The 57671-nt window shown below is 49.9% G+C and carries 47 protein-coding genes and 2 pseudogenes; 24 read left to right on the top strand and 25 right to left on the bottom strand.

What is annotated here, in order from left to right; translation table 11 throughout:
* Nucleotides 1-212, bottom strand: a 212-nt coding sequence (locus IQ256_RS06250) for a hypothetical protein (RefSeq protein ID WP_228024624.1), incomplete at its 3' end; no start/stop codon positions are given.
* 371 nt (nucleotides 213-583) lie between these two features.
* Here IQ256_RS06250 and IQ256_RS06255 point away from each other — a divergent pair.
* The gene (locus tag IQ256_RS06255; protein WP_193854689.1) at nucleotides 584-1519 is read left to right on the top strand and encodes a sulfotransferase; all 936 of its coding nucleotides are present in this window, start codon (nucleotides 584-586) and stop codon (nucleotides 1517-1519) included.
* 67 nt (nucleotides 1520-1586) lie between these two features.
* On the opposite strand, the gene IQ256_RS06260 is transcribed toward IQ256_RS06255, so the two are convergent.
* Both IQ256_RS06260 and IQ256_RS06265 read right to left on the bottom strand, forming a co-directional pair.
* Nucleotides 1587-4880, bottom strand: coding sequence for an efflux RND transporter permease subunit (locus tag IQ256_RS06260; protein WP_193854690.1), 3294 nt, complete (start codon nucleotides 4878-4880; stop codon nucleotides 1587-1589).
* Complete coding sequence (locus IQ256_RS06265) at nucleotides 4877-6331, bottom strand: efflux RND transporter periplasmic adaptor subunit (protein WP_228024625.1); 1455 nt, start codon at nucleotides 6329-6331, stop codon at nucleotides 4877-4879. Before IQ256_RS06265 ends, IQ256_RS06260 begins: the two co-directional genes overlap by 4 nt.
* A 202-nt stretch (nucleotides 6332-6533) precedes the next feature.
* Here IQ256_RS06265 and IQ256_RS06270 point away from each other — a divergent pair, with 202 nt between their 5' ends.
* From IQ256_RS06270 to IQ256_RS30300, 4 genes and pseudogenes are all read left to right on the top strand, one after another.
* Complete coding sequence (locus tag IQ256_RS06270) at nucleotides 6534-6713, top strand: hypothetical protein (protein ID WP_193854691.1); 180 nt, start codon at nucleotides 6534-6536, stop codon at nucleotides 6711-6713.
* 24 nt (nucleotides 6714-6737) lie between these two features.
* The gene (locus IQ256_RS06275) at nucleotides 6738-6998 is read left to right on the top strand and encodes a type II toxin-antitoxin system HicA family toxin (protein ID WP_193854692.1); all 261 of its coding nucleotides are present in this window, start codon (nucleotides 6738-6740) and stop codon (nucleotides 6996-6998) included.
* The gene (locus IQ256_RS06280; RefSeq protein ID WP_193854693.1) at nucleotides 6988-7200 is read left to right on the top strand and encodes a type II toxin-antitoxin system HicB family antitoxin; all 213 of its coding nucleotides are present in this window, start codon (nucleotides 6988-6990) and stop codon (nucleotides 7198-7200) included. The genes IQ256_RS06275 and IQ256_RS06280 overlap by 11 nt, the downstream gene beginning before the upstream one ends.
* 87 nt (nucleotides 7201-7287) lie before the next feature.
* Nucleotides 7288-7583: pseudogene (locus IQ256_RS30300) on the top strand (XisI protein).
* Between the two features lie 40 nt (nucleotides 7584-7623).
* On the opposite strand, the gene IQ256_RS06290 reads toward IQ256_RS30300, so the two are convergent.
* Together IQ256_RS06290 and IQ256_RS06295 are read right to left on the bottom strand one after the other, a co-directional pair.
* On the bottom strand, nucleotides 7624-7830 hold the full coding sequence (locus tag IQ256_RS06290) for a DUF5615 family PIN-like protein (protein ID WP_193854694.1): 207 nt from the start codon (nucleotides 7828-7830) through the stop codon (nucleotides 7624-7626).
* Nucleotides 7827-8051: a DUF433 domain-containing protein gene (locus tag IQ256_RS06295; protein ID WP_193854695.1), complete on the bottom strand. Its 225-nt coding sequence runs from the start codon at nucleotides 8049-8051 to the stop codon at nucleotides 7827-7829. The genes IQ256_RS06290 and IQ256_RS06295 overlap by 4 nt, the downstream gene beginning before the upstream one ends.
* A gap of 51 nt (nucleotides 8052-8102) precedes the next feature.
* Between IQ256_RS06295 and IQ256_RS06300 the strand changes: the two genes are divergently transcribed.
* Nucleotides 8103-8270 carry an element excision factor XisI family protein gene (locus tag IQ256_RS06300; protein WP_370623357.1) on the top strand — a complete coding sequence of 56 codons (168 nt, stop codon included), beginning with the start codon at nucleotides 8103-8105 and terminating at the stop codon, nucleotides 8268-8270.
* Nucleotides 8271-8293: 23 nt separating this feature from the next.
* Here IQ256_RS06300 and IQ256_RS06305 read toward each other — a convergent pair whose 3' ends face one another.
* From IQ256_RS06305 to IQ256_RS06315, 3 genes are all read right to left on the bottom strand, one after another.
* The gene (locus IQ256_RS06305; protein ID WP_193854696.1) at nucleotides 8294-10597 is read right to left on the bottom strand and encodes a S8 family serine peptidase; all 2304 of its coding nucleotides are present in this window, start codon (nucleotides 10595-10597) and stop codon (nucleotides 8294-8296) included.
* 660 nt (nucleotides 10598-11257) lie between these two features.
* On the bottom strand, nucleotides 11258-13270 hold the full coding sequence (locus tag IQ256_RS06310) for an FG-GAP repeat protein (protein ID WP_193854697.1): 2013 nt from the start codon (nucleotides 13268-13270) through the stop codon (nucleotides 11258-11260).
* A 161-nt stretch (nucleotides 13271-13431) separates the two neighbouring features.
* On the bottom strand, nucleotides 13432-17163 hold the full coding sequence (locus tag IQ256_RS06315) for an endonuclease/exonuclease/phosphatase family protein (RefSeq protein ID WP_193854698.1): 3732 nt from the start codon (nucleotides 17161-17163) through the stop codon (nucleotides 13432-13434).
* A 271-nt stretch (nucleotides 17164-17434) separates the two neighbouring features.
* On the opposite strand from IQ256_RS06315, the gene IQ256_RS06320 reads away from it, so the two are divergent.
* Complete coding sequence (locus IQ256_RS06320) at nucleotides 17435-17989, top strand: hypothetical protein (RefSeq protein WP_193854699.1); 555 nt, start codon at nucleotides 17435-17437, stop codon at nucleotides 17987-17989.
* 1206 nt (nucleotides 17990-19195) lie between these two features.
* On the opposite strand, the gene IQ256_RS06325 is transcribed toward IQ256_RS06320, so the two are convergent.
* A complete protein-coding gene (locus IQ256_RS06325; protein ID WP_193854700.1) occupies nucleotides 19196-19684 on the bottom strand; it encodes a nucleoside deaminase in 489 nt (162 codons plus the stop codon).
* A gap of 196 nt (nucleotides 19685-19880) precedes the next feature.
* Between IQ256_RS06325 and IQ256_RS06330 the strand changes: the two genes are divergently transcribed.
* From IQ256_RS06330 to IQ256_RS06345, 4 genes are read left to right on the top strand one after another with little or no spacing between them, the layout of a single operon-like run.
* A complete protein-coding gene (locus tag IQ256_RS06330; RefSeq protein ID WP_193854701.1) occupies nucleotides 19881-20948 on the top strand; it encodes a BMP family protein in 1068 nt (355 codons plus the stop codon).
* Between the two features lie 46 nt (nucleotides 20949-20994).
* Nucleotides 20995-22584, top strand: a complete 1590-nt coding sequence (locus IQ256_RS06335; protein ID WP_193854702.1) for an ABC transporter ATP-binding protein — start codon at nucleotides 20995-20997, stop codon at nucleotides 22582-22584.
* A complete protein-coding gene (locus IQ256_RS06340; protein ID WP_228024626.1) occupies nucleotides 22559-23698 on the top strand; it encodes an ABC transporter permease in 1140 nt (379 codons plus the stop codon). Before IQ256_RS06335 ends, IQ256_RS06340 begins: the two co-directional genes overlap by 26 nt.
* 48 nt (nucleotides 23699-23746) lie before the next feature.
* The gene (locus tag IQ256_RS06345; RefSeq protein WP_193854703.1) at nucleotides 23747-24670 is read left to right on the top strand and encodes an ABC transporter permease; all 924 of its coding nucleotides are present in this window, start codon (nucleotides 23747-23749) and stop codon (nucleotides 24668-24670) included.
* 305 nt (nucleotides 24671-24975) lie between these two features.
* On the opposite strand, the gene IQ256_RS06350 is transcribed toward IQ256_RS06345, so the two are convergent.
* On the bottom strand, nucleotides 24976-25278 hold the full coding sequence (locus IQ256_RS06350; protein ID WP_370623358.1) for a hypothetical protein: 303 nt from the start codon (nucleotides 25276-25278) through the stop codon (nucleotides 24976-24978).
* A 696-nt stretch (nucleotides 25279-25974) separates the two neighbouring features.
* Here IQ256_RS06350 and IQ256_RS06355 point away from each other — a divergent pair.
* The 5 genes from IQ256_RS06355 to IQ256_RS06375 all read left to right on the top strand — a co-directional run bounded on the left by IQ256_RS06355 (nucleotide 25975) and on the right by IQ256_RS06375 (nucleotide 36883).
* On the top strand, nucleotides 25975-26625 hold the full coding sequence (locus tag IQ256_RS06355) for a hypothetical protein (protein WP_193854704.1): 651 nt from the start codon (nucleotides 25975-25977) through the stop codon (nucleotides 26623-26625).
* Between the two features lie 365 nt (nucleotides 26626-26990).
* Nucleotides 26991-28652 carry an iron uptake porin gene (locus IQ256_RS06360; protein ID WP_193854705.1) on the top strand — a complete coding sequence of 554 codons (1662 nt, stop codon included), beginning with the start codon at nucleotides 26991-26993 and terminating at the stop codon, nucleotides 28650-28652.
* A 776-nt stretch (nucleotides 28653-29428) separates the two neighbouring features.
* Nucleotides 29429-32437, top strand: a complete 3009-nt coding sequence (locus IQ256_RS06365; protein ID WP_193854706.1) for an amino acid adenylation domain-containing protein — start codon at nucleotides 29429-29431, stop codon at nucleotides 32435-32437.
* 59 nt (nucleotides 32438-32496) lie between these two features.
* Nucleotides 32497-35358, top strand: a complete 2862-nt coding sequence (locus IQ256_RS06370; RefSeq protein ID WP_193854707.1) for a hybrid sensor histidine kinase/response regulator — start codon at nucleotides 32497-32499, stop codon at nucleotides 35356-35358.
* A 97-nt stretch (nucleotides 35359-35455) separates the two neighbouring features.
* A complete protein-coding gene (locus tag IQ256_RS06375; protein ID WP_193854708.1) occupies nucleotides 35456-36883 on the top strand; it encodes a response regulator in 1428 nt (475 codons plus the stop codon).
* A gap of 76 nt (nucleotides 36884-36959) precedes the next feature.
* On the opposite strand, the gene IQ256_RS06380 is transcribed toward IQ256_RS06375, so the two are convergent.
* Nucleotides 36960-37523, bottom strand: a complete 564-nt coding sequence (locus tag IQ256_RS06380) for a sugar O-acetyltransferase (RefSeq protein ID WP_193854709.1) — start codon at nucleotides 37521-37523, stop codon at nucleotides 36960-36962.
* A 173-nt stretch (nucleotides 37524-37696) separates the two neighbouring features.
* Between IQ256_RS06380 and IQ256_RS06385 the strand changes: the two genes are divergently transcribed.
* The 4 genes and pseudogenes from IQ256_RS06385 to IQ256_RS30305 all read left to right on the top strand — a co-directional run bounded on the left by IQ256_RS06385 (nucleotide 37697) and on the right by IQ256_RS30305 (nucleotide 40913).
* Nucleotides 37697-38728 carry a formamidase gene (locus IQ256_RS06385; RefSeq protein ID WP_193854710.1) on the top strand — a complete coding sequence of 344 codons (1032 nt, stop codon included), beginning with the start codon at nucleotides 37697-37699 and terminating at the stop codon, nucleotides 38726-38728.
* 60 nt (nucleotides 38729-38788) lie between these two features.
* Nucleotides 38789-40117: a cytochrome P450 gene (locus IQ256_RS06390; protein ID WP_193854711.1), complete on the top strand. Its 1329-nt coding sequence runs from the start codon at nucleotides 38789-38791 to the stop codon at nucleotides 40115-40117.
* Nucleotides 40118-40245: 128 nt separating this feature from the next.
* The gene (locus IQ256_RS06395; RefSeq protein WP_193854712.1) at nucleotides 40246-40572 is read left to right on the top strand and encodes a DUF433 domain-containing protein; all 327 of its coding nucleotides are present in this window, start codon (nucleotides 40246-40248) and stop codon (nucleotides 40570-40572) included.
* Nucleotides 40573-40575: 3 nt separating this feature from the next.
* A pseudogene (locus tag IQ256_RS30305) lies at nucleotides 40576-40913 on the top strand (DUF5615 family PIN-like protein).
* Here the strand turns inward: IQ256_RS30305 and IQ256_RS06405 are convergent.
* The 5 genes from IQ256_RS06405 to radC form a co-directional block, all read right to left on the bottom strand.
* Nucleotides 40897-41613: a dienelactone hydrolase family protein gene (locus IQ256_RS06405; RefSeq protein ID WP_193854713.1), complete on the bottom strand. Its 717-nt coding sequence runs from the start codon at nucleotides 41611-41613 to the stop codon at nucleotides 40897-40899. The pseudogene IQ256_RS30305 and the gene IQ256_RS06405 sit on opposite strands and share 17 nt — an antisense overlap.
* Nucleotides 41614-41727: 114 nt before the next feature.
* Entirely contained in the window at nucleotides 41728-42609 is an 882-nt protein-coding gene (locus IQ256_RS06410) for an alpha/beta fold hydrolase (RefSeq protein ID WP_193854714.1), read from the bottom strand.
* Entirely contained in the window at nucleotides 42610-44067 is a 1458-nt protein-coding gene (locus IQ256_RS06415) for an IctB family putative bicarbonate transporter (protein WP_193854715.1), read from the bottom strand. It lies immediately after the preceding gene.
* A gap of 56 nt (nucleotides 44068-44123) precedes the next feature.
* Nucleotides 44124-44468, bottom strand: a complete 345-nt coding sequence (locus IQ256_RS06420) for a hypothetical protein (protein ID WP_193854716.1) — start codon at nucleotides 44466-44468, stop codon at nucleotides 44124-44126.
* A gap of 151 nt (nucleotides 44469-44619) precedes the next feature.
* A complete protein-coding gene (gene radC / locus IQ256_RS06425) occupies nucleotides 44620-45351 on the bottom strand; it encodes a DNA repair protein RadC (RefSeq protein WP_193854717.1) in 732 nt (243 codons plus the stop codon).
* A 169-nt stretch (nucleotides 45352-45520) separates the two neighbouring features.
* Here radC and IQ256_RS06430 point away from each other — a divergent pair, with 169 nt between their 5' ends.
* Nucleotides 45521-45961, top strand: coding sequence for a DUF1824 family protein (locus IQ256_RS06430; RefSeq protein ID WP_193854718.1), 441 nt, complete (start codon nucleotides 45521-45523; stop codon nucleotides 45959-45961).
* Nucleotides 45962-46013: 52 nt separating this feature from the next.
* Here IQ256_RS06430 and IQ256_RS29485 read toward each other — a convergent pair whose 3' ends face one another.
* Complete coding sequence (locus tag IQ256_RS29485; RefSeq protein ID WP_228024628.1) at nucleotides 46014-46214, bottom strand: hypothetical protein; 201 nt, start codon at nucleotides 46212-46214, stop codon at nucleotides 46014-46016.
* Nucleotides 46215-46492: 278 nt separating this feature from the next.
* The gene (locus tag IQ256_RS06440; RefSeq protein WP_228024629.1) at nucleotides 46493-46726 is read right to left on the bottom strand and encodes a hypothetical protein; all 234 of its coding nucleotides are present in this window, start codon (nucleotides 46724-46726) and stop codon (nucleotides 46493-46495) included.
* Nucleotides 46727-47100: 374 nt separating this feature from the next.
* On the opposite strand from IQ256_RS06440, the gene IQ256_RS06445 reads away from it, so the two are divergent.
* Complete coding sequence (locus tag IQ256_RS06445; RefSeq protein WP_193854719.1) at nucleotides 47101-47928, top strand: SDR family oxidoreductase; 828 nt, start codon at nucleotides 47101-47103, stop codon at nucleotides 47926-47928.
* Between the two features lie 262 nt (nucleotides 47929-48190).
* On the opposite strand, the gene IQ256_RS06450 is transcribed toward IQ256_RS06445, so the two are convergent.
* Together IQ256_RS06450 and IQ256_RS06455 are read right to left on the bottom strand one after the other, a co-directional pair.
* A complete protein-coding gene (locus IQ256_RS06450) occupies nucleotides 48191-48892 on the bottom strand; it encodes a response regulator transcription factor (protein WP_193854720.1) in 702 nt (233 codons plus the stop codon).
* Nucleotides 48893-49041: 149 nt separating this feature from the next.
* Nucleotides 49042-50610: an ATP-binding protein gene (locus IQ256_RS06455; RefSeq protein ID WP_193854721.1), complete on the bottom strand. Its 1569-nt coding sequence runs from the start codon at nucleotides 50608-50610 to the stop codon at nucleotides 49042-49044.
* Nucleotides 50611-50963: 353 nt separating this feature from the next.
* On the opposite strand from IQ256_RS06455, the gene IQ256_RS06460 reads away from it, so the two are divergent.
* Nucleotides 50964-51605, top strand: coding sequence for a peroxiredoxin (locus IQ256_RS06460; protein WP_193854722.1), 642 nt, complete (start codon nucleotides 50964-50966; stop codon nucleotides 51603-51605).
* A gap of 136 nt (nucleotides 51606-51741) precedes the next feature.
* Entirely contained in the window at nucleotides 51742-52041 is a 300-nt protein-coding gene (locus IQ256_RS06465) for a hypothetical protein (protein ID WP_193854723.1), read from the top strand.
* Nucleotides 52042-52113: 72 nt separating this feature from the next.
* Here the strand turns inward: IQ256_RS06465 and IQ256_RS06470 are convergent, their stop codons facing one another.
* The 5 genes from IQ256_RS06470 to IQ256_RS06490 form a co-directional block, all read right to left on the bottom strand.
* Nucleotides 52114-52854: an ATP-binding cassette domain-containing protein gene (locus tag IQ256_RS06470; RefSeq protein ID WP_193854724.1), complete on the bottom strand. Its 741-nt coding sequence runs from the start codon at nucleotides 52852-52854 to the stop codon at nucleotides 52114-52116.
* Nucleotides 52855-52931: 77 nt separating this feature from the next.
* Nucleotides 52932-54098 (bottom strand): ABC transporter permease DevC, encoded by a 1167-nt coding sequence (gene devC, locus IQ256_RS06475; protein ID WP_193854725.1) that lies wholly within the window; start codon nucleotides 54096-54098, stop codon nucleotides 52932-52934.
* 19 nt (nucleotides 54099-54117) lie between these two features.
* The gene (locus tag IQ256_RS06480; RefSeq protein ID WP_193854726.1) at nucleotides 54118-55329 is read right to left on the bottom strand and encodes an HlyD family efflux transporter periplasmic adaptor subunit; all 1212 of its coding nucleotides are present in this window, start codon (nucleotides 55327-55329) and stop codon (nucleotides 54118-54120) included.
* A gap of 95 nt (nucleotides 55330-55424) precedes the next feature.
* Nucleotides 55425-56474 carry an aromatic ring-hydroxylating dioxygenase subunit alpha gene (locus IQ256_RS06485; protein WP_193854727.1) on the bottom strand — a complete coding sequence of 350 codons (1050 nt, stop codon included), beginning with the start codon at nucleotides 56472-56474 and terminating at the stop codon, nucleotides 55425-55427.
* 61 nt (nucleotides 56475-56535) lie between these two features.
* Nucleotides 56536-57645: an aromatic ring-hydroxylating dioxygenase subunit alpha gene (locus tag IQ256_RS06490; protein WP_193854728.1), complete on the bottom strand. Its 1110-nt coding sequence runs from the start codon at nucleotides 57643-57645 to the stop codon at nucleotides 56536-56538.
* Between the last annotated feature and the right edge of the window lie 26 nt (nucleotides 57646-57671).

A 57671-nucleotide genomic window follows, 5' to 3' on the forward strand; every position in this document is an offset into this window, starting at 1 on the left:
GATTGGGGAACATCTTTGTACCAAGCCGCTTCTCTTCCGCGCCTGAGCAGAGTACTGCCGTGACGAGCCATGAAATTCGGATAGTCCTCGATACGAATGATTTTTATATCGAAGGCGTCTAAATTTTTTGAGAATAAGAGATGAGAAAAGTGGGCCACCTTTGCGGCAAGGATTTCATGGCTACTTGTGTGGATAAAAACAGCTGGCTTCATAGTCTTAGAATCCGTAAGGGCTCTCGTCGCGACAATCTTCGGATATATTCCACTCTATAGACTGATAGTTGCAAAAGTGACGAATTGCTCTGCAACTATCAACGGAAACCGTAAATTTTTCAACGTAATCTAGCGTAGATAGCAAAGACTCTTTGATGATGACTTTCATGAAATATGTCCTCGCTCGCAAACCTAAAGGATTAGCTCGACCGCAAAGTTAAAGAACATGTGCCCTATACTAGCAAGAATAAGGGATTCACGAGGGAAGTTAATCTTGGCTATGAGCAGTTTAGATTGTTCCATCTTTTGCATCGGTAGCGTGACTGACATTGCGAGCTTATTTTCTGAACTGATTATCTAAATAACTGAGTATGACTTGTCCTACTTTTATCTGTATTGGCGCTATCAAGAGCGGCACAACCTGGCTGCACTATAATCTTCAGCAGCATCCTGGTGTTTGGCTACCACCGGTCAAAGAATTACGCTATTTCAACGAACCCGAATACAACCTGACAGGGCGACTGTTTGGCAAAGACAAAAAACGCTACGAATACTGGCGAATACAGGTTAGAAATTTTCTGCATCATAAAAGAGCCTGGCTACGTCCTGGCTATTTCAGATGGCATCTAAATTATTTTCTGCGCCCTCGTAGTGCCCAGTGGTACGAGTCTCTATTCGCGTTAGGTAAAGACCGGGTTACAGGAGATGTCACCCCTCTGTACGCGCCTATAGATGAGGGTCAGATTGCGGCTATCCAAAGAGATTTTCCAGATCTTAAAATCATCTATATTCTGCGTAATCCAATTGATCGCACCTGGTCGCACATTCTGCTCAGGTGCATTAGCCTAGTGGACTGGCAACCCGAAAACCTAACTGAGGAGCTGGTTCGTAAGACCGTGTTCGATCGCGATTTAAATGACCAGTGGCTATTTTCCAACGGGTACTATACTAAAACTCTGAACCGATGGGAAAAGTACTTTCCACCTGAGCAGATGTTTGTCGGCTTTTACGATGACCTTAAACAGAATCCTCAACAGTTTCTAGAAGCAATTTGTGAATTCTTGCAGGTGAAAGGGTCTTTGGACAAACAGATCAACCTGGAGACTCGATATAATCAAAAACCAATTCAGCTAGCAATTCCCCCCGATATCGAAGCCATATTCTCCGATATCTATCTAGAAGAGCTTCAGCTTTTAGCTGAACGCTTTGGTGGCGTAACCTCGGATTGGTTAGATCGAGCCCAGCTTGTGCTCGAAAACGCATCCCCAGAAATAGCAATAAGAGATGACACCAGATCGGCATCATAGATGTGCTTTCTAGCGCGATCGCTAACCCAAGACTTGGCTCAAGACCGATTTCACACATTCAACAAGCTTACTTCGCAGCTCTCCACTGCCCATGAAACAACGTGTAAAAGCAAGGAATGATGAACAGCGTCAGCAGCGTGGCTAGAGAGAGTCCTGAGAAGACAACAACGCCTAGCGGCTGCAAGAATTCTGAACCTTGACCGATGCCAAGCGCTAGCGGAAACATACCCAGTACGGTGGTAATCGTCGTCATCAGGATTGGTCGCAGCCGCTGAGGGGCCGCTTTGCAGATGGCGCTCAAGCGGTTTTCTGCCGGAGAGGCTTCGCTAACACCTTTCTCTTCGGCGTAGATTTGATTGGCTAGCTCTACCAAGATAATGGCGTTGTTTACCACAATGCCAACTAATAGCACCGCGCCGACAACAACCGTTGCGCCGATTGCCGTCTGTGTAATGAACAGACCAAAGATGCCGCCTGCTAAGGCCAGTGGCACAGTCAGCATAATGATTAGCGGATCGACCAGCGAGTTGTACTGTACGGCCATCACGGTGAATACTAAAAAGGCTGCGAGACCGCCCAGAATGCCCAGCCCGTCTTGGATATCAGCGTTGCTTTGAGCGCTGAAACTAGGTAGGCGGGTAACGCCATCTGGCAGGCTCACGGTTGCCATAATCTGATCGAGTTCTGCTAGCGCCTCCCCTAAACTGATATCTTCGGCAAGATCGCCTTCGATGATGAAGACCTGACGCTGGCCGATCCGCTGAATTTCTCCGGGAGCTTGACCTGCTTCAATGCGGGCAATGTCGCCGAGCCTGACTGCCTGAGCGTCACCGTTAAGCAGCGGCAGCTGGGCTAGTTCGCCTAGATTACGAACTAGCTTGTCGGGCGTCTGTACGCGCACATCGACTAGGCGATCGCCTCGCTGGATCTGAGTAGGAACCGAGCCAGAAAGCACTGTCTGTACGGTGCGGCCAATCGCTTCAGCAGAAAGGTCTAGGTCGGCAGCTCGCTCCCAGTCCGGGCGAATTTGAACTTCTGGCTGAGGCGGATCGGCATCAGGAGAGTAGCTAGCGAGAGTTGCTTGAGCGTCCAAAGCTTCTAAGACCTGCTGTCCGGCTGTTTCTAGGTCGCTGGCGCTGCTGCCCTGAAGGATAACGTCCACATCACTGCGGACAGGAGAGTTGCCTAAGATCAGGCCGCGTACTCTACCAGGAAAAAGCCGCAGTCGGGTGTTGACGAGGTTGAACTGCTGAAATTCTTGGTTTAGGCGATCGCAAAAAGCCTGTACATTAGTGCCGGGTACGAGGGTGAGTTTACTTGTACCCCGCAGGGCATTCTCACTGCTGCTGTTGCCAAATAGAAAGCCACCCGCCGTACTAAAAACATACTCGGCCTCTGGCTGAGCTAGTAGCAGTTCGTCAATGGCGTTCATTACCTGACGGTTCTCTTCTAGCGTAGTGCCGGGTGGGAACTGCGCCCATAGGTCGGCCTGGCCCGTGGCGATACTCGGCAAGATTTCTTGAGGAATTTGCTGCACTGCTAGCAGACTGCCACCACCGAGCAGGGAAAAGGCGATCGCAATCGTCAAAATCCGCCGCTGTAGCACCCAACCTAGCCACTGAGCATAGCGCTGAGTCGCTGACTGCAGGTGCCGATCAAACTGACGAATCAGCCAAAATCTATTAATGCCGCTCGACTGAGGGACGGCGAGCAGCCTAGCGGTCAAAGCGGGCACGACCGTCAGCGCCACCACTAGAGAAGCCGCGACCGCAAAGCTGACTGTTAGCACCAGTTCATTGAACAACAAAGAGATAAAGCCGCCAATCAGCAGAAAAGGCAGGACCGCGACTAGATTTGTCGTGGTCGAGGCGAATAGCGCTGACTCTAGCTCGCGGCTGCTGACTTCTGCCTGGCGAATCACCGCTCTGTTGTTTTTGCGGCCAGCACCTTTTCTGTTGTTCTTTCTATCATTAGCTTCGTGTCTAGCCTCAACGCCCTTAGTAATGTTCTCTAACATCACGATCGCGTTGTCGACAACAATGCCAACGCCCAGCGCTAGGCCGCCCAAGCTGAACACGTTTAGAGAAAGGCCAAATATTCCCATCGTTAAAATCGCCACCAGCGTCGCTAGCGGAATGGCGATCACAATGATGAAGGTCTGCCGCAGCGATCCAAGAAAAAGGAGCACTGCGATCGCAGCTAGCCCTGCCCCAGTGAGCCCAGAGATAGCCACATTGCGAACCGCGTTTTGAACAAAGACCGACTCGTCTAGCGTGGCGTTGATCACCAGATCGGCTGGCACCAGCCCTGACGCCTCTAGCTCCATTAGCTTCTGCTTGATGCCCTCTACGACCGTGATGGTGTTGGCTGTAGGCTGCTTTTGAACGCTCACTTTGACCGCAGGCTGACCGTTGAGGTTCACAAAAATGCGCTGCTCTTCGGTGCCGTCAATCACCTCAGCAAAGTCTCGTAAATAGACCTGCTGTGGCGCAGCCTCATCGCCTACTTCAAAAATTAGATTGCGAATCTCATCTGCGTTTTCAAACCGTCCGGCCACACGGGTCAGCGGCTCATCATTGGGGCCTTCTATCCGCCCGCCGGAGGTGTCTTGATTGCGTTCTGATAGCGCGTCTAATACTTCATTGATACCCAGCCCTAGCGACTGCAATCTGGCCGGGTCAAGATTGATCCGAATCTCTTCGCTCACACCACCAGAGACATCGGCGCTGGCCACACCGGGCACAGTGTTAAGCTCACGCGAAAGCTCTTGTTCGGCAAAGACTCTAAGATCAACCCGTCGAAGTGAGTCTGAGGTTAGCGCAATTTCATAGACAGGTAGCTGCGAGGGATCGAATTTAAACAGTCGCGGCTGGCCGATGGTTTCAGGTAGGCTACTGCGAGCTCGGTTGAGCGTGGCGGTCGCATCATTGAGCGCCTGGTCAATATTGCCACCCGGCTGGAAGTATAGATCCAAGCTGATTCTACCTTCTCTAGTTTGAGAAACGACTTGGACAACGCCTTCGGTCGCAGCGAGGGCCTGTTCTAATGGACGAGTGACTTCGTCGACGGCAACTTCGGGAGAAACGCCGGGTGCGTCGGCTCTCACCCCAATCCGGGGATAGGTGATAGAAGGTAATAGATCGACCGGCAGCGATCGCACAAAGAACAATCCTAGGACGATCACCGCAACAGTGAGCATCAGCGTAGCGATATGTCGTCGAATCGCGAGTCTACTGAGGCTAAATCCGCCAGCAGATTCTGTTGCCGCCCCCGATCTGTTCAATCTTGTGGTTGGATCAGGTATTGAGTTTGGCGACGAGTTTGGCGATGGAGCGTTTGGGGGAAAAGAGGGCTGGGTCATGAGCGGCCTTCTCCTTTGGCGGGTTCGACCATCGGCTCATCAGTGCTAGATTCGTTAGATTCGGATAGGATGCTGAGTCTGACGGCTTGACCGGAAGTGAGCGGGCGATCGCTCTGGGTAATAAAAGCTTCTCTAGGATCTAGACCCGAGATAATTTCTACCCGATCTTGATCGCGATTACCTATTTTGACTAGGCGAGCGATCGCCACTGTCTGTTCATCTTGTTCTTCACCTTGTTTCTCAATGACAAAGAGCGTGGCATCTTCACTGACTTCGCCCACTGCGCCCGAGTCACTGGGGGCTTCACTAGCTCGCTCAAGCGTCAAAGCACTGGCAGGCACCACCACCAGATTCTGTTGCGCTGACGTAAACTGCACCCGCGCCAGTAGACCGCTCCCTATTTTAGAGGAATTAGAACTACCGGAATTAGGAATGGTGACCTGCACAGGCACTAGCCGCGAAACCTGATCTGCTAGCGGTGCAATTTGCGTGATTTGGCCCAAGATCGAACCTTCGCCTGGAAAGGCGTCTAGCGTCACCCTAGCTGACTGGCCGAGGCTTAACTGGCTGATGTCTAGCTCTGACACTTGAACAGTAACTTCTAGGCTGCTGATATCTCCTAGTTCTAGTAAGGTTGCCCCTGATTCAACAAAGCTGCCAATATCGACTTGCTTGGAAAGGACGACGCCAGTTAGAGGCGATCGCAAATCAGCATAAGAAAGCTGCTTTTGGGTCTGGGTAACGATCGCCTGCTGCGCGTCAATTCGATCGGCGGCTGAGGCAGCGGCTTGCGACTGGGCGGCTACCCTGGCTTGGGCTGAGCGTAGGGTTTGCCGCGCGTTGGTGACGGCAAGTTCGGCGGCCTCGGCTGACTGGAGTGCGATCGCCCCTTGATTAGCGAGCTGTCGTAGTCGTTCGGCATCAATCTGGGCCTGTGCCAGCGTCGCTTCCGCCTGAACTACAGCCGCTCGCGCCTCGCTGATCGACACTGCCGCCTGAGCCGTCTCCGCCCGCCTAGCAGAAAGTTCGGCCTGGGCCTGATTCACCGTTGTAGTTTGCAGATCGCCATCGAGCTGCGCGAGCAGCATCCCTTGCGCGATCGCATCGCCTACATCGACCAGCAAGCTAGTGACTTCGCCATCGACCTGAGCCCGCAGCGCCACTTGCTGAACCGGACGGGTAGTCCCCGTGTAAGTCAGCAGGCCAGCAACCGATCCGGTTTCTGCCAGCATCGTCTTGACTACTACTGGCCCCTCCTCTCGGGCCGATTGGCCGCGTCCGCCGCCGGGCTGAGCCTCGCTAGCTGGGAGCAAGCTACACCCAGCGGTGGCCAGCAGGGGAATCAACAGCCCGAGCTGAATTGCACTTGTTTTGAAAGGCCGCTTAGTCGATTGCTGTTTGGGCGATCGCTTTTCGGTAGATTGTGTTCTGGTATGGATAGTATCTGTCAACGAACCGGCACCCGCGTGTTGTAAGCTGTCTGGCTTTAGTTCTTAGGGAAACGCAAGGTAGGGACATCATGCTACGTCTCTACCTCTGTATATTTATCTACAGTCATCCAGGGAATATCTTGTGATCGCTGTACGGTAGTAAGCAGGCGTTAATGCCGCTTGATATAAACGTAATTTCTATTGTTACAAATCGCCAGGAAATATGACAGCTCGAGAGATTGTAGAGGAAAAGATTATTTTAATTTTGACGGCGAATCCTTCGGATACTGCTCAGATGCGTTTAGGTAACAAGGCTATTGCGAGCATGCGGACTATGCGGTGGGAATACCGCACCACCGACCAAATCACCAACCTCCCCCTCACTGACATATGCCTAGAATAAACGCCGTTATACTATCAATAGGCAATGAGTGAACAAGATAAACTACTAGTCAAAATTCTATCAGGTACTTCCGATGAAAACATTTCTTTCGCCGCACTCTGTCTGCTGCTAGAAAACCTAGGCTTTGAAGAACGCATCAGAGGAAGCCATCATATCTTTTCAAAGCAGGGCATCGAAGAAATTCTCAATCTTCAGCCAAAGAAAGGCAAGGCGAAAGCGTACCAGGTCAAACAGGTTAGAACAGTTATCTTAAAGTACAAAATGGGAAACCAAAATGAAAATTAAGTATGAGCTAATTATCTTCTGGAGCGATACCGATCAGTCCTTCATCGTTGAAGTTCCTGAGCTACCTGGCTGTATGGCCGATGGAGAAACTTATCAAGAAGCCGTTCAAAATGTAGAAATTATCATTCAAGAGTGGATCGAAACAGCACAAGCGCTAGGCCGAACAGTACCGGAGCCTAAGGGTAGATTGCTGTTTGCATGAGAAAATTCTACGCGGCATTCTGGGGAAAGCCTGTTAGGAGATTATGAATTGGAAAAACTAAAGTGCTATCAGGCAACGATTCAAAGCTTGCTAAGAGACTATGCCAAATCCAAACCCGCCAACGGCGCAATAGATGTCGAAGTCAGCTTCGATACCGAACGCCATCACTATCTGATCTGGCACACTGGCTGGCTAAACAAACGATGGATACATCAGTCGCCGATTCACTTGCCATCAGAGAAGGAAAAGTCTGGCTGCTAGCCAACTCTACAGAGCATGACGTAGCCGTAGACATGGTAGAAGCAGGCATCCCCAAAGAAGATATCGTACTGGGCTCTCACCCCCGCTACATGCGAGAGTATTCAGACTATGCAGTTGGCTAACGCTTCATCAGTTGGCTAGCGCTTTATCGAAGTGCGATCGCTATAGCAAAGTCAGCACGCCGCTATCTGAACTCTTTTCAAAATCTTCAATAGCCTCTCTAGCAGACCTTATTGATCCCTCAATTTCTGCTGTCGAACAATCCGCTTCGCCCATACCCAGCAAAAAAACATGCTGTGAGCCTGGATAGCGATCCGCTAAATGCATCACCAACCGTGGCGAGAGATTGTGGTCGAATAGCAGCTTCATGCCGCAACTGTCAGAATTTTCTGCTCGCGGTCAGCAGCATAGCTGAGACAGGCGAGGATATCTTCCTGGGTAAGATAAGGAAAGTCAGCTAGTACCTCTTCATGCGTCATTCCCGCAGCAAGGTAAGAAAGCACATCGTAGACAGTGATACGCATCCCTCTGATACAAGCCTTACCGCTGCGCTTACCTGGTTTGATAGTGATGATGTTTTGATAGTTCACAAAGCTCACCGATAGGAGTAGTGATCCTATTGTCAGGCAAATGAACCCAACGTGCGAGCAAGAATTTCAAACGGCAAAATTTGGATTCAGCACGATGGCACCGAAATCGGCATCGCCAACCAGCTCGTAGCCCTAGGCGTTCCCAAAGATGACATCGTGCTGGCCTTCCATGAGCCAGAAATTAGAGAATTCACTGACTTTGGTACAGGGCTAGCTTAATCAACACCAACCTTCGCACACCTTTATCGGATAGCGTTTCTCACACCGTCGACGGCCACTTCAGCATTCACTAGCCCCCGACCAAAGAAATACTCTTGGGCCGAAATAGTGCTGCCAGTTTGTTCTTGAAACTGCCGATATTCTGCCATTTCGTCAGCGCCGATCTGTAGCTCGTTGTAGTCTGCAGAGCGGATCAACAGCTCGGTAATTTGGTCACGGGTAAGGACATCGTTATCATCCGCGTCCTTCATCAGCGCAACGATACCAGAAACAGCAGGCGCAGAAAAAGAAGTCCCCTGGACGCCGACGTATTTGCCTCTATCGTCTATAGCCGAATAGCTAGCTTCTAGATTGCCGCCGCTCAGCCCTTCCCAAAAGCCAGACACCCAGGCTCCCCCGGTGGTCAATATCCCTTCCACCAAAGAGTTACTGACATCTCCGCCGGGTGCTACCACATCCAAACCCCGACCATAGCTGCTGTAATAGGAGCGACCACCGTAGATATTAGTAGATCCCACCGCAATCACATCCGGGCCACCTGCTGGGAACGAAGCCTGGTTAACATTGAGATTGCCCGCAGAAGCAACAATCACCAGATTGGGATCGGCTCGCATGATGTCGTTGAGCATGGTTTCAACTTCTTCAACTGGCGCAGCGCTGCTCAGGCTAAAGTTGATCACATCGACTCCTCTAGCCGCCGCATAGCCAGAGGCTTCAATCAGAGAGGTCGGCGTGATCTTACCATTTAGGCCAAAAACCCTGACCGGCAAAAACTGAGCATTGGGCGCTACGCCAACTAGGCCGATGTTGGTCTGGGGGCGAGCGGTAATGACGCCTGCAGACCAGGTCCCATGAAACTCACCAGACGGTGTGCTTTGGAACACAAACCGCATGTGGTCAGCTCTTTGAGTAGGGGTAGATTCAGGAGCCTGATACTGGAGGTATTCGTCGAATTCAACATAGGTTGCTAGCAGCTCTTCGTCTGAAAGTGCAACAGAATTTTGGAATTCTTGCTTGTAGACGGCGACTTCCTCATTGCTAATGCGAGTGTCCGGGTCGCCGTACGCGCAGTTGTTGTCGTTAGCAACCTCGCAGGTAACCACATCGCTAGAGAAATCCCAGCCACTGACTTCTCTGGGTAAAGGATTAGAAACCGTCGATGGCAGCCTATAGACGCTGTTAACTAGATCGGGGTGATCCCACTGCAGCAAGCTATCGACCACAGCAACGGTAACGCCCTCACCGCTATCACTTTTGAGCCAGGCTTCTAACGCATAGATATCTGTTCTATCTGCATTAGGCCGCATTGGAAAACTGTTGAGTAGCCACTGCCAAGGCAGCAAGGAGTTCGGAAAGGCAAAGGCTCTAGTCGATGAGTCATCGGCGTCTGCTGCGTCAGAAACTCGCTCAGGTGTCTCCGCCGCTTCGTCTGTTACCCCATCAGAAGTCTCCTCTAGCCCCTCGTTCAGTGTCTCTTCAAGCTTCTCCTCTGAAAGCTGTTCATCTAGGTCACTGTCTGAGCGATCTTCTGGAGTGTTCTCTTCACCTGTCTCAGGCGCACCGAAGTCCATCTCGCCAAAGTCTACATCTCTTTGATAGGCAACTGATTGAACAAAGTTGGGGGTAGCGGACTGAACACCTGGTACGCTATCTAGCTGGTTGGCAGTTTCTAGAACGGCGGTGCCAGTTGCATCGGTGGCTCTCATGAGGAACCGGCCGGGGCTAAACTGTAGCGGACGAACCATTTCCATGCCGTATTCGCTGACCATTGCCTCGGCCTCGGCTTGAGTCGTTTCGGGGGCGAAACTGACAACAACTTCAGGGGTGATCACAATGGACTCATTGCTGCCTTGGCGAGTGACCACAGGTAGGGTCGCTGCTACGTAGGGCTGATCTAGCTGTCGCGTAATATTGTTTGTCAGGCTGCGAGTGCCGCCTTCTGGCAAAGTGATTAGCGCATAGCTATTACCCAGCGGGCTAATGTCTATGTCTACGGCTGGCTGTGAGATATCTCTAGTATCGGCTAGAGCGGCCTCAACGTCTTGACGCAGCTGCAAGTAGGCAGGCCTAAGGCCATCAATGCCGCCTCTGGTGGCTGATTCTTCGGTGAACTGGACAGCAATTTGATCGGTGCGCTCGTCTAGCAAGATACGTTCGTCAAAGAAGGTGTAGTAGAGTCCTTCTGGTTGATCGCTTTCGGCTGTCATCTCTTGCACGTTAGATTGAGCATTGGCAGCTAGATTTATTTTTAGCGCCGCCGATAGGTTAGTCGCTCCCCAAAAGCCGCCGGTCATAAACAAGACAAAGGGTAATAGTCGCTTTAGCATTGAGCAAAGGTTCCTCACGTGTTCATATCTACAGCATTCACCACTTTGCTTTATGTATTTTCCAGAGGTAAACCCCTTGTGGTCAAAGGCAAAGTGGCCAACTAACGCCGGTAGCATCCTTGAATATGCATCCGCCCGCTAGTTATACCTTTTTCTATGTAGCCCACCCTATTCAGGCAATCGGATTAAAACGTAGCATAAAAAAAGCCCAAGACTTGTCAACCGCCACGGTCTAAGTCTTGGGCCAAAGAAACTCGTTGTTCAATCTCTTTATGATCAGAGCCTACGATCTTCTAATGCATCAGGTAGCGATAACGGCTAACTTGGTTGGAGATGAACAGTGGTTAGCTGTAGAAGTACACTGATGTGTCGAATATCAGTATCCAAACTGACATAATGTTTCTGGTTGAAGGTTAAGAGATTAGTAAGGTGTCATTAAAATGCGTGTGATCTCTTTAGAATCAATGATATTGGCTGAAATAATAGAGAAGTTGTGAGAATGTTCTAAAACTTTCTGAAGCTGTCTAAAGCTATAGAGAAAAGCTATAGAGAAGCGTTTTTTGCTCGCGTGTGTAAATAATTCAACTCCCGATTGCTGACCTGCTGAATCCTCGAAGGGCGTAGCAATGCTAGCGCCCCTAAGAATTGTTTGTTTTTCAATTAGACCAGCACAAATTGACTGCTGTTCAAGCTAGCTGTGTCTACATCAGTCAGGGTAGCTAGTACCTCATTTGTATCGGTGAAGATGATGTCGTTACCGACAAAGGAAAGCTCTCCGATACCCAGTCCACTCGCCAGGCCAATCAAGTCTTGGTTACTGAAGTCGGTGATGGTGTCGCTGCCGGTGCCGACCGCCAAGACAAAGGTATCTTTGCCGGTATCACCTGTCAGGATGTCATTGCCATTCCCGCCGATTAGCGTATCTTTGCCAATCCCACCATTGAGACTGTCATTGCCATTCCCGCCGAAGAGCGTGTCTTTGCCGTTGTCGCCGTAAAGCTTATCATCACCATTACCGCCATAGAGCGTATCAAAGCCCTGCTCACCGAAGAGAGAATCGTTGTCATCGCCGCCGATGAGGATGTCTCGATCGTCTCCGCCGAAGAGAAAGTCGTTGCCCGCATCTCCATCGAGGAAGTCGTTGCTGTCTCTGCCATAGAGGAAATCATTTCCCTCGCCGCCGATGAGCGTGTCTTTACCCTTGGTACCGATAAAAGTTTCACCCATAGCAACGCCAAATATCACGTAGCTCTCGCCCGAACGTTCACCGATAGGTGCGGCATCGGGTGCGCCGATAATTAGATCATCGACCCCATCGCCGTTAACATCACCCGCCCCGCTCACCGAACGCCCAAACCCATCATCGACACCAATGCCATTGATGACGAAGCCGTTGTCGCCATCTAGGCTAGAAAGATCGAGCGCAGCCCCAAAGCCTGCATCGCTGCCAAATAGCACGTAGCTCTGGCCTGAAGATTGGTTTCTAGGACGGTTGTAATATGCGCCAATGATCAAATCATCAAATCCATCGTCGTTGACATCGCCCGCACTGCTCACCGAACGACCAAACCCATCATCGACACCAATGCCATTGATGACGAAGCCGTTACTGCCATCTAGGCTAGAAAGATCGAGCGTGGCCCCAAAGCCTGCATCACTGCCAAATACTACATAGCTCTGACCTGAATTTTCACCATTCGGATCGGCAGCAGGCGCGCCGATAATCAGATCGTCGAAGCCGTCGCCGTTGATATCACCCGCATCACTTACTGAATAACCAGAAAGGTCATGCTCGTCAGCGCCAGTGATAGCGAAGCCATTACTGCCATCTAAGCTAGAAAGCTCCACCGCAGCCTCAAAATCCACATCGCTGCCAAACACCACATAGCTCTGACCTGAATTTTCACCATTCGGATCAACAGCAGGCGCACCAATAATCAGGTCATCGAAGCCATCGTTATTGATATCCCCCGCACCGCTGACTGCATAGCCGGATTCGTCATAGGCATTAATGCCTTTAAGCACAAAGCCGTTACTGCCATCTAGGATAGAAAGCTCGACCGCAGCCTCAAAGCCTGCATCGCTGCCGAACACCACATAGCTCTCGCCTGAGTAGTCGCCATTCGGGTCAGCGTAGGATGCGCCGACAATCAGATCGTCAAAGCCATCGCCATTGATATCGCTCGCACCGCTGACTGTATAGCCGGATCTATCAAATTCAGCAACCCCCTTGATAACAAAGCCGTTGCTGCCATCTAGGCTGTATAGATCGAGCGTAGCCTCAAAATCAGCCTCACTGCCAAACACCACATAGCTCTCACCTGAATGACGGCCATTTGGGCTAGTAAAGGGTGCGCCGAGAATTAAGTCGTCGAAGCCATCACCATTAACGTCACCCGCGCTGCTTACTGAATAACCAGAGCGATTGACGACGAAGCCATTGCTGCCATCTAGGCTAGATAGATCGCGCACAGCGCCAGAGTCTGTATCGCTGCCGAACACCACGTAGCTGTTAACTGAAGCACCGACAATTAGATCGTCGAGGCCATCACCGTTAATATCGCCTGCACCGCTTACTGAGCGACCGGAAAATTCAAATGAATTAGCGCCATTGAGTACGAAGCCGTTATCACCGTCGAGTGAGTCTAAGTCAAACTGTGCTGAGAAAGCCATGCTGTCATCCTGTTTGTTGTCTTGTTTAGTGACAACTACAGCGGTTTATCGGCGTAGGCTGTTCTGGCTACTCTAGTTGTCTGCCACTGTGTACCCCGCAATGCCGCCTTAGTATCACCAGAGGGGCCAGGTATCAAAAAGATGTCAGCTAGACTACAGAACTAAACGGGAGTGAATACTGACTCGGTAAAGACGTCAACAGTTACATTTTGAATATCTAGGGTCGCATCGGCAGCAGTGATCAACACACCGCTGCCACTAGCGCTGCCATTAGGGCTAATAGAGAGCTGGCCGAAGGTCAGACCGCCTGACAAACCAATCCTGTCTTCACCAGCGGCAAAGTCTACAATTCGATCTACCCCTGCGCCCGCTTCGAGCACAAAGATATCGCTGCCTCTACCGCCTATGAGCGTATCTTCGCCTTCACCGCCAAAGAGCAGATCGTCCCCGACACCGCCACGCAGCCTATCTTTACCCGCTCCGCCGAAGAGCCGATCGTCATCACCTCTACCGATCAGCTCGTCGTTGCCGCTGCCGCCAAAGAGCATGTCGTTGCCTGAACTGCCAGCAATTCTATCTCTGCCCGCTTCGCCGTAGAGTTTGTCATCGCCCGCACCACCCAGGAGCTTGTCATTGCCATCGCCGCCAAAGATAGTGTCATTGCCATCGTTGCCGCTGTATAGGCCAAAGTCTCCTCGGAGCTGATCGTGCCCACCTAAGCCTCTGATGACATCGTCTCCTTCTCGCCCTTGAATGAAGTCATTACCTTCAGTGCCGACCAAGACGTCATCGCCGTTGGTGGGCACATTCGAGGGCGAGAGCATTAGTTTTGCTAAGAGCGGTTCGTGATCGCTAGCGACTATAGTATCGGGGAATAGAAGACGGCTGTCGTCACGAGTGAAGTCGTTGTTGACGTGGACTATCTCAAACTCTGCGCCGGATAGCAGACTATCTGAAACGTAGAGATGATCTAGAACCTGGCTGTTGCCATTGAAGATAAAGCTGTAGGCGTCATCATCTGCGATCGCCTGCTCTACCAGATTAGTCAATACCCTCTCATCGCCTGTTCCTGGCAAGATCTCAGCGAGATCGTCAGTAAATTCAAACGTATTCAAGTCACCTAGAACCACTACATTGGCATCAGGATCGGTTGCCAAGACACTATCTACAAAGCTGTTGATCTCTCCGGCCTGCGCTTCTCTTTCTGCTTCACCCGCTTGGACAAACGGTTGAATGCCGCCAAAGACTGGCGTAGAGCCAAAGCGAGAAGAGAAGTGATTGTTGACGATGGTGATGGTGCTGCCATTGAACAAGAATTCTCCAACTAGCGGATCGCGGCTGCCTGCAAAGGCGTCTAAACCGTCTAGCAGCGATAGCGATTCGAGAGAAACGCGGTTTGGATCGTACAAGAAGGCGTTGCGGATATTGCCGCCGGGCGCACCGCCGAAGGTATTAGGCGCTGGGGCGATGTCGGCAAAGGCATAGGTCGGCCCGCCTGCTAGGGCGATCGCATCTACCAGCTTCTGCAAAGTCTCAGTCGCGTCTGTCTCGGTATTGTCAGCGCCGCCTGCTGTGCCATTGTTGTCCTGAATTTCTTGCAGGCCAATCACGTCAGGAGAGCCTAAATTAGTCACGATCTGCTCAGCTAACAGATCGCGCTGCTGATCGTCATCTGCTGTTGCATCTAGATTCAAAATGTTGTAGCTCGCGACCGTCAGCTCACTCTCGCTACCGCTAAGCGCCGTGACCTCCTGCTCTAGTCCGCTTGGCGTGATGTTAAAAGCCTCGGTCACGTTTACTTCAAAGTTGCCAAAGCTGTAGCCCAACACACCCGTGACATTGCCTAGCTGGTCGCCAACAGTCAGTCCTGGCGTCGCAAAGTCATCTGGTAACAAAGTTGGGTTGAACTGAATCTGCACTCGCTCAGGGTTTTGATCACCTGTGTTATCAGGGCCAGAGGCCAGGTTAATGCCACCTCGAGCGTTCAAGCTGCCTTCAGGCGATGCAGTCGCTCCTTGGTTCGGCAGGGTAAAGGCTTCTGCGGAAAAGGCATTGAATACCCGAGTTGGTGAAACTGCTACTGCATCTTCAACGGTGACGCGCATACCTTCTAAGCTTTCGTAAAAATCGATTGCATCTTCTTCAGGATCGAATTCACCCGCATTTTCTTGAAGGTTCACAGGCAGCTCATCATCGCTGATTACTACTTCAGCAGGGGCAACCCGTCCGCTTTGACCGATTACCGTCGTCGCTGGAATCGCGTTACCAGAAGAGAGAATTTCAGCTTCAGAAAGAACAAGCTGCGTGATTGACAGATTTCCTGTACTTGCTCCGTCAGGAATAAATTCAGAGACGACACCGGTAAGCTCAACCTCTTCGCCCGTTTTTACTGTAGGCGTATCGTCTGTAAACACAAACAAGCCGTCGGATGTCGCATCGTCACCATCACCGATCGCATCTTGAACATAAAAACCGTTGAAGTCAACAGCGGTGACAATCCCCTGGGTTGTGACTGATTCTCCAGCAAAGGCAGAAACGTGCCCTGCGCCCTGAATCTCGTATATTGCTGCAACGTTAGGGTCGTCTATTGGCTCAGCGTCTCCAGGAGAGCCGACTGCGGGTACGTTAGCGTCGTCACCACCTAGGGTTTTGGTTGCGATCGCGTCCCCCTCACCCACCGTACTAAAGGTTTCACTTTCCACATTATAGGAAGCTGCATCATTATCTTCAGTATCAGGATAGGCTTCACTATCTACAATCGACTCAGCGCTAGGTTCACCGACAAATAGATTGATCGCATCACCACCAGCGCTCAGCCCAGCTCCATCGCTAAAGCCGATTTGTACATTGCTCAGATCAAGCACTTCGCCCCAGACAGACTCGAAAGTAATCGCGGATTCGTCCTCACCAATCACGACTACAACAGACTCACCCGGTTCAATCCGGCTGATGCCCTGAATCAGGTCAGCAGCGGTCGGATCGGCAGACTCATCATCATAGAACAAATCTGGATCAGTCCTAGAAATCCAAGCCTCTGGGCCAGCGTTGGTAATCTCAAACCAGTCTTCTGTGACATCCGGTCCACTTTGACCCGGCCAGATTTCAGTGATTTGTAGATCAAAGTTGTTGACAGGCCCACCAGTACTATCAGCATTCGCCGCGCCAGGCGTATCGCTAGCATCGTCTAAACCAAACGCACCCATCTGAAAATCGCCTGACCCGTCAGGGCTACGAAAAAGATAGGCCGGAACAAAATTACCGTCTGGCCCCACCTGCGTATTGCTATAGACCTGCTCGCCGCCTTCGTCACCAACTAGTGCAACAGAATCTACAACGCTGTTCCAAGGAGAGATATCTAGCGTACCGTTATCATTTGTATCTAAATCGTCACCCAGGCTACCGCTAAAGTCACTTACCAACAGATGCGTAACATTGTCGCTATTTTCAAAGTTCAAATCAATGGTCAAGTCAGCAGTGCCCAGCGTAAAGGTATCTTCTGCGGCAACAAAGAAACCTGTGCCGCTTAGGGTCTGATCGGTGAGGTCAACGACTGCTTCAACCACGCCGCTGCCACCATCACCATCGCCAATCACCAGGTAAGTCAGTCCGTCTAGCGGCGTACCAGGCACACCAAATAGCTCAAAGTACTCGTCAGTATCGGCTGAAGGCTGGTTAGTGCGAATCTCGTTGATCTTGATATCGGGACTACTCTCAGTTGAGAATTCGTAGATTGTAGTGGTGCCGCTGATCTCATTGCTAGTAGTGTCGATAGCGAGCGGTTGGGTGAATACCTGCCCTGTAGGAATTTTGACTTCGCCTAAAAGCTCGAATGAATCAACTGAGCGACGATCTAGCTGGGCACTATTTTGGGGAGGCATTTTAAAATTTTCCATGGGATAGGGTGGTCCCTCAACACTCGCTACAGGACACGCTTAAGACTATTACATGGTTTAAGTAAGCAACTGAGCCGTGTTAGCCACTATGTCTCGTTTCTTAACAAGAACATCAGAAAAGACAGGGTTTTTCTCAAATCTTGAACAGATTTTAACCTGTTCTTATTGTTGATTTAGGCTTGGCTCAATACTCGTGCGATATTCCTTCGATTAGAACAGATGGCAAAGGATGTTTGTCTTGCTATTCCTTTTGATCACAGCTACAAAGGCAATGCTCACAATTGCCTTGTTTCTCTTAGTGGGCGATGCGGCTTCTACCTTCATCTATCATGTGCCAGAGCACGCCCTAGGCCGACTTCACTGCCGGGTTCATCACGAGTCAAAGCAAAACTTTCAGCACTATGCGGTGCTCTCTAGTCGGCCTTTGGTGATGCTAGATGGTTTTCTCAGTGCAGTGCCTGATCTTGTCTGCGCGATCACACTCTACCCCTTCTCCCAAATCGGCACCATCCTGGGCCTGCTCCTAGGAGGATTTCACGTAATCTGGCGGCACACGACAAAGATAGGTTGGTTAATGCCGACAATATATTCGATAGGATATGTTCGCGGAACCAGCTTATTTTTTCTTCTCTTCGTATGTCTAAATGCCTACTACATAAGCGGTTGGACTATTGTGTTACCATCTCAGGCCGGATACATTATTACGCCGTATCCCGGACAAGGGTTTAAACATGTGAGTCTTGCACATCTCTACATAGCCTGTGCTTTCTTCCAAGAAGGTATACAAATCACTCTCAACATCGTGAAACTCACTCAATATTCTTGAGAAACAAATTAACTGTTCCAGAAATAACACGTGCATCTTCGTAGGATAGGCCAGATAGCCTACCGAATTCTGTAGTCGAGTATTTCCTCCCGTAGCAAATTTCCACAGTATGGACATCATATTGATGCGATCCGTAAGAAGCTGATGAACTCGTTTTACTGTTAGTCCTGGGCATTACCTTCGTAATATGTCTCACCTGTCTGCAGCGTCTGTGATCGACTATTCTGTTATTTTTGAGCTCTGACCAACACACTGTAAGAGTTGCCGCATTAATTTCTAGTGATTCTCTTGTCCTTCGGAGTATAAGACCGCGAGTACTACCAAAAACACCAGAAATTCCCAGAGCGCCTAAGTAAGAGAAAATAGCACCTAGAGCAAAGTACGTAATACAGCGAAGTAGAATAGGTAGATCGTCTATGGCTGAATCGACAGGAAATTCTCCAATTACTATAAATATAGGTGCTATCAGAAATGATAATCCCCCCAAGAAGAAAAACAGAAGAGGAAACAAAACTATGACACTTAAAAATAGATAACCAATGCACGATAGAAAAGGGATAGTAAGATTAATCCTTAACCTTCCTCTTTCTTCGCGAAAAGAAATGTTAGTCATTTACTCTACAATTCCTGCATTAGGTTTCTCTCAGGATAGAAATACTTAACTTAATTTACCATTTGCGTAGTTCGATCGCATGGCTACGCTATTTTGATGCAGAGTTACTACCCTTATTGGCTATGCATTGATAGCAGTTTTAGACTGCGACAGCTACACGCAACTACACAAGTAGAAAATCATTCTACGCAAACGTAAACAATTAAGTCCATTCATATCTTTTACGGTAGGTGGTAGTGGTTGAAGAAACTCAAAGGCAGCTTTTTGCCGTATCTGTTTGTCTTTAGAATAGACCATAGCCTAATATACCTAAATCATAATATGCTTATGAAGTTAGCTATGAAGTCAACGACTAAGTAAGAAGCTACGAAAAGGGCACGGTTAAAAATCACAGCTCTTCGTACTTTATACAAAAATGCTACACCCCTGTTCTATAGTGCAAAGTGCCATATTAGCGGTGCGAAGAGGGCGTCGTCGTATGATGCTAGGGAATGCTCACTAACATGAAGTATTAGGCCCGAGTAGTTGCGAAAAAGCAGCTAGATAGCCAACAGAAGTAAGGACTGCTGAACTCGAAGCTATCAAGCTGACAACTATCGAACGGTCTGCCAAAAGCGCTGGTGAACCGCTGCTATTTCGGCTTCAACCTCAGCCACTGGCCCTATGACCGTCATTTGCTTTTGACCTCGACCGAAGACTTCTCGGCAGGGTAGATTCAAGGTCGGATTCTCAGCGTTATTCCCCGTGATTTCCAACAGTCTTGCTTCGTCAAGTCCATACACTAACTGTCCAATGTTTGCCCAATATTGCGTTGCCGCGCACATGGCGCAAGGTTCGATTGTTGTGTAAAGCGTGCAGTCCCACAGGTACTGAGCGCTGAAGTTAGTCACAGCGGTTCTGACTAGAACAGATTCAGCATGATTCACAGTATCGACATTACCTTGCGTTAGCAGCACGGTCTGATGATCGGGTGCAACCAAAATCGCGCCAAAAGGATGATGTCCAAAGCGCTGAGCGCGAATGGCAATTTGGTTAGCGTGGCGAAGATGTTCAATGGTCCGATTTGCAGTTGGCTTAGGCATAGAGAAACATAATAGACAGCAATAGTTGAGCGTTTCAGCACTCAAGCGTTCCAGCACTTGAGCGTTTTGATACTTTAGTGATCCGGTACTTAAGCGTTTTAGTCTTAGGCGGTTTAGTAAACTTAGGCACCGAATCGCATTCCCAGATTTGCCTATCCTATACAGTGAACTGGAAAGTCTACTGGAAGGTGTACCGATGGGGAACCGCTTTGACCGCCGCCGATTTTTAGGCTATGGCGCTGCCGCTACGCTCAGCAGCATTTTGCTTAAGGCTTGCGCTGTGGCTGATACAGACGTAGAAGACGCTACTGCGGAGGCAGGCGCGGCGACAGACTCGGAAGCGAAAGGACTGGCGATCGCACTACCTGGCACGATTACAGACGGCGGCTGGAATCAGCTTGGCTACGAGGGTGTAAAGCGTACAGGCGATCAGCTTGGCATCGAGGTTGCCTATGTTGAACAGGTAGCCAACGCCGATCAAACAGAAGCCCTAGCCGATTTTGCTCGGCAGGGATATGGTCTAGTGGTCGGCCATGGCGGTCAGTTTGACGCCGCCATTGAGCAGGTAGCGCTTGATTTTCCAGAGACTTTCTTTCTAGGGGTCAATGGCGATATTGCCGGCGACAACTATGCCTGCGTACGGACGAACTACAATCAAATGCTGTATCTGAGCGGCATGATTGGTGCGGCGATGAGTCAAACTAAAAAGCTGGCCTATCTCGCGGGGATGGAATTCAAGTCTACGCAGCAGCAGAGCGTAGCGATGGATCTGGGGGCCAAGGCGATGGACCCGGAGGCTGAAGTCGTCGTCAGCTTTGTCGGAGATTTTAACGATATTGCCAAGGCAAAGGAATCGGCACTGGCGCTAATTGCGAGCGGTGTTGACGTCATTTTTCACAACTTAGATAATTCAGCGCCAGCGGTTCTACAAGCCTGCGAAGAAGCGGGTATCTATGCCATCGGCAACAATGTCGATCAGTTCGAGCTAGCCCCTGATGCGATTTTGACCAGCGCCATTCAAGATATTGGCGGTGCGATTACAGAAGTCGCGGCTCTATCTGCCACGGGCGAAATTGAAGGGAAGAAATATGTCATTGGCCTAGAGAGCCCTGAATTAGTCAGGTTTGGCACTTTTAATGAGGTGGTGCCCGCCGAAGTCAGAGAGAAAGTAGATGCGATCGCGGCTGATATGATCGCGGACAAGCTGACGTTTGAAGATACTGAAGAAAACGGTAAGGCGTCTGTCAAAGTGGTGACGTCATAAGAAATCGGTACCGAAAATCGACGCCAAAAGAGGTTTAGGAGTTTCTATGGGTGGCGATCTGCGCCTGACGGCAATTACGAAGCGGTTTGGGGCGATCGCCGCCAACGACAATATTAATCTGACCGTTCGCGAAGGCTCTATCCACGGCTTGCTTGGTGAAAATGGAGCGGGCAAATCCACGCTGATGAACATTCTTTCTGGGCTGTATCAGCCAGATTCAGGAGAGATTTCTCTAGCCGGAGAGCAGATACAAATTGAGTCGCCTGCGGATGCGATTCGCCACGGCATCGGCATGATCCATCAGCACTTTATGCTGGTAAAACAGCTAACAGTGGTAGAAAATATCATCTTAGGACAGTCCAAACAGAGCGGATTAAACAAAGCTGCTAGCAGGCTCCGGCTGAACCTCAAAGAACAGTCTGACGCGATCGCCCAGCTCGGAAAAACCTACGGCTTAGAAGTGCCGCCGATGGCCTTGGTCAGCACGCTGCCAGTCGGCATTCAACAGCGAGTAGAGATTCTCAAAGTGCTTTGCCGTCAGGCTCGGATCTTGATCTTGGACGAACCGACAGCCGTACTCTCGCCGACCGAGATTCAGTCGTTTCTAACCGTCTTAAAGCAGCTCGCTGCTCGTAATCACACTATTATTTTTATTAGCCACAAGCTAGACGAGATTATGGATGTCTGTAGCGAGGTGACTATTCTGCGGCGGGGGCAAGTTGTTGCTTCTGTGCCAACGAACAGAACGAATCGGGCCGAGCTGGCACAGCTAATGGTGGATAGAGCCGTTGAGATTAATACCCAATCTTCACCTCAGCCGGTGGGTGATGTTGTCTTGGATATCCGAGATCTGTGGGTCAACGCTGAGCATCGTCAGGTGGCGGCGCTGCGAGGGCTGTCTTTGCAGATCCGCGCAGGCGAAATCTTTGGCATTGCTGGGGTGGATGGCAATGGACAGCGAGAACTAGCCGACGCGATCGCCCATCTGCTTCCCATTCAAAAAGGCACCATTGAGATCATTTCTCCGGCCTCAACTAAAACCAAGCCAAAATCTGTAGCCTACATCCCAGAAGATCGGCAAAAGCAGGGACTGATCTTGAGCTTTTCGATTGCTCGAAATCTCGTGCTCAAAGCTTTCTCTAAACTGCCTTTCTGTCGGCGGTGGATACTTGACAACAAAAAGATTACAGCTCATGCCAAGCAGGCGATTGACGCTTTTGACATTCGAGCTAGCAGCCCGCTGCTCAAAGCTGGCCAGCTCTCTGGGGGCAATCAGCAAAAGATAATTCTGGCCAGAGAGCTAGCGGGCGAGCCAGCGCTGATTATCGCGATGCAGCCAACGAGAGGACTAGACATCGGCGCGACCGCCGCTGTTCAGCAGAGTTTGCGATCGCAGCGAGCTAAAGGCGCGGCCATCTTGTATATTTCAACCGAGCTAGAAGACGTGATGGCGATGAGCGATCGCCTGGGCGTGATCTATCGCGGTCAGCTCGTCGATGTGCTCGATCCCAATGCGGCTACCCTGGAGCGCATTGGCCTACTGATGGCGGGGCAGTCTTCTTCTTCTTCTCCGCAAAACTACCCTAGTGAAACGCTTCAGGAGTCCGCTAATGAGCCCGCCGGTAAACCCGCCTGAGCGCAAATTACAACAGAATCCGTCGCGTTCACTGACGTACCGACTAATGCACCAATCAAAAACTGCGCTGCGAGCGGCCTATCCACCGATGCTGGCAGTTTTAGCTGCGCTGCTAGTGGGGGCGATGCTGATGCTGGTCGCCGGGGCCAGCCCGATTGCGGCCTACAGCGCCCTATTTCGTCAGGCGCTCACCACCTACTTTGGCTTTGCCGATACGCTGGCCAAAACGACACCGCTGCTGCTGGCTAGTTTGGGCGTTTTGGTGGCCCTGAGGGCTGGACAGTTTAATCTGGGCGCAGAGGGTCAGCTATATATGGGCGGCTTGGGTAGTTTGCTAGTCGGGCTGGCCCTGCCGGGCTGGCCCGTGTGGATACATCTACCGCTAGCGCTGCTCGGCGGGTTTGGCTTTGGCGCTGCCTGGGGGGCGATCGCAGGCTATCTCAAAGTCGCTCGCGGGCTCAACGAAGTGCTCACCACCCTGCTACTAAACTACGTGGCCCAGTACCTGATCAGCTATTTCGTCAATGGCCCGCTGAAGGCCGAAAACGCGCCGAGTCCCTTTTCTGAGCTAGTGGCTGTCTCGGCTCGCCTGCCGACGATTTTGCCAAAGACGCAGGCGCACGCGGGTATTTTTCTGGGACTGGCGATCGCGATTCTGCTGACGGTGGCCTTTGCAATCACGCCGTGGGGCTACCGGGTAGATGCCGTTGGCCAAAATCCGATTGCCGCTCGCTATGCGGGCATTTCTACGAATAGGACTATATTGAGCGTCATGGCGATTTCAGGCGGCCTAGCCGGGTTAGCGGGCAGCAGTGAAGTCCTGGGGCTGAAGCGGCGGCTGTTTGAGAATTTTTCGCCGGGTTATGGATTTGATGCGCTGGCGATCGCCCTACTCAGTCGCGGCAATCCTGCGGCTGTGATTCTTACCTCGTTTTTCTTTGGCGCTATTCGCAGCGGTGCCAGTGTCATGCAGCGCAATGCTTCTGTTCCAGTTTCTATTATCTACGCCATCCAAGGTCTGATCGTTCTATTTGTGGCAATCAGCCTCACTTTAGACACTCAGAGCAGAGTCAGCCTGTTCTCTGCCAAATCAACCAAAGAACAACAAACTTGAATACCCTGTCTGCGAAACCCTTTTAGCCTTCTATGCTATGACACTGTTATGACACCTATCGACTTTATCTCTGACTTTCTATCGGCCTGCCTGCGGCTTAGCGTTCCACTTGCCTTTGCGGCGCTAGGTGGACTGATTTCAGAGCGATCAGGCGTTCTCAATATTGGCCTAGAAGGGATGATTTTGACGGGTGCTTTTGCCGGTGCGGCCACTGCGATCGCGCTCGATCAGGTTTGGCCAGCGGTAGGCGTTGCCTTAGTCGCGGGGGCGATGGTGGGGCTTTTACACGCCTATCTTTGCGTTAGCTTGGGCGTCAATCAGTTGGTGTCAGGGCTAGCAATCAACCTCACCGCCGCCGGGCTCACTACCTACGGTGCCAGACTTTTGTTTGAAACTGGAACGGTCGCGCTACCGGCGATCGCGCCGCTCAATATTCCGGGGTTTCAGCAGTTGCCGATTGTGGGCGTATTCTTTCAACAAGATCCGCTCTTCTATCTGTTGTTGTTATTGCTGCCGCTGACGACCTACGCCCTCTTTCACACCCACTGGGGACTTTCTTTACGCGCCGTTGGCAACGCCCCGCGAGCTGCTGACACTGCTGGCGTCTCGGTTAGCCGCGTTCGATATTGTAGCGTTATTTTCTGTGGCGGGCTTTGCGGATTGGCAGGTGCTTATCTCACCTTAGTTCACGTTGGATTTTTTACTGAAAACATGAGCGCCGGCAAAGGCTTTATTGCCCTCGCTGCGCTCATTTTTGGCCGCTGGCATCCTGTTGCCACCACCCTAGCCTGTTTGTTGTTTGGCACGACCGAAGCGCTACAGCTCCGCATCCAGGCATACGGCCTCGATATCCCTTATCAGCTATTGGCCATGCTCCCCTATCTGACTGCCTTAGCCGCCCTTGCAGGTCTGGCGGGCAAAGCCACACCGCCCGCTGCTCTGGGCATTCCATACACGAAAGAGAAACAGTGAGATGCAGGCGATCGCGGCCCCTCATCCTTCTCCCTTCTCCCGACGGCGAAGGGAGAAGGATTCCAAGTCCCTCCCCCTTTAGCGTTCTAAGGAGCACGCAGACTTCATGCTGACTGAGCGTAGTCGTTCGCGAAGCGTCTCCGAAGGAGTTAGCCACAACCCACCGGCCACCCTACTCTGCGAGAAGGCTACGCCAACGACTACGCTCAGGGTTCGGTTACCATCTGTTCTGTAACAGATATGTTTTCGCTAAACACGTACTTGAGAGTGCTAGCTACTGATAGAAGTGGATCGCGCCAAAAAACCTAAAGTAGCTTTCTCAGCAAGCTCATCGCTTCTCCTTGGGCGGGCGTAATCATCAGCGCTTCTTCGATGGTCAGCACTGGGCTCCACAGTATGGTTTCGCTGTAGTGCAGGCTGTGCAATAGATGGATGGTTTGGCGGATGGCCTCTGGTTTGCCAAGTAGGATGTGACGGATCGATTCACCCGGTGCGCTGCTGGCAGGGGTGAGCTGCGGCAGCGGTGAGGTCTGTAGGTTTGACAGCGTAGCAGTCGATTGCAGGTCGCCAATGGCAGGGTGATCTGCAAGGAAGGTTGTGGATTTCACGGGTTTTCTCCAGTTGTGTTTAGGGACTGCCCATCAATGAGGATCAATTGAGATCGTCAGAAATGAGCGGTGGAAGAAAGCCCCGCGAAAAATTAAGCCACCCCAACTTGCTAAAAGACATCGCAAAAGCTGGAGTGGCTGTGGCATGATGATCCACAACCTCCACAACTGACTAGACAGTCTTGGGGGCTAGCTGACGGCGACTGGTACCAACAGTCATCGTCAGCGACTTAAATTTTTCGGGGCGGGTGGGCTGCTAGTCCATTTGCCAATCAAGCGGGAAGCTGACACAACAAACGTCTCTAGAGCCGTAGCACTTACCCTATCGCCTTTGTTTTCAGCCTGTCAATCATCTAGTCATTGATTTGACAGAGAATCCTTACAATCTACGCCATCTCTGCTTGAGATCACTGGGCATAGCATTTCACCAAGATCGAGAAGACGCCTCGATCGAGAAGACGCCTCGATCGAGAAGACGCTTTCGCAAGCACAGACTTACATAGACAGCTTTGTTGTTCCTAGGCAGACAAATACAGTACCTATCCGGGTACTATGGTTCTGACTTTTTTCATACATAATAGGACTGTCGAACTTGTTTGACATCCACTAAACACTTGAATCAGTGCTGTACATACCAAACAAGTACACAAATCTATCTGTCTTATAACTTTCTTCCCTGCTAAACAACCAAGCGCTATGACAAATCAGTACCAAAAATTCGTTGAATTTCTTTTTGATAGAGATGAATCAGCAGGCGATTGGCGATTCGATTACGGACTGATTGAACCGGATTTGACAGGTGAAGAGATTGTTGAGTTCGTCCGCCGACTGCTAGAAAACTACGAAACCGATCTCTCTACTTATTCAGATTGGCAGCTTGGGATGGGCGTAGGCTACATTTTCAACAATAGCTGCTCTAACTTAGCGCTTGTCCTGCGCGACGGCCCCGTTGCCATCGAGAAGAGAGTTGCAGCTATCCGTGCGCTTAAGTCTTTCTTTGCAAACTGTCTAAACGAGAGATGCGTGGAGGCACTAGGTCACCTATCAGAAGCAGGCAACGAGCTAAATCACTTCTGCTACATGATTTGGGACATTACTCCCCTCACATACTGTGAACAAACGCCAAAGAAGAATACAATCTACTCTGCCTTAGCTGAGGTAATGAAGTATACGCTTTCACTAGACAATATTGCCTGCGTAGAGAGTGGGCTACATGGTCTTGGACACCTCGCGCTGTACTACGACAATGCTTCAGCAATCGTCAGAAAGTTCATCAATTCTCACAGCGTTATGGATAAGCACTTGATTGCCTATGCGAAACAAGCGGAGAAAGGCTGTGTGTTGTAAATTATTCTTGGTTTGAGACTGGCATGTATAGCACTGCGTGGACGTATACTCTTCGAGAAGGCACTAGCGAAGCCATGCCGAAGGCTATAGCCTACGTATAATTGTCTTGGTGCGCTTTCGCGTTGTATGACAAAGGCTATAGCCTTTCGTGATGTAGTAAGCAAAGTGCGGAAAGCTATAGCATTCTCGAAGTTGATGTAAAAGTCTATTGGCGCTTAACGTGACAGAGTGTCTTTTGATCAGGACGGTAGAGTGTGGATAGGATGCTGTGTACTGTTTGTGCGGTACGCGGTGTGGATAAGTCAAGGGAAAGATCAAACGCAAGATACCAAAGTGACGAGCTGAATCCGGCTAGCCTAATTAGTATGCTCGCGATCACGGCATCAGCAGGGTTATTGTCCTCGCCAGCCCTAGCCTCTTCAGGTATGGTCGAAACTAAGCCGACGGAGACAGTTATCGAGCAGATGGCTGCCTCTCCAACAAGTCTTTCTGATCCGAGACTTGAATCCGCTTACCTGATTCGGTCAGAGAATTCTGCTGATGATATTACTCCGACTGCTCCGCTACAGTCCGCGCCACCCATAGCTGCGGTTACGGTCGAAGAACTCTCTGACGTTTCGCCATCGGATTGGGCCTATCTCGCGCTTAAGCGGCTAGTAGAAGACTACGGCTGTGTAACGGGCTATCCTGACAGCACTTTTCGGGGCGATCGCACCATCACCCGCTACGAATTTGCTGCCCTGCTACAAGACTGTCTCTCTTTCATAACGGAGATGACTGGCCTATCCGCAGGAGATCTAGCAACCGTCCAGCGGCTACGGGACTCATTTAATCAAGAATTAGCAGACCTTGAGAACCGCGTGACGCAGCTAGAAACTGATGTAGCAGACCTAGCAGAAAATCAGTTTTCAGTCACGACTCGGCTGCGAGGGGAAGCTGTTTTCTCTCTAGAACAGACGCTAGGCGACGAGAAGGCGGATGGCAGCGGCGGCGATCTATCTAGTGATCTGAATTTTGGTAGTCGAATCCGACTGAATTTTGACACCAGCTTTACAGGTCAAGACCTGCTCAAAATCCGTCTAGATCAACTAGAGCCGGTTCGCCTCAACGCGCCCGTTACCGGCACTAACATGACCCGGCTATCATTCGATCGCCCTACCAGTGCTGGTGTTGATATTGGCAAGCTGTTCTATCGATTTCCGGTGGGCGATCGCCTCAGTCTACAGATTGACGCCACCCGAGGAGCCTACCAGGCCAATCTTTCTGATACCTTCAACCCTGGCTTTGCTAACCCCACCTCTGGAGCCGTCACGCGCTTTGGCCGATTCAACCCCATCTACTACCAAGGCGCACTCGGCACTGGCATCACCGGCATCTACGACTTCAACGACAAACTAGCCCTCTCTGCTGGCTATCTGGCCCGTGGCGGCGCATCGGACCCATCCATTGGCCTATTCGGTGGCGGGTACACAGCCCTAACCCAGTTGGACTACCGACCCGTTGAGCGTGTCCGTTTGGGTCTACTCTACGCCCGCTCTTTCTATCCGGCAGGAGAAGTCGCTGTAACGGCGGGCACCGGCAGCCGCTTGGCCAATGCGCCCTTCGGTGGTAACACGGCTACCGCTGCTAATCACATAGGCGTTCAGACTAGTGTCGGACTGGGCGATCGCGCTACGCTATCAGGCTGGGCTGGGCTCAGCCTAGCCAGCGCTCTAGCCGACAACGGCGCAGCCAGCGACGGTGACAACGCCACGCTGTTCAACTGGGCAGTTACCCTAGGGCTTCCTAATCTAGGCGGTCGGGGTAACTTTAGCGGTCTGCTAGTTGGACAGCCGTACCGTGTTTTGAACAATGACGGCGGCCCCGATGAGGACGATGCGGCTTGGCATTTGGAAGGGTTCTATCGCTATCAGCTAAGTCCGAACATCTCACTCATTCCTGGCGTCGTGGTGCTGCTCAATCCAGAAAACAACAACGATAACGACACAATTTTTCTGGGCAGCTTTCGGACCGTTTTCCGATTTTAATGAGAGTTTGAATGGATCATGGCGTCTCTGTAGCCCAAGTGTTCAAGTCTGATAGATTTAAAGTTACTGGCTTTAATCGCTTCCAAAGGGCATAGAGACCGACGAAGTTAACCTATTGGATTATCACCGACGATGGTCTACTTTGCGCTGCGAATATTTCCCCCCAAATTGACCTTTCTTGAACCGTACTGTTACAGAAGCAAACGCTCTCATAGTCACTTCTCAAATCTTTGTCGTAACATTTGTTCAAAAACTTGATGTTTTTTGCATCAAATATAAGTCAAGCGCTAGTAAAAGGCACTGTTTCCTATCGAGAATTACAGAGTAATAGCACATAGGAAAACTACGAACGACTTATAACATTCTACAAAAGCGACTGATGGCTATCCGTACTTTCTCTGACTAAACAAGCAATTATTCATCTTTCCTAGCCGATCGCTACAGAAAAACCGACTTCAGCTAGATTGAATTCTGCTACTAGGCTAAGTAATTAGACTGAGTTCTTGAAGAAGCCAGCAACTCTTTCGACTGCTTCAATGGACAAAGTTTCAAGATAGCTTGTGGAACGTAAACGCGCCGAAGAAGGCTTCGGTGGCGTCTCTCCAACCTGAGCAGCTTACCGCCTACGCCGCCTCTTCAAAGGGTCGCACATAAAGGTTCTCTTTCTATTCAAAGAGATTAAAGCGAGTTGGAAGAAATTTTTGAACAAGCTTGAGCTAAGCGTTGTATCTGGTATTGACTACCCCTTCGAGATGAAATTAACTCTGCCTCAATTTATGAACAGTCCTTCCATTCATCAGCTGATAGAGGAACAAGTCTTAAGAACGCCCGATGCGATCGCTGTTAGCTATCAAGATCGGCATTTGACCTATCACCAGCTAAACCAGCGAGCAAATCAGCTAGCTCACCATCTGCGATCGCAAGGTGTCAAAGCAGAGATGCTGGTAGGCGTATGCATCGAACGATCGTTAGAGATGGTGGTCACGCTGTTAGGTATCCTCAAGGCGGGAGGTGCCTACATCCCATTAGATCCCAACTATCCTCAAGCGCGACTGTCCCTAACTATCGAAGACGCGCAGCTTCCTTTCTTGGTCACTCAAAGCCATCTGAAAGATGTCGTCCCCCAAACAAGAGCCAAAACTGTTTTTGTTGATCAAGATTCACAACTCATCAGTCAGCAATCCGACCAGAATATAACGGGCTTAGTTGCAGATCACAACCTCGCCTATGTCCTCTATACCTCCGGCTCGACCGGTAGACCAAAAGGCGTAGCAATCGAGCATAGAAATGTCATTGCCCTGGTTGACTGGGCTAGTAGCTTTTTTACTGCTGAGCAGCTTAAAGGGGTGCTAGCCTCCACCTCGCTTTGCTTCGATCTATCTATTTTCGAGCTGTTTGTTACCCTAAGCTGCGGTGGCAGTGTGATCGTTGTTCAAAATGCACTAGAACTATCCAGCTCAACGCCATCAGCAGAAGTCACCTTAATCAACACAGTGCCGTCGGCAATCAACGAACTTTTAAAGGCAGACTGCATACCGCCTTCTGTGACCACGGTCAATCTAGCCGGTGAGCCTTTGCAAAATGCGCTGGTACAACAACTCTATGGACTGAGCCACATTGAGAAAATTTTCAATCTGTACGGCCCATCCGAAGATACGACTTATTCTACCGCTTGCTTGATGCCTCGCGGAACGAACGATATCCCCTCTATCGGTCAGCCCATTTCAAATACTCGTATCTATCTCCTCGATAGCAATATGAATCCTGTTCCCTCTGGGAATGAAGGTGAAATGTATATCAGTAGCCCAGGGCTAGCCCGAGGATATCTCAATCGCCCCGATTTGACTCGTCAAAAGTTTTTATCCAACCCGCTTAGCGCTGCTCCCGAATCGCGCCTTTATAAGACTGGCGATCTGGCATCCTATGACAGCAGCGGCAACTTAAAGTTTCTAGGACGGATTGATCATCAGGTCAAAATTCGCGGGTTCCGAATTGAGCTAGGTGAGATTGAATCTTGCTTGCTACAGCACTATGCAGTCAATCAGGTCATTGTTGTCGCTAGGGAAGCAAAAGAAGGTGAACAAGGCAACAAGCGCATTGTTGCTTATTTTGTTCCGAATACTCTCGCCAATAATCAAAACACGCTATCTAAGAATACTTTAGCCAGAGTACTCCGGGATTTTCTCAGTCAGAAACTGCCTGACTATATGATTCCTTCAGCCTTTATCTCACTAGAACACCTGCCCTTGACCCCGAACGGGAAAATTGACCGGCGAGCATTGCCTGTTCCTGTATGGACACGCTCAGCGCTAGGAGACTATGTTGCGCCGAAGACACTAACTGAAAGAAAGATCGTGGACATTTGGAGCGAACTTTTATCAGTTGAGGCAGAGAAAATAGGGATTCACGATGCCTTTGAGGAGCTAGGAGGAAATTCCTTACTGTCGGTTCAGGCAGTATCCGAAATAAACGAGAAGCTTAGGACGAATCTTTCACTAGGTGACTTTTTAAAGGAACCTACGGTAGACAGCCTTTCCAGGAGGATAGAAGCCATTGCTCACACCCAAGGAGCCGAGTCTCTAGCCTATGACCTAGAAAACGAAACCAATCTTGACCCTACAATTATTCCTCAGCCCGCTTTGAATGGCCCTATTCCTGAAATTCTATTGACTGGAGCCACCGGATTTCTAGGCGTGTTTCTACTCCACGAACTATTGCGAAAAACGCGAGCGGATGTCCACTGCTTAGTCAGAGCAACCAGTTTTGAAGAAGGCAAGGCTAAACTGTGGAACCAGCTCAAAGCACATTGTTTGTGGGAAGAAGGTTTGTGTGACAGGATTATTCCAATCATTGGAGATCTAGGCCAGCCTAACCTAGGGTTAACCACCGAAAAGTTTTTCCGTCTCTCCGAAAAAATCGACACCATCTATCACTGTGGGGCATGGGTGAACGTTGTCTACCCTTACGAGGCGCTTAGAGCTGCGAATGTAACGGGCACTGAAGAAATTTTGAAGTTAGCTTGCCAGAATCGTATTAAGCCCGTTCACTTCATTTCAACAGTAGACGTATATGCCTCTGACAAAGATATCGTCACGGGCAGTGAACAAGATGAGATTGGCCCTGTGAGTCGGCTATACAGCGGCTACGCTCAGAGTAAGTACGTTGCAGAAAAGCTAGTCGCTTCAGCGGGAAAAAGAGGACTACCCGTCGCCATTTATCGCCCTAGCAATATCTTAGGAACTTACAAAACAGGCATTCTCTCAGTTGATTCCTTTATCCCCAAGCTGCTTCAAGGATGCCTACAGATGGGCTGCACACCCGAAATAGAAGCGCTATTGAACATCATCACAGTTGACTATGCCAGTCAAGTCATTGTGAAACTCTCACAACAGCATGACTCATATGGTCAAGCTATGAATATCGTCAATCCGCACTCCATAACTTGGACTAAGCTATTGGATTTGATGGAAGGGCTAGGCTATTCGATGAAGCGACTTTCCTACGAATCTTGGTATGGGCATCTGCTCAAAATTAAGAAGCAAGGCTCCCAAAATGCAGTCATGCCTCTAGCAGCTCTCTTCTCAAATCGCCAATTCATTCGAAAATCGTTAGGTGCCTTCGATTTTGTCTGTGAAAACACCCAGCGTAGAATTACAGAGGCTGGCGTCGTCTGCCCTTCTTTTGACACACCCCAATTAGAGAATTATCTAGCGCACATGGCTTGTCTAGAGGGTTTACGTCCCCAGTCTTCCGCTAGAGAGTTGAAGAAAATAGCCAAGCACTAAAACTGTTCGACATCAGCCTTTGGGTACTCTACGCACAAGATTTGAACGACAGATACACCATGAAAGCTCAGCCACTTTCTTCTAAACCTAGTCACGTTCGTGGAGAGATCAAGAAATCACTCACACGGCAAACTCTGTACAAAACAGCGCTTAGCATTGGCGTTGTGATTATTGCTTCGACTGGTATAGGATACTTTCAGCTGATGTCTCGGATTACGTCCGAAACGCTCACTCAGCTAGAAAAATACACGCAGCTAAGGGCTTTGCGAGAAAGGGCAGTTTTTACGCTAGCAGAGGACAACCACATCATACTCAAGCAGTCCTTACTTGATCGCCTAGCCTCAGATCCAACTGACCCTCCCGAGGTGGCATTCGATCAGCTATTTGAAGTTTTAGAAGATGGAACCGTTCGCAATCGCTCGGAACGCTTTAATTTAGAAACCACACCAGGCGTTTTTCTGGGTAAAAACGTTGACGTCGATACCCGCATGAAGCATCGCGTTTTAACCTATTTCGATCTGCTGAGCAGCTACGGGCCGGCCTGGCGAAACCGTTTTGTCAATACATACATGCAAATTCCAGAAAATGGCATTGTTATCTACATGCCAACGTATCCCTGGGTAGAGAATGCCCCTTCAGATGAATCCTTTCGAGTGACGGATGACGAATCGTTCTTTATCACCGATGAAGAGCACAACCCACAGCGCGAGACAGTCTGGACTGGAATCTATTATGACCAGGTTGCTAAAGCCTGGATGGCCTCTGGTGTGACACCAGTAGATTTACAAGGTGAGCATATAGCCACGTTAGGACATGACATTCTCATTGATGAACTGCGAGAACGCACGCTAAGAGAAACGCTAGAAGGAACTTACAACATGATTTTTCGTTCAGATGGACGATTAGTTGTGCATCCTGAACTGATGGAAGAAATTCAAGATGGAAACGGTCAGTTCTCTATTGCTCAATCAGGAGATCCTCATTTACGCCGTATTTTTGAGCTGGTTACCCAACGGAGTAGCGGTGAAGTCGTTATTGACAATCCTGAGGGCGACGAATACCTAGCCGCGACAACAATCGACGAACCGGGCTGGTATTTGGTGACGGTCTATCCGAAAGCCCTAGTCAAGCAAAAAGCATTCGCATCGGCGCGTATCCTTCTACTCTTGGGAGTAGCTGCATTGTTTGTCGAGATTGTTTTAATCTCTTTAATCTTAAGAAGGCAGATTTCTAATCCCATAGTCAGATTGATGGAGGCGACTGAGAGCATTGCAGACGGCAATATGAATGTGGAAGTCGATGTAACTCGCCAAGACGAGCTAGGTAGACTTGCCTATTCATTCAATCGAATGGCTCAGCAGTTAAGAGAGTCTTTTGATAAGCTGGCAAAAACGAATGAAGAGCTAGAGGAAAGGGTTCGTCAGCGAACTTTCGAACTGTCTGAGTCTAAGGAATCTGCTGAAGTTGCCAACAGAGCAAAGAGCGAATTTTTAGCAAATATGAGTCATGAATTACGGACTCCTCTCAACGGCATTCTGGGCTATGCCCAAATATTAGAGCGGTCTGACACCCTAATCGGGGAACAGCGAAAGGGCGTCGGCGTCATCAATCGGTGCGGTTCTCACTTACTGATGCTGATTAATGACATCCTAGATCTTTCCAAGATTGAAGCGCAGAAAATGGAGCTGCACCCGACAGAATTTCACTTCCTTTCTTTTTTACAGGGCGTATCGGAAATCTGCCGAATTAAGGCGGAGCAAAAGCAGGTTTCTTTCTCTTATGAGATCGATGGTGAGGTTCCAGTCGGAATAGCCGCTGATGAAAAGAGGCTGCGGCAGGTGCTGATCAACCTTCTGGGTAATGCTATCAAATTTACAGACGAAGGATTGGTCAAACTAATCATCAAAAGCGATAAAACAGCGGAAGACACATCTGACTCGCAGCTGTATCGAATCCGGTTCCAAATCGAAGATACGGGCGTAGGCATGACCCCAGAACAAGTAGAGAAGATATTCTTGCCCTTTGAGCAGGTGGGCGATGGCCGCAAGCAGTCTGAAGGGACAGGGCTAGGGCTAGCGATTACGCACAGCATCATCGAGCTGATGAATAGCGAGCTGAAAGTAAAAAGTGAACTAGGGCAAGGAAGTACGTTTTGGTTCGATGCCGAGCTACTGGCTGCCCCAAATTGGGTGGAAGCCTCCGCAAGGCTGCCGCAAGGAAAGATTACTGGCTATAAAGGTGATTCGGTAACAATCCTCGCAGTAGACGATCACTGGGAGAACTTGTCTGTGCTGAGCAACTTGTTACAGCCGCTTGGATTCAAAGTCTTAGAGGCTCATAATGGGCAAGAGGGACTTGATAAAGCGATCGCACACCACCCAGACCTAATTATTGCAGATGTTGCTATGCCAGTTAAAGATGGCTATGAAATGATGAGAGAGCTGCGTCAGCAAGGAGCTAGCCTAGACTCCATTCCGGTGATTATCTCTTCTGCCAGTGTGTTTGATTCTGATCGTCATGAAAGCTTTGTTGCAGGGGCAAACGAATTTCTTCCTAAGCCCATCCAAACCGAAAGCCTTCTAGAGGCGCTGAGTAAGCTGCTGAATTTAGAATGGCATTACGATGGCGTATCGGTTGCTTCGTCCCCTCAAAAGCCAGCAGAGATATTGTCGACTACAGACTTTGTCATCCCTCCGCTTAGTGACTTAGATCCGCTCTATGAGTTTGCCCGACGCGGCCTAATCAACGACTTGATCAAGGCTCTAGAACAGCTTCAAGCGAAAGAAGCCAATTACTCCGCGTTTTCTCAGCACTTGCTTTCCCTAGCAAGAGGCTTTAGGACCAAAGCTATTCGAGATTTCTTAGAGAAATATATGGATGCTGAGGCTGCAACAGAGACCTCAGGAGCACCATCGACATAGATGATCTTTATGGTGAAGTGATGGTCGATATTAGCGTCATTGTGCCAAATTTTTCAAACAGATATACATCATTAGACCAAAAGAAGGATTCTTTAAAATGCTGTTAGAAACAGAGCCACAGGATATTTTAATTGTTGATGACAACCCAACTAATTTAGAAGTCCTTTCTGAATCGCTGAACCACGAGGGCTTTAGAATAGCGGTTGCGCTAGATGGAGAGAGCGCTTTGGAGCAGATAGCCTATCACAAGCCAGAGCTAATTCTATTAGACGTTATGATGCCTGGAATTGATGGTTTTGAAACCTGCCGGCGGCTCAAGGAAGACCCGAGTACCTATGACATTCCAGTCATATTCATGACTGCGCTCTCCGATACTGAAAATAAGGTCAAGGGACTATCTCTGGGCGCTATTGACTACATAACAAAGCCTTTTCAGCAGGAGGAAGTGTTAGCAAGAGTTAAGATTCACTTACAAGTACAGAACCTAGCTCGAACTTTACAGAGCAAAAACAATCTGTTGAAGGACGAGATTGCCTTGCGAGAGAACGAAATCACCTTGCGTAGGGAAACAGAAGCCAAGCTACTTGAGGCTAATACGGCGCTTGAAAGTTTCAATCAGCAGTTAGAACAGCGCGTGGCTGATCGCACCGAAAAATTGTCTAAAGCCCTACAGGATTTGCAGCTCACCCAAGTGCGGCTAATTCAGCAAGAAAAACTATCAGCTTTAGGTCAGCTAGTTGCAGGCATTGCCCATGAAATCAACAATCCCGTAAATTTCATTCATGGCAACATCATCCATGCAAACGAATATACAGAAGATCTGCTCAATTTAGTTCGTTTGTATCGCCAGTGCTACCCTCAGCCAGAGCCTGAGATTTGCACAGAATTAGAGGCTATCGATGTAGATTTTCTGGCCGAAGACCTACCTAAGCTGATTCGCTCTATGGAGATTGGGACGAATCGCATTCGTGACATAGTGCTCAGCCTACGCAACTTTTCGCGATTGGATGAGGCTGAAGTTAAAGCGGTAGATATTCATGAAGGCATAGACAGTACCTTACTCATCCTAGAAAGTCGACTGAAATCTCAATCTGAGCGCCCTAATATTACAGTCGTGAAGGACTATGGCTCTTTACCAGCAGTCAAATGTTATCCAGGGCAGCTGAACCAGGTCTGCATGAACATTCTAAGCAATGCCATTGACGCCCTTGAGGAACAGGCTCGAAAAAGTACCGACAGCGACTGGAATCCGACAATTACTATTAAAACTGAGCTAGTTAGAGATGACAGCGTCAGTATTCATATCGTCGATAATGGTCCTGGCATTCCAGACGTCTTGCGAGAAAAGATTTTTGATCCATTTTTTACAACAAAGCCTGCGGGTAAAGGCACTGGGTTAGGCATGTCTATTAGTCATGAGATTGTTGTTGGCAAGCATCAAGGTATGCTTACCTGTAGTCCTATAATCCCTCAAGGAACCCGGTTTACAATTACTATTCCAATGTTTCAAAACGTACCTGACTAGGCCATAGTATGCCAGGGCGATCGCGTTTTGATACCTGCTAGTTTACCTATTGTGCTCAGTAGAAAAGCCATTTAGCTTAGAGCTGCCTGATGACGCGGCATGGACTGCCTACAGCTAGCACATTCGCTGGCAAATCGTGCGTGACCACGCTACCCGCGCCTACAACCGTATTTTCGCCAATGCTGACGCCGGGGCACACAACAGCTCTGCCACCCAGCCAAACCCCATCTCCGACCGAGACTGGCAGCGCGTATTCTAGCCCCGATCGACGTATTTTTGCTTCTAAAGGATGGGTTCCGGTGTAGATATGGACGCCGGGTGCAACCTGAACCTCATTACCAATGGTAATCAGGTTGCAGTCGAGTAAAACGCAATCGTAGTTGATGAACGTTCGGCTGCCGATCGTGATATTGAATCCATAGTCACAGCGCAGCGAAGGCTTGATTACGGTTTCTTCACCCAGCCCGTTGAACAATTCTGTTAGCAAGGTGCGGCGTTCTGTCTCTGCAGTGGCAGCGGTCATATTGAATCTAGTCAGAAGATCCTGCGATCGCAAATGAGCTGCCCACAATTCGGGATCGCTAGCAATGTATAGCTCGCCTGCTAGCATCTTAGATTTTTGACTATCTGCTGATGACATAGGAACTAGGGCCGTAAGAAATAGCTTTGAGCTTGAAAACTCGTTTATAGAAGGTCTGCTAGGAATTACTCCTAACCGTACCTACAATACAGAACGACCTCTCTGCCGCGCTGTACACTGTTGTTTCTCTTCAACCTTGCAAACATCAGCAGTAGATATTGAGAGGATAAACAATGAGCGGACTTGGCGGACTAAACAAATCTCCTAACGGCGTCGTACTTGGTATGGTGCAGGCACAGCTTCCTACGGTTGTCACCCCAGAAGATCTTGCCGCTCAAACCCAAGTCATCTGCGACATAGTGGCCAAAGCTCGGCGCAACATGCCCACGATGGACCTAGTGGTCTTCCCTGAATACTCGCTACACGGTCTGTCGATGGACACCAACCCAGATATCATGTGTCGCCTAGACGGCCCCGAGGTCGATGCCTTTCGCCAAGCCTGCATCCAAAACCAAATCTGGGGCTGCTTTTCCATTATGGAATTTAACCCTAATGGCAACCCTTACAACAGCGGTCTAATCATTGACGACAAAGGTGAACTCCAGCTCTATTACCGCAAGCTTCATCCCTGGGTTCCTGTCGAGCCCTGGGAGCCTGGGAACATCGGCATTCCAGTCTGCAACGGCCCCAACGGCAGCAAAATCGCCTTAATCATCTGTCATGACGGCATGTTTCCTGAAATGGCCCGTGAATGCGCCTATAAAGGAGCCGACATCATGCTTCGCACCGCTGGCTACACCGCCCCTATCCGCCATAGCTGGCAAATTACCAATCAGTCCAATGCCTTCTGCAATCTGATGGTCACTGCCTCTGTATGCATGTGCGGCACCGATGGCACCTTCGACTCTATGGGCGAGGGCATGATTGTCAACTTTGACGGTCAGCCTTTGGTGATGGGCAGTCACCGGCCTGACGAGATCATTACCGCTGAAGTCCGCCCCGATTTGGTTCGTGAAGCTCGTCAGCACTGGAGCGTAGAGAACAATATCTATCAGTTTGGCCATCGCGGCTATACCGCTGTTAAAGGCGGCGCTCAAGACTGTCCCTACACCTATATGAAAGATATGGTAGACGGCAACTATCGCCTGCCGTGGGAAGATGAGGTGGTGTATACAGATGGCACCTCTTGCGGATTCGAGCCCCCGACTAGAGAATATCAGGGTGAAGAACTGCCTTCAACGGTTATGAAAAACGCAGTAAGCTAGCAAGGTAGTTTTTTGGCAGTCCTCAGGCGATATTGAACCGCTTGAGGACCGTCTCTAGTCATGGTCGATTCTCTACGCAGCCCTCTACCTCCCGGTGAGTTTGGTCTTCCTTTCATCGGCAAAACGCTCAATTTCTTCACCGATCCTGATTTTGCTAGCAAGCAGCACGCCAAGTACGGCCCACTGTTCAAAACGCGCTTGCTGAATAAGCCGACTGTGTTTATGAAGGGGCCAGAGGCGATTCGATTTTTGTTTGGGCAAGAAGGCGATCGCATCACCGTCACCTGGCCGCCTAGCGTCGAGGCCCTACTAGGCCCGCTTTCACTAGCGCTGCAAACGGGCGGCGTTCATGCTGGGCGTCGTCGCCTGATGGCCCAAGCTTTTCAGCCAAGAGCGCTAGAAGGCTACATCGACACGATGGTATCTATTAGCGATCGCTACTTTCAGCAGTGGGCTCAGACCTCAGCTCAGAACGGTAGCCTGACTTGGTATCCGCAGCTACGCCGCTATACCTTCGATATTGCCTGCAAGCTGCTGGTCGGTTTGGATAATGCTTCAGAAACGGAACTCGGCGATCTGTTTGAAGTTTGGGGTGCAGGCTTGTTTTCACTGCCAGTGAATCTACCCCTGACAGCTTTTGGCAAAGCAAAGCGGAGTCGCGATCGCCTGCTAGTAGCACTGGAGAAATTGATCCGCGATCGCAAACAATCCACGCGCTCACCTGCCACCCCAGATGCCTTGGAGCTATTGCTAACCGCTAAAGACGACGACGGCAACTCACTCACTGTTGAAGAACTCAAAGATCAGGTACTGCTGTTGCTGTTTGCTGGACACGAGACACTGACCTCTGCGCTCACCTCTTTTTGTCTACTAATGGCACAAAATCCAGAGATCAGAGCAAAAGCTGAAGCAGAACAGAGCGATCTAGAAGACAAAAGACTCACGCTAGAAACGCTCAAGCAAATGACCTATCTAGAACAGATATTGCAAGAGACATTGCGGATGGTGCCCCCTGTTGGTGGTGCCTTCCGACAAGTGCTGAAAACCTGTGAGTTTGGCGGCTATCAAATTCCAGCCGGATGGATGGTGCTCTACCAGATCAAACAAACTCATCGAGACTCGGACGTCTATACCCAACCCAAGAAATTTGATCCAGAGCGATTCAATCTAGAACAGTCCGAGCAAAAGCGTAAACCGTTTAGCTACGTGCCATTTGGCGGCGGCATCCGCGAGTGTTTAGGCAAGGAATTCGCTCGTCTAGAAATGAAGATCTTTGCCGCCAAGCTGCTGCGCGATCATCGCTGGGAGCTGTTGCCTGACCAAAACTTAGATTTCACCATCGCCCCGACGCCCATTCCCAAAGACGGTCTGAAGGTGAAATTCTTTTAAGTACTAAGGTTCTATCGCTGGTTCTATTGCTCGCTAATGGAATGAGTTCAATGGTCAAGGCTATAGTAAAAGAAGCCGTATGCACTGTCCTGAGTTAGCTCTATTGGCCATTTGCCATATCTTTCCCCATGATTCCAAACAGCGTGAAGTCACAGCTATTAGCACTGAGTGCAGCCGAGAAGGCTCTGATTATTGAACTGCTATCTGAAAGTATCACTAACACTTGGAATGGAATAGAAAAAACGCCGGGTGTGTGTGGTGGAGATGCCTGTATTAAAAGTACGCGAATTCCGGTTTGGATACTGGTTCAGTCTAGAGGCTTGGGGAGTAGTGAGGTAGATATTTTGCGAGATTATCCTACTCTTAGTGCCAACGATCTAGTGAATGCCTGGGCTTATGCAGACAATCATTTAGAGGAGATAGAACAGGCAATATGCGATAACAATGAGGCGTAAAGCATGAGTGCTTTTTATGCCGATGAGCAATTTCCTTTGAGAACGACACGACATCTAAGAAACTTGGGCCATGATGTTCAAACAGTACAGGATGCAGGTAAAGATAATCGACAAATTCCCGATAACGAGGTGCTAGCGTTTGCTACTCAGCAAAAAGGGCTATTTTGACGCTCAATAGGCGTGATTTTATTCGTCTACATAAAGAAACCCCAGAGCATGCCGGAATTGTCGTTTCTAAGGACGCTGCCGATAAAGTCGAACTAGCAGAGCGCATTCATCGCGTCGTTGAATTTGAGGCTCCTCTCTTTGGGAAGCTAGTGCGTGTCACGAAAGCTGACTAGTCAGAAAGTTCTGCATCACCTGCCATCCCCGCTCTGCTGCTCTGGGCACAAAGAACATTCCCGCTGCTTTCGCCTGCGCCTTGGGATTGGTAAATGCATGAGCCGTGTGCCCGTACATATGAACCTGCCAGTCCGCGCCTTTTTGCGTCAGCTCATCGGTTAGCGCTACCGTATCTTCGCGGGGCGAGAGCGGATCTTCCCAGCCGTGCAAAACCAGCACCGCCGCTGAAATCTGCTCAGCTCCGGTTGGCGGCGGATCGTAGATGCCATGAAAACTCACCACGCCTTTTACATCCGCGCCAGTTCGAGCTAAGTCCAACACGCATTTTCCGCCAAAGCAAAACCCGATTGCCGCAACCTGAGCTGTATCTACCTGGGGCAGCTCTCTGATTGTCTTTAGCGCCAGCGTCATCCGCGCCGCCAGCAATTCTCTATCTTCATTGAGCACGGCCATCAGTTCCCCGGCCTCTGCTGGCGAAGTCGCCCGTTTTCCTTGCCCATACACATCAATGGCAAATCCCACATAGCCAAGTTCCGCTAGCAGCTCTGCCTTTTGCGTTTCAAAGGCTGACTGTCCCACGAAAGTAGAGGTGACCATCACCCCCGGCCTGGGTTCGCTGCGGGCGTCATCCCAGCTCACCGTGCCTTCGAAGGCGTTGCCTAGCTCGTCTTTGTATACCAGTGGCTCTGTTACAATCACAGTGCTTTACTCTTCTAGGAAAAATATTATCAGCTAAAGACCTACAGATAGCCGTTTTAGCCGCGATTAGTCTCGTATATCTTAAGTCTTATGCCTGCTGTTTACGACAAGGAATTACGACAGGAAATTGACAATATGCTTCGCCGTTGTTTCAGCCTGTTCTAGATGAGGCACATGGCCGCAGTTTTCTATCCAGATCAGTTTGCCATTGCTCAAGGTTTGCTCGAATCGAGCGGCGTCTTTAGTGCCTAAAATCTGGTCTTGTCTGCCCCAGAGCACCAAAGTTTCCTGGCTAACCTGCGCGATCTTATCTTTCAAGAAGTTATAGCCGCCACTTTTCGTGAAAGAAATTAGCCCCTTCGCCCAGTCCGGCATCTGCACGTGCAAAGAGGCACAGATCTCGGCATCTGGGGTCACAAATGCCCTGTTGTAGTAAGCCCGTTCGCTAATCTTGCGCCGAACCCACGCGCTCCGCAAAAAATCGGTGGCCCATTTGTCTAGCGGCGGCACCATCAGCCTACCTGGCCCCGAAGATGCGGCGAATCCAACCGCATCGATTAGCACCAGCTTCGTCACCTGTTCTGGATAGCTAGTGGCAAAATCGATCGCGACTCCACCTCCCATAGACGCGCCGACTAGCACCACGGGCGCTTTGATCACTTGCTCACAAAATGCCTTTAGATGCTGTTTGATCAAAGCCGGATTGACGCTGTCTAGCACTGTGCGATCGCCAAACCCAAACCCAGCCAAATCCATCGCATACACCTGACAAGATTTTGCCAGCAAAGGCACCAGTCGCCGAAACTCTAGTAGCGAACTGTCGAACCCAGGCAGTAGCAAAACGGGCGTGCCTGTACCCTGACGCACATAGCTAGTCGTCAGTAGCCCAGTCGGTAGAGACCCGGTGGATAGCTCTATAGGCACCCACTGAATTTGCTGTGCGATCGCTACCGAAGTGTCTTCCGTCAGTCCTGCTGCCGCCTCAGGCAATCTCATCTATAAAATTTCTCCGGTCGCTTCTCGCTCGGGCCTTCTCATCATCTCCGCACTGGGCAGCAGCTTTCTCTTTCTCTTCTCTGCATAGAAGCTCGCTACAATCCCTAGCAGCATCCACCATAGCGTACTGATTTGTGGCCTGTACCACACCGTGTCAAATGTCCCTTGAACCAGTAGCCCGGCCATCGCTGCGATCGCTCCCATCAGCCAATAGCCATCTTCTTCTAACGTTTCTCGCAGTCGGCCTAGCTGTGACCACCCCTGCTGAAACGCCAAAATCAGCATCCACAGTAAGGCCAGCCCAGCCACAATTCCTCCTTCCACTAGCGTTTCAAAATAGATCGAATACGCACTGAGCGCTGTATAGCCCGTCCGCTGATATAGCGGATAGACCTGATTAAACGCCTCGTTCCCCGGCCCAATCCCAACCAGCGGCCTGGCCCGAATCATATCGAACACCGCCGCATACACATTCAGCCGAAAATTATTGCTGCTATCACCACGCATCGCAAAGATACTCACCACTCGCTCGCGCACCTGCGGCACTACCACTACCGCCGCCACTACCACCACGGCTGAACCCACTAGCAAAAGCGGCAGCGCCCACCGTCGCCAAAACGGAGAAAACCAAGAATTTCCCCAAAAAACGAGCAGCACCATCATCACAAACGCGATCGCCAAAAAGCCCAGCCAGCCGCCCCGACTCAGCGTCAGCACCAGACAGCTACTGCTCACTAGCGTCACGATCGCCGCCAATAGCTTCGGCAGCCAGCGCTGCCAGGCAAACATCGCCATCGCGCCAAAGCCAATAGCAGGCATTAGATACCCCGCCAGTAGATTCGGGTTTTTGAGATAGCTATAGACCCGCGTCGCCCCTGACAGATTCGATTCGGGATCGACCCAGGTGGCCAGTGCCTCAGCCCCAAAGAACCACTGCCTGAGCCCATAGGCAGAGACAATCGTCGCCGTTGCCAAATACACCAGAACCAGCCCAGAGCGCAGCTCTTTAATTCGCAAGATCCGAGCCGTCAGCATAAACAGCAGCACATTCAGCGTCAGCTTGATCAGCCCTGAGAGCGCCGCGCCTTTGACTGGGGATAGCGCCGTTGCCAGCACCATCGCCCCCCAATAGGCCACCACCGCAATATGCAAAGGCGTCAGCCAGCCTTCGGCCTGATCGCTCACTGTCAGCAAAAACCATAGCCCAGCAGAGGCCAGCAAAAGCCAGCCAATCAGCGTGGTCGATACGTAGGGAGCCAGCGCAATCATGGCCGCGACAAACACCCAGGCAATGCCGTCGCCCCAAGCCAGCAGCCAACTACCGTGCCGCCAGTCTCGCAGCGGCGACAGCAGCCGATGCAAATAGCTCACCTCTCGCCACTGATGGAAGGCAAACCGATCCAATGTCAGCCCAGACGTAATGGGCCTAGCAGCACGGGAAAAATTAATGCCAAACATAAAGACACCAAGTCTGATGATTCAAGGCCCGTGTATCGTATCAAAGTCTGAGGCAATTATTCGTCTGGGGTCCGCTTATGAACACCTGTATGGATCTGCTCGTTTATCTGTCCTTGGTTGGTAGGGGGGTTAGTAGGGTTGGGCGGATCTGCCAAACCAGTGCGCTTCATGAAGAAGATGACTCCAATAGCCACGACAAAACCTAGTGTCAGTCCGGCTAGTAGTAGCCCTATCATGAGATTGCGTAGCCGCTGTATGTCCCGTTTTATATGAGGGGAAGGGCTACGAGGAGACCCTTCTTGCAAAGAATCAAGCCCTGCATCACCAACAGCTTCTTGCTCGATATCGTTTGCATCGGGCAATGGATTTTGCCTAGGATCGTGGAAGGGGGAATTTGTCACAGAGAACAGTTTTTGTGTGGGCAGCCATGTCAACGTTGCCGTGTCTAACTGGCAGCGCCGAATATCCATGATATCTAAGTATATTGATGTCGAGCTAGCGTATGAAGTTAATACTGTGCGATTTCTTTGAAACAGCTATTAAACCTAACATCTAATCTACTGACTCGCTCCACAAGTCGCTGTTTTGCCGGATGCTAGACCAGTCACCGTTACCTAGTATCAAGTGATCTAGCAAAGGAATTCCTAGTAGCTCTGAGCCTTTGAGCAGTTGACGAGTCAAGGCGATATCTTCGCTGCTAGGCGCTAGAGCACCTGAAGGATGATTATGAGCTACAATCACCCGAGTCGCCCCTCGCTTGATTACTTCACGAAAGATGTCTCTGGGGTGGGCGATAGTTTCTGTTGCGGTGCCAACGCTAATGACTTTGCTGCCAATGATGCGATGTTTGACGTCTAGCAGCAGCACTGCAAATCTCTCTTGCGATTGCCACATCAGCTCATGGCCTAGCGCCGCTGCGGCAACAGATGGGTCGTCGACCACAGTCAGGCTCGGGGGCTGACTTTGCAAGACTCTTTTTCCTAGCTCTATGGCCGCAAGAATAGTGGCCGCTTTAGCGGGGCCCACCCCAGAAATTTTCATCAGTTCTTCAGCGGTGATGTCTCGCAGCGTCGGTAGCCCGTCACCTTCTGGGCGTTCCTTGCCCAGCTCTTGTAGTAGAAAATGCCCTAGTCCAACTGCCGAAAGCTTGCCTGGGCCCTGACCTGTGCCTAGCAGAATGGCGATGAGCTCGGCGGCGGACAGGCGTTTGGCACCGTGGGCTAGCAATCGTTCGCGAGGTCGTTCGGTGCTTGGCATATCAGCAACGCGCAGAGAGTAAGCCATGATTGGATCAGGAAAATAACTTGCCTTTAGTGAGCCCAAAAGCAGGCTAAATAGAAGTGAGCCAGATAGAAGTAGGCCAGACAAAGGCAAGAGAACGCGAGGTAAGAGAACATAGAGCACAACAGGCGGATTATCGTAAGCTAGGAAAATGGATTGAAGAGGTTGCCCGATGTCTATAGAAGCCCTGTACGGAATGTCTGAAGCGGCGATCGCACACAGGCTAAAGGCCGCCCGTCAATCACTAGTCGGGGCGACGCTCAGTCCAGATGCCGCCGCTTTAGACGAGCCGCAGCGTCAAGCTATTCGCGCTGACCTGCTATGGCTCAACGAGATTAGCGAATATCAGACTCTAGGAATCTGCGCGGGTACGATTGCTGCCGCCGAAGCTGCTTTAAAGGGCTACGTTGCAGCCCTAAGTCAGCCGATTAATGTAGATTTGCCTGATCAAACAGGGGCAGTGTTCTTAAAGTTCAACACGCTCAAGAATGCTTGGTATGTCGATGACTACATCGGTAGCGCTCGTGGTGTGTTGATCACCTATCACACCTCCGAGCCAGAGCTAGCAGAGGTGAATGGCACCTATGGATACTTTCCACTTGATTTGTTCTAGCCAGTTCTAAGCTCAGTTCTGAAATAGTGAGAATTCCAGGCGACAAAATGTCCTAAGGGTTTAAGACGACCTTGATACAGTTGTCCTTTTTGTCCCTAAATGTCTTGTATCCTGCTGGTGCATCTTCCTCAATCGGGCCAACGTCTGCGAAGGAAACTCTCACATATTCAGCCTGCCCGCCCGCGTAGCCGCCTAGCAAATGAGAGTAGCCGTAGAGCCCTGCGGGGGAATGCCCATAGAACTTTTCAGCCATCCAGGCGTTGGGGTTGGAGTTGTCGCACAGTGACCACAGATCGCGATTGCAAAAGAAACAGCTACCGCAGGAATGGGAATATAGCCATCATAAAGGTGTAGATCCGAGCCGCAGATCGCGGTAGAGGTCACTTTAAATAATCGCATCTCTCGGATTTAATATTGTCGGATTGGGTACGGTATCTACTCGGACATCTTCTTTGCCATGCCAGCAAACTGCTTTCGTAAGTTGTTCCTGTTCAAGTGATGGTCTAACGTTTTGATAGGCTCGTAACAGCTTTAGCTACCCTGTGGCTGTCCTTCTACGGTGGCAATCTCGCCGGCTTCCATCAGCTGCTTAAACTTGTTGAGCGCGTCGCCTACCTGCTGCTCGGGCTCTTCGCCAAATAGCTTGGCAATTGCCGCTGTTAGTGCGCCGCCCGGTGAACTGTACTCCAGCACGACTTTGACCTCTGTACCGCGATCGCCAGGTGCTGGCTTGAACCTGACAAATCGCTCGCTTATGCTGCTCATCCTCGAACGTTTGACAGTTGCCTTCATCTTCACTTAGGAAGAAGTCTCAGGATGAGTTCTGTAGCTGGGTAGTCGGCTGTAGTCATCTGAATGCAGGCGTTCTGTCATTAAATATATTCTATACCGCGCATCTGTTACGTTCATCTATCGCGTCTATGTAGATTAATAAAGGGCTGTTTTTCCGGGGCTGTGCGGCAGTGTAGAACAAGTTAGGTTTTTGTTTTTTTAGCTAGCTTTTTTGGCTGTGTAGAGAGCTTAAGAGTGCTTACAATCAATTTCAATCTGCAGACAGAAGTTGAAGCTAGCGAAACGTCGTTATGTTTTGGTAGGCAAATGTCAGGCGATCGCAGCTTACAAAGATTAGGAGAAGCAGTATGAAAGTGGCTTTAGTCACGGGTGGTTCGGAGGGAATCGGCAGAGCGATCGCAGCTCGGTTTGCCCAAGCAGATTATCAAGTGGTTATCGCTGCGCGTGATGCTGCTAAGCTAACAACTGCCGCCAGCGAGCTTAAAACGCAGTTCGCTACGCCGGTCGTGCCCATACCCACAGACGTGCGCGATCCAGAGCAGGTGCAGGACTTGATTCAACAGATCATGACGGACTTTGGTCAGCTAGACGTGCTGGTGAATAATGCGGGGCTGTATAGCTCGGGTCCCACTGAAGAGTTTACTTTAGAAGACTGGCACCAGGTGATTGATACGAATTTGTGGGGATATATTCACACTATTCATGCCGCATTGCCCCACATGATTGCCAAAAAAAGCGGGGCGATTATGAACATCTGTTCGATTGCTGGCAAAATGCCAATGCCCTATCTCACGCTTTATACAACCAGCAAGTTCGCGATTTCTGGTCTTAGTCAAGCACTTAGCGCAGAACTTGCGCCGAAAGGCGTTCAGGTGTGCGCTATCTATCCCAATATCATTCAGACTAACTTTCCAGAGAAAGCGGTTATGCAAGGAAAAGATCTTGTAGACCAAAAAGCTCGCTACGAGCAGCTAGAACAAACGCTGTCGATGCCTTTTATTGAACAGCCTGAAGACGTTGCCGATGCCGTTTGGAGCGCGCTAGAGCGTAATGAGAGCGAACATATTTTTGGGAGTGCAAAGCTAATGGGTGGTTTACACGCTTTGGTACCGGGTTTAACTCAGCGAATGCTGAGAACTATCTTCAAGAATAAAGACGAAGGATCAAAGATTTGATTGATATTCACATATAGGCATTGATAGGCATTTATGAGAGGTTAATATTTCTTTTTCTGTAGGGCAATGAGATTTGTCTCTATCCTCTTAATAAGGTTACAAGTCAAAGTGCTTTTTCCATCAGATGGCGTTCAGCGAGAAGGTGAACATTGTCTGATGAAAGCTCGTATCTCAAAGCAACAAGAAGATTGAATACGTTCGTTCAGAAAATTCCTGATCGCGAGGTTCAATCTTTCTGTCGTAGCCTGCTCAATAGCCGCCTTTATGTAGTGACCAAGCCATTTTCTAGCGCATAGCGAACTAGCTCCGTGCGGCTGTTCGTCCCTGTTTTGCCAAATAATCGGCTGACGTACTTTTCGACATTGCGGACGGTTGTCCCAAGGCGACTGGCGATCTCTTTATTCATCAGCCCTTCGGCGACTAAATTGAGCACGTCTTGCTCACGAGGGGTAAAGTCAATTTTGATGCCGCTGTTATTTTGCTTGATCATGCTGCCGCGCTGAGTCAGCAGGGCTTTGATCTCTTCAATCTGGCGAGCCATTGTGGCAATATCTGGCGTAGCAGAAGCGTCTGGAGCCTGGGCAGCGCGACGATCGATCAAGCTGGTGACAATCGCAACGAGTTCTTCAGGATCGAAAGGCTTCGGTAAATAGGCATCGGCTCCGGCCTGATAGCCTTGAATGCGATCGCTCGTCATCCCTCTAGCTGTCAAAAACACTACTGGCAGAGCCTGAAACCGGACGTCTTCTCTGACCTGCTTCAGAAACTGATAGCCGTCTACTTGAGGCATCATAATATCCGAGATCAGCACGTTGGGAATTTCTTGCTGCAATAGCTCCCAGCCCTCTTTGGCATTGCTGGCGACTCGGACTTGAAAATCGCTATCTTCTAAATACGCCTGCACTGACTCGCGCAGCCCTGGCTCGTCATCAACAAGCAAAATTTTACTAGGAGTCTCTGTCATAGGTCTTTTGGGTGCAAGGCTTTAGTGCAAATAGAGTTCTATCTTGGTAAGAATAGAGTTCTATTGTGAATAATATAGCGTTTCTTGGAGGCATACTCATCAAAGAAGGCTATGCCTACGCGAAACGTGAGTTACTTCGGGGGGACACATTATTCTAGAGGCTGAGGGCTAGACGTTAGAGGAATATGCATCACGAACTCTGAGCCCTGGCCCAGTGACGAGCTAAACTCTAAGCTGCCGCCGTGTCTTTCGGTGATGATTTGATAGGCGGTAGAGAGCCCTAACCCGATACCTCGACCAACAGGTCTAGTTGTGAAGAAGGGATCAAAGATATCTTCCTTGATCTTTTCGGAAATACCTACACCATTATCACTGATGCAGATAGCCACCTGACTGGATGATGTTAGCTTTGTAGTGACTCGAATAATTCCTCGAAACTCGATTTTCTGGAATCTAGCTCTTTGCAAATGTGTAGTTTGAGAATTAGTTCTTTGGAAATGTGTGCTCTGACTAGCGCTCTGGTGTTTGCTTTCGAGCTGAAGTTTCTCTTTTATAGCTGCGATCGCATTATACAAAAGATTAATGAATGCTTGATTTAGCTCTCCTGGATAGCAGGTAACATCTGGAATATCACCGTATTGTTCAATAATCTGAATATCTGCTCCCTTCCCTTCTCTGTATAGGTTGTCTTGAAACAACAATAGGATACTGCTGAGGTTCTCGTTGAGATTAATTGATTTATAGCTAGACTCGTCTAGTCGAGAAAAAGTTCGCAGTGATCGCACTATCTTTTCGATTCGCTCAACGCCAGCATGCATAGATTTGAACAATACAGGCAGATCCTTTGCCACATAATCAAAATCAGCCTTCTCTAGTATCGTCTGGATCTTCGCCGAAGACTTGATATTATTTTGGTCGCAGTGCTCTCGATAGAGCCTAACTAGCTCAAACGGTATCTGAGCATAGTCATACGCATGAGTTAGATTGCCCTTGATAAAAGAAATAGGATTGTTGAGCTCATGTGCTACCCCGCCTACTAGCCTACCTAGCGCAGACATCTTCGCACTATGAATCAGGTCGGCCTGAGTCTGTTTTAAGTCAGCTAACGCTTTTTTTAATTCTTCGGCCTGTAGTGCTAACCTTGCCGTTCGATTTTCTACGCGCAGCTCTAACTCTGCATTAAGCGCCTCAATCGCCTTAATCGCCTGCTGTCTTTCTAGCTCCGCGCTTGCTCTAGTAGCAAAAAGCTTAAGCAAATCCTCGTACAGCTTGCGCTCCAGGATAGGAGAGCTATCTAAAAGCGCTAGGTTGCCTAGAATCTTACCTTGATGATTTCGCAGTGATACGCCTACATAGCTCTCAGCTTCTAGCAGCGGCAAAGCAGGCTGATGCGGAAATTTCTGCTGTACACCATATTCACAGTAGTAAATGTCTTGGTCTAATACTACGCCACAAGGACCGGGCGCAGGGTCATAGGTAATACTAGGTGCGATCTCTCCATCTCGCCAAAAGGCGAGTGTGCGAAGCTGACCATTCTCTAGCAGTTCAGTGAGTAAACAGTGCCGCACATGCAAAGCCTGGGCCAAATTACGAACTAGCCCTTCAAAGAAGCTCTGGCCGGTGGAGGCTGCTGTATCTCTAACGATGAGTTCTATAACAGCTTCGGCTGATAGGATATCAGAAGCCACACGGACATCCTCGTTTGAGACTTCTAGCATAAATACAATTCCTCAAATGCGTCAGCACGGCCATTTGAATGCTTAAGCATATATAAAATAACTGCCCTTAAAATGCCCGACTCTAAAAGTAATCGATCTGTAGCAATTCGTACTTAGCTGAAGCCACGTATAGAAGCTGTAGTCCTGGTTGCGTATAGGGCTAGGTGCATAGCAAATGATGCCTCGCACCTGATACTTGGCCCAGGGTGTCTGGATATTAGCGGCTGTAACCGCTAATATTAAAAAATCTACTAAACTCCGATCGGAATACCGGGGATTGTGGCAGAATTACGGATGCGAAAGCTGACAATTAGCAACACTACATTCAGGTAATTGAGTAGGTAACTTAAATCATGACACTTCAACTAGGCGACGTAGCGCCAGATTTTACTCAGAAGTCCTCTATGGGCGATATCAACTTTCACGAGTGGGCAGGCGATAGCTGGGTTGTCCTTTTCTCCCACCCGGCTGACTATACGCCCGTTTGCACCACTGAACTGGGCCTAGTCGGCTCTTTGCAAGACGAGTTCAAAAAGCGTAATGTCAAGACGATTGCGCTCAGCGTAGATGGCGTAGAATCACACCAGGGCTGGATCAAAGATATTGACGAAACGCAGAATACCAGCGTCAACTATCCTATCCTGGCCGACGACGACAAGAAGGTGGCTACGCTGTATGGCATGCTGCAGCCAAATTCCGATGCGGGTAACACACTGACTGTCCGCTCTGTATTTGTAATTGACCCAAACAAGAAGATCCGATTGACCATCACATATCCAGCTAGCACGGGTCGCAACTTCGACGAGATTTTACGAGTGATCGATTCCTTGCAGCTCACCGACTACCACAAGGTTGCCACCCCCGGCAACTGGAAAGACGGCGGCGACTGCGTTGTTGTCCCTTCTATCTCTACAGAAGATGCCAAAAAACAGTTTCCTAAAGGTGTGACTGAAGTAAAACCCTATCTGCGGATGACCCCACAGCCTAATAAGTAGATGGCTGCTCGGATCTGATGCAGATATCGGATTGGGTTTAGATAAAAGTGAACGCGCTGCTGAGCTAGTGGCGCGTTTTTTGTCCTAGCTTTGATTTTGTTCAGACTACTTATTTAGACTACAGCTTGATTGGATTATGAGTGTTCAAAGGGTACTAGGGTATCTATTGGGATTTTGTTTGTTGATAGCTGCGATCGCCTGTGGATTCAGTCAATTTCCGCAGTGGACTGTCTTGCTATTAGGCGTGCTGTTTACAGCCGCGTACATCAACAACAAATGGTCAATCTGGAAGGAGCTAGTCCAGCGAGACTTGTCTAGCGATCGCCGCTTCCGCCTGCGAAATTTCTATCAGGCACTAGGTGCAACTTACTTGATTGAAACGGCGATTGTCTTTGCTTTCTACTGGCTAGGCCGTGGCGTTTCTGGGCTGCTGTAGCTGACTTAGCCTCATCTGAAATCGCAAATACAGCGGTTCTCGGATGTATTTAGGAACTAGCATTTTTCTAAACTAGGCCGCTGACAGTAGCCGACCGTCCTCCATATGAAGAATGCGATCGGCAACGTCTAGAATTCGATCGTCGTGGGTCACTAACAAAACGATGCTGCCTCGTTCTTTTGCTAAGCGATACATAATGTCCACTACATCTCGACCTGACTGTCTATCTAAAGAGGCTGTCGGTTCATCTGCTAATACAATCTTGGGATAGCTAGCCAATGCTCTCGCGATCCCAACCCGCTGCTTTTGCCCACCTGAGAGCTTATTGATGGGATAGTCGATGCGATCGCCTAGTCCAACTTCTGTCAATGTGTCAATAGCAAGCTGATCGATATCCTGATGCGTTTGGTGTAGATAGTCTGAATGCAGCTCTAGAGACATTCGCACATTCTGCTTAGCCGTTAGAAAGGTGAGTAGATTATGAGCTTGGAAAACGTAGCCAATCTGCTGCCGCACGGCTATCATAGCTGGCTTACTCGCCTTTTTCATCTCTTTTCCTAGTAGCTTCAAGCTGCCTGCTTGAACCGAACGCAAGCCTCCGATCAGCGTTAGCAGGGTTGTTTTCCCCGAGCCTGACGGACCGGATATGATGACTATTTCACCCGCGAAAATAGACAGGTCAATGTCAGATAATACTCGTTTTCTAAGCTCGCTGCTACCGAAATAGTGACTGAGCTGCTTTGCCTTAATTAACGGTGTCTCAGCGTTGTCCAGGCAATGATTTTGAGCAAATTGAGTATCAGACGATAGCATAGCAACTAGGAGATGAATATTCTGATTTTGAACTATTCGATTTTGAACTATTCGATTTTGAACTGTTCGATTTTGAACTAGAAGATATCGGCAGGATCGGCGGCCTGCAGTTTGCGCGTCGCTACGACACCCGCGCCGACGCACATAACAATCGTTAAGAACAGCACCATCATCGCCCGGCTTGCTTTCATGCCAATGGGAAGCAATGTCGCCGAGCGAAAGAGAGAATATAGCCCGCTAGCTAGTAAGAACCCTGGTAAAAAACCGAGGATAGCTAGCATAATGGCTTCTTGCGTGATCAGCATGATGAAGTATCTATCGCTGTAGCCAATTGCCTTTAAAGTTGCGTATTCGGGTAGATGATCTGCTACCTCTGTGTAGAGAATTTGATAAACAATAACAGCGCCGACCAAAAAACCGACCACTACCCCCAATCCAAATGTAAAACCAATTGCCGAGCCAGTCTCCCAGTAAAGGCGCTCGCGAGTAGCAAACTCTTCTAGGGTCAAAACTAGCAAGTCATCTGACAGTACAGATCTCAAGCTCTCTTGGACATCTGCAATAGTTGTTTTATCAGCAACTTGGATAATACCCACATCAATCTCCCCAGCCGAACGCTGAGGAAATAGCCGTAAGAACGTGGAGTCGCTGGTGACTATGTTGCCTTCTGCCGAAAAAGAAGATCCTAAGAGAAAAAGACCTACAATCTCGATTTCTAAATCATTTACCTGAACAGACAGCTGAGGATTCGTTTCTAATAGACCAGCTACATCTCCTAACTGAGATAGACCGCCGCGATCGTACAAAGCCCGATTCAAAAGCTTAAGCTGATCCAACTGTTGAGTAACCTCAGGGGCGTCGAAGGCAGGGCGCTGGGGGTCGATACCGTAAACAAAAATTTGTCGGCTAGCGCGGTTGTCGGGGTTACGCCACGCCGCCTGGCCAATATAGAGCGGACTGATAGCGTCGACGCCGCGCACGCCCGCTGCTCGATAAAGTTCATTTCGGGGAAACGTTTTGACCGAGGCTAAGTTGTCTGACAGTTGATTGACTAGAAAGATATCTCCTTCCAAGCTGGTATAAGGGCTCACTTGAGAATCAAACAGCGCATCTCTAACGCCTAGCTGAAAGAACATCAAAAAGTCAGCAAAGCCGATGCCCGCGATTGCCGCTAAAAGACGAGCTTTTCGTGAACTCATCTGTAGCCAGGCCAATGGAGTTGTGCGAAAGAATCTGCCGAACATAGCTCATCCAAATGAGAGATTAGAGGGACAACTGCGGCTGAGCAGCTGAGCGGTTAATTAGAAAGCCAACCGTCACCTGTAAGTTAGTGAGATTGGCCACTTGCTGACTGTCCTCAGGGCTGAGGTGAACCCTAACTTGAACAACTTTCTGGTCAAGGTTTTCGCCGGGTTCACCGCTGGTGACTTCCTGCGGTAAAACCTGCCATCCAATTTGCGCTACGACAGCGTCTAGCGGCTCTGTTAATGATTCACTGGTTATAGTGGCCGGTTGACCGCTATAGATTCTGCGGATATCGGTTTGGTAGACTTCGGCGATCACCTGCATTTGATCGGTTTGACCGATTGCCGCAATTCCAGCTTCGGCGACTACCTCCCCAGGTTGAACAAATAGATCGAGTACCCGCCCGGCAATGGGAGTGCGAACGTAGGCACTCGCTAGATCTCCTTCTCTTCGCTTGACTGCCGCAGCTGCCTGCGCCACTAAAGCTTGAGCGGCCTCTACATCGACAGGCCGCACCTCAGAAATCCTATTGAGGTTAGCCTTGGCTTGGCTGATTTGCGCTTGAACAGTTTCTATTTGCCTGACTTTCTCAGCTCTGGCCTCGTCGAGCCGGGCCTGGGCTGTTTCTGATACTAACTGTCTTCGTTCTAGCTCTGATTCAGAGGTTGCCCCTGACCGATAGAGCGATAAGTAGCGCGTATACTCTGCAGCAGCAGTTTTCACCTCTGCCTGGTAGCGGTTAATAGTAGCTGCGTTGGTAGCCGTATCACCAGCTAGCTGCCGCTGCAGGCGTGAAACTTCAGCTTGCTGGGCCGCGATCTCACCCGGCTGGGCTCCGGCTTTGATTCGCCCTAGTTCAGCTTGAGCGACATCGACTTCAGCCTGGGCTTCTAGCAGGTCATTTTGTAAGCGATCGCGCGATTCCATCACCGCAATCACCTGTTTTGCTTCGACCTGATCTCCCCGCTGAATCAGCAGCTCTGCTACCCGGTCATTTGCTAAGGGGGCCGGGACGGAAACGTCAATCACCTCTGTAATCGGCTCTAGCCGTCCAAGGGCGGTGACTTGCTGCAAAGCCGACTGGGTGGGAGATTCCACAGCGACGAAGTCGCTGGTCTGTCTAGATTGAGAGACGCTTACCGCTGTGAGCGCGGTCGCTATTGGTGTGGCGATCGCCATCCCGATCAAAAGCCAGCGGTGGGTAGGTTTGAACAGCATTTGAAAATTCATAAGAGTCGCTTACCAACGGGCAGCATCATTACCTCGGTTGTCCTTACGAGTCGGACAGTCCCTCTTGCACACGAATCACCGATAATTCGACAGGGTCAACCACTGCCGACTAGTGCCGGGTACTCGCTGCTCTCTAGGGGCTGAGTCGATGGCTGGAGTCCCCAACCTTGGGCATAGTATTTCTGCCTAAGCTTACGGAAAGTCAAATCTAGAGCGTCTGCGGCCACATGCTGCTCTTCAGAAATACGCGGCATCACCTGCGAGGGAATCGTTTCAACCACTTCTGTATCTTCATAAGCCAGCTGATAGTCGAGCTTTCTCACCCATCTATCTAAAATAGGCAGCGGCGCAATGTTGCGATATAAAGTCCGCTTAGCACAGGTGGTGTGATCGTCTATCGGTACAAAGGCAACTAAAATGCCGAATCGAATGTCTTTGTCATTGCCCTTGCCAATGCTGATTTCTGCCAACGTCACGTTAGGCAGGTAAAAACTAAGTCGGGTAGTAAGATCAGGGCGACCTCCTAAAACGGTGTTTAAGATGCTTTTAGAACTGCCTAATGAGCTATACGTCACCGAAGCAACAGCGCTCCAGTCATCAGCTTCAACCGGATACCGGATTGCCTTATCAAGAGGAATTCGCTGACCAAATGACTTGCGGTGGATGGCAATCACATGGGCAAAATCGATATTAGCCTGCATCAAGCGAGCATAGTTAGCGTGCTCAAGTCCCTCATGACGTACGGGATGGAGGGTAGAAAGATAGGCCGGGAAAGTGGGCAGCGGTGGGCGATCGCCAGCGGGCAAATCACCATAAAATAGCCAGATATAGCCATATTTTTCTTGTACAGGAAAGGTTTCAAGGCGCGCTCTAGGGGGAACTGGAACCTCGGGGCCATTAGCCGGAATGAGCGTACATTGCCCATCTGCCTGGAAACTCCAGCCATGGTATGGACAGTGAATACAGCCATTCTCGACTCGCCCCAAAGACAGAGCCGCCCCCCGGTGGGGACACTGATCTTTGAAAGCGACGACTTGGCCCTGCTGGCGGTAAAGTACAAATTTCTGGTGCAGAATTTTCACTTGCTTGGGTCGATCGGTTACCGCTGCGCTAAATTCACAGGCGTACCAAAAGTTCTTTAACATGGAAACTCCTAAAATCTTTGAGGCAATCTGTATAGCAAAGTAAGGATGCAGACCAGAGAAATCAAATCGAGGAACCGGCCTTAGCATCCACAACCAGCTGATCGGTTACCGCCACCTCAAGTTGATCGTTCAGGCGATCGGTGATCTGAGCAGGTTGAGAGCTGGGCTTTGTTCCCCATCCGAGCGCGATGCATTGCTGGCGAAGCTTACGATAGGCTAGGGGAAGGGCATCTGCTGGCGTATGGACTTCTTCGGAAAAACTATCGGGAATCACGGGTGGATATTGTGATTCGCTCACCGCTCTGTCTTCTTCGCAGACTTTGTAGTGAAATTTCACAAATAGCGGATCGATCCACCGCTGCATCCACCGCTGTATAAAGACATTGCGAAACTGCATCCGTTTGCTAATAGTTGTTGTATCGTCTACGGGTAGATGAATGGCATAGTTCACCATCTTGCCTCGCACAAAGTCGCTTTCCACAATCGTAATGTTGGGCATGTAGAAAGTTGTTCGGGCGTTGAGGGTTGTGCGCGAAGGGCGAAAGAAGAGTTTGAATATTCCTTTAGGCTTGGTGTAGTTGGCGTACTGAAGCTTGGCGCTAAGGCCCCAAGGACGAGATTCTACCTGATAGGGGGCGACTCGAGGATCTTCGGCGAATCCGGCTCCAAAGGAATTAGCATGCACGGTTGCCATATGGGCTGGACACAGTGCGTTTTCAATAACTCGGGTATAGTGAGCATTAAACTTGACCGATACAGAGATGGAGTGAAAGCTCGGATCGTCATACTCTGGCAGGGGGGGGATCGGTGGCCGCCGAGCTTCAGGAAGATCGCCGTAGAAGATCCAGATAAACCCATACTTTTCTTGCACAGGATAGGTGGCTACCTGCGCTTTGGGCGGAAGCGATCCGGCTGGTCCGTTGGCCGGAATGTCTGTACACTGGCCGTCTGAGCGAAACTTCCAACCGTGGTAAGGACAGCGGATACAGTTGTCTTCGACCCAACCGAGTGAGAGCGCGGCTCCCCGATGAGGACACTGGTCTTTTAATGCCACAATCTGCTCTTGGCGATCGCGGTATAGAACAAAGTTTTGTCCTAGCATCTTAATTGACTTGGGCTTGTGTACGATTGCTGAGCTAAATTCGCAAGCATACCAGAAATTCTTTAGCATAGTGAACTCTAAGACGTGGGTTAGGT

Source organism: cf. Phormidesmis sp. LEGE 11477 (genome assembly GCF_015207105.1).
Classification (GTDB): Bacteria; Cyanobacteriota; Cyanobacteriia; order Phormidesmidales; family Phormidesmidaceae; genus Phormidesmis.

What these genes read in the sequence shown, in the direction of transcription:
- IQ256_RS06255 (WP_193854689.1), top strand. Translation starts at nt 584, where the DNA reads ATGACTTGTCCTACTTTTATCTGTATTGGCGCTATCAAGAGCGGCACA.
- IQ256_RS06260 (WP_193854690.1), bottom strand. Translation starts at nt 4,880, where the DNA reads ATGACCCAGCCCTCTTTTCCCCCAAACGCTCCATCGCCAAACTCGTCG.
- IQ256_RS06270 (WP_193854691.1), top strand. Translation starts at nt 6,534, where the DNA reads ATGACAGCTCGAGAGATTGTAGAGGAAAAGATTATTTTAATTTTGACG.
- IQ256_RS06275 (WP_193854692.1), top strand. Translation starts at nt 6,738, where the DNA reads ATGAGTGAACAAGATAAACTACTAGTCAAAATTCTATCAGGTACTTCC.
- IQ256_RS06280 (WP_193854693.1), top strand. Translation starts at nt 6,988, where the DNA reads ATGAAAATTAAGTATGAGCTAATTATCTTCTGGAGCGATACCGATCAG.
- IQ256_RS06290 (WP_193854694.1), bottom strand. Translation starts at nt 7,830, where the DNA reads ATGAAGCTGCTATTCGACCACAATCTCTCGCCACGGTTGGTGATGCAT.
- IQ256_RS06305 (WP_193854696.1), bottom strand. Translation starts at nt 10,597, where the DNA reads ATGCTAAAGCGACTATTACCCTTTGTCTTGTTTATGACCGGCGGCTTT.
- IQ256_RS06310 (WP_193854697.1), bottom strand. Translation starts at nt 13,270, where the DNA reads ATGGCTTTCTCAGCACAGTTTGACTTAGACTCACTCGACGGTGATAAC.
- IQ256_RS06315 (WP_193854698.1), bottom strand. Translation starts at nt 17,163, where the DNA reads ATGGAAAATTTTAAAATGCCTCCCCAAAATAGTGCCCAGCTAGATCGT.
- IQ256_RS06320 (WP_193854699.1), top strand. Translation starts at nt 17,435, where the DNA reads ATGCTCACAATTGCCTTGTTTCTCTTAGTGGGCGATGCGGCTTCTACC.
- IQ256_RS06325 (WP_193854700.1), bottom strand. Translation starts at nt 19,684, where the DNA reads ATGCCTAAGCCAACTGCAAATCGGACCATTGAACATCTTCGCCACGCT.
- IQ256_RS06330 (WP_193854701.1), top strand. Translation starts at nt 19,881, where the DNA reads ATGGGGAACCGCTTTGACCGCCGCCGATTTTTAGGCTATGGCGCTGCC.
- IQ256_RS06335 (WP_193854702.1), top strand. Translation starts at nt 20,995, where the DNA reads ATGGGTGGCGATCTGCGCCTGACGGCAATTACGAAGCGGTTTGGGGCG.
- IQ256_RS06340 (WP_228024626.1), top strand. Translation starts at nt 22,559, where the DNA reads ATGAGCCCGCCGGTAAACCCGCCTGAGCGCAAATTACAACAGAATCCG.
- IQ256_RS06345 (WP_193854703.1), top strand. Translation starts at nt 23,747, where the DNA reads ATGACACCTATCGACTTTATCTCTGACTTTCTATCGGCCTGCCTGCGG.
- IQ256_RS06355 (WP_193854704.1), top strand. Translation starts at nt 25,975, where the DNA reads ATGACAAATCAGTACCAAAAATTCGTTGAATTTCTTTTTGATAGAGAT.
- IQ256_RS06360 (WP_193854705.1), top strand. Translation starts at nt 26,991, where the DNA reads ATGCTCGCGATCACGGCATCAGCAGGGTTATTGTCCTCGCCAGCCCTA.
- IQ256_RS06365 (WP_193854706.1), top strand. Translation starts at nt 29,429, where the DNA reads ATGAACAGTCCTTCCATTCATCAGCTGATAGAGGAACAAGTCTTAAGA.
- IQ256_RS06370 (WP_193854707.1), top strand. Translation starts at nt 32,497, where the DNA reads ATGAAAGCTCAGCCACTTTCTTCTAAACCTAGTCACGTTCGTGGAGAG.
- IQ256_RS06375 (WP_193854708.1), top strand. Translation starts at nt 35,456, where the DNA reads ATGCTGTTAGAAACAGAGCCACAGGATATTTTAATTGTTGATGACAAC.
- IQ256_RS06380 (WP_193854709.1), bottom strand. Translation starts at nt 37,523, where the DNA reads ATGTCATCAGCAGATAGTCAAAAATCTAAGATGCTAGCAGGCGAGCTA.
- IQ256_RS06385 (WP_193854710.1), top strand. Translation starts at nt 37,697, where the DNA reads ATGAGCGGACTTGGCGGACTAAACAAATCTCCTAACGGCGTCGTACTT.
- IQ256_RS06390 (WP_193854711.1), top strand. Translation starts at nt 38,789, where the DNA reads ATGGTCGATTCTCTACGCAGCCCTCTACCTCCCGGTGAGTTTGGTCTT.
- IQ256_RS06395 (WP_193854712.1), top strand. Translation starts at nt 40,246, where the DNA reads ATGATTCCAAACAGCGTGAAGTCACAGCTATTAGCACTGAGTGCAGCC.
- IQ256_RS06410 (WP_193854714.1), bottom strand. Translation starts at nt 42,609, where the DNA reads ATGAGATTGCCTGAGGCGGCAGCAGGACTGACGGAAGACACTTCGGTA.
- IQ256_RS06415 (WP_193854715.1), bottom strand. Translation starts at nt 44,067, where the DNA reads ATGTTTGGCATTAATTTTTCCCGTGCTGCTAGGCCCATTACGTCTGGG.
- radC (WP_193854717.1), bottom strand. Translation starts at nt 45,351, where the DNA reads ATGGCTTACTCTCTGCGCGTTGCTGATATGCCAAGCACCGAACGACCT.
- IQ256_RS06430 (WP_193854718.1), top strand. Translation starts at nt 45,521, where the DNA reads ATGTCTATAGAAGCCCTGTACGGAATGTCTGAAGCGGCGATCGCACAC.
- IQ256_RS29485 (WP_228024628.1), bottom strand. Translation starts at nt 46,214, where the DNA reads ATGGCTGAAAAGTTCTATGGGCATTCCCCCGCAGGGCTCTACGGCTAC.
- IQ256_RS06440 (WP_228024629.1), bottom strand. Translation starts at nt 46,726, where the DNA reads ATGAGCAGCATAAGCGAGCGATTTGTCAGGTTCAAGCCAGCACCTGGC.
- IQ256_RS06445 (WP_193854719.1), top strand. Translation starts at nt 47,101, where the DNA reads ATGAAAGTGGCTTTAGTCACGGGTGGTTCGGAGGGAATCGGCAGAGCG.
- IQ256_RS06450 (WP_193854720.1), bottom strand. Translation starts at nt 48,892, where the DNA reads ATGACAGAGACTCCTAGTAAAATTTTGCTTGTTGATGACGAGCCAGGG.
- IQ256_RS06455 (WP_193854721.1), bottom strand. Translation starts at nt 50,610, where the DNA reads ATGCTAGAAGTCTCAAACGAGGATGTCCGTGTGGCTTCTGATATCCTA.
- IQ256_RS06460 (WP_193854722.1), top strand. Translation starts at nt 50,964, where the DNA reads ATGACACTTCAACTAGGCGACGTAGCGCCAGATTTTACTCAGAAGTCC.
- IQ256_RS06465 (WP_193854723.1), top strand. Translation starts at nt 51,742, where the DNA reads ATGAGTGTTCAAAGGGTACTAGGGTATCTATTGGGATTTTGTTTGTTG.
- IQ256_RS06470 (WP_193854724.1), bottom strand. Translation starts at nt 52,854, where the DNA reads ATGCTATCGTCTGATACTCAATTTGCTCAAAATCATTGCCTGGACAAC.
- devC (WP_193854725.1), bottom strand. Translation starts at nt 54,098, where the DNA reads ATGTTCGGCAGATTCTTTCGCACAACTCCATTGGCCTGGCTACAGATG.
- IQ256_RS06480 (WP_193854726.1), bottom strand. Translation starts at nt 55,329, where the DNA reads ATGAATTTTCAAATGCTGTTCAAACCTACCCACCGCTGGCTTTTGATC.
- IQ256_RS06485 (WP_193854727.1), bottom strand. Translation starts at nt 56,474, where the DNA reads ATGTTAAAGAACTTTTGGTACGCCTGTGAATTTAGCGCAGCGGTAACC.
- IQ256_RS06490 (WP_193854728.1), bottom strand. Translation starts at nt 57,645, where the DNA reads ATGCTAAAGAATTTCTGGTATGCTTGCGAATTTAGCTCAGCAATCGTA.